Source organism: Microcella sp. (genome assembly GCF_046293215.1).
Taxonomy (GTDB): domain Bacteria; phylum Actinomycetota; class Actinomycetes; order Actinomycetales; family Microbacteriaceae; genus Microcella.
Genome location: NZ_JBKBPI010000001.1, coordinates 1 through 57,671, shown reverse-complemented (window position 1 = coordinate 57,671; position 57,671 = coordinate 1). Strand labels below are relative to the sequence as shown.

Here is a 57,671-nt window from a genome sequence, read left to right as displayed (position 1 = left end):
CGGCGTAGCTCCAGCGGGCGTCGCCGTGGCCGATGCGCGCGCGGTGTTCGGCCGGGCGGAAGCCGCGCGGCGGGAACGACAGCAGGTCGGGTGCCTGCGTGGCGCCGACGGCGGCGTAGGTGACCGCGGCGCGATCAACGGTCGCCGACATGGGGGCTACTTCTTGTCCTTCTTCGACTCGGTGTCGCCCGACAGCGCTGCGATAAACGCCTCCTGCGGAACCTCGACGCGACCCACCATCTTCATGCGCTTCTTGCCCTCTTTCTGCTTCTCGAGGAGCTTGCGCTTGCGGGTGATGTCACCGCCGTAGCACTTGGCGAGCACGTCTTTACGCATCGCGCGGATGTTCTCGCGAGCGATGATGCGGGCGCCGATCGCGGCCTGAATCGGCACCTCGAACTGCTGGCGCGGAATGAGCTCGCGCAGGCGCTGGGCCATCATCGTGCCGTAGGCGTATGCCTTGTCTTTGTGCACGATCGCGCTGAAGGCGTCGACCTGCTCACCCTGCAGGAGGATGTCGACCTTCACGAGGTCGGCCTCCTGCTCGCCCGCCGGTTCGTAGTCGAGGCTCGCATAGCCCTGCGTCTTGCTCTTCAGCTGGTCGAAGAAGTCGAAGACGATCTCGCCGAGCGGCAACGTGTACTTCAGCTCGACGCGGTCTTCGCCGAGGTAGTCCATCGAACGCATGGTGCCACGGCGCGACTGGCACAGCTCCATGATCGAGCCGACGTATTCTTTCGGCGCGAGGATCGACGCCGAGACGACCGGCTCCATGACCTTCTCGATGCGACCCGTCGGGTACTCGCTCGGGTTCGTCACCTCGACGGTCGAGCGGTCCTCGGTCGTGACGTTGTAGATCACGCTCGGGGCGGTCGTGATGATGTCGAGGTCGAACTCGCGGCGCAGCCGCTCCGTGACGATCTCGAGGTGCAACAGCCCCAAGAACCCGCAACGGAAACCGAAGCCGAGCGCGACGGAGGTCTCGGGCTCGTACTGCAGCGCCGCGTCCGACAGCTTGAGCTTGTCGAGGGCGTCGCGCAGGTCGGGGTAGTCGCTGCCGTCGATCGGGTACACACCCGAGAACACCATGGGCAGTGGGTCGGTGTACCCGGGCAGCGCTTCGGTCGCGCCCTTCGATTGGGTCGTCACCGTGTCGCCGACCTTCGACTGCCGCACGTCTTTCACGCCCGTGATGAGGTAGCCGACCTCGCCGACGGCGAGACCCTTGCTCGGGGTCGGCTCGGGGCTCGAGACGCCGATCTCGAGAATCTCGTGGGTTGCCTTCGTCGACATCATCTGGATGCGCTCGCGCGGGTCGAGGCGCCCGTCAACCATGCGCACGTAGGTGACGACGCCGCGGTACGAGTCGTACACCGAGTCGAAGATCATGGCGCGCGGGGGCGCATCGGCGTTGCCGACCGGCGCAGGAATCAGCTCGACGACGCGGTCGAGCAACTCTTCGACGCCCACGCCCGTCTTGCCGCTCACCCGCAGCACGTCGTCGGGGTCTCCGCCGATGAGCTGCGCGAGCTCGCGGGCGTACTTGTCGGGGTCGGCCGCCGGCAGGTCGATCTTGTTCAGTACCGGGATAATCGTGAGGTCGTTTTCGAGAGCCAGGTACAGGTTCGCGAGCGTCTGGGCCTCGATGCCCTGCGCCGCGTCAACGAGCAGGATGGCGCCCTCGCAGGCCGCGAGCGAACGGCTCACCTCATAGGTGAAGTCGACGTGACCGGGCGTGTCGATCATGTTGAGCGCGTAGGTGACGGGCGCGCCGTTCTCGCCCGCGACCGCCCAGGGCATGCGCACGGCCTGGCTCTTGATCGTGATGCCGCGCTCGCGCTCGATGTCCATCCGATCGAGGTACTGCGCGCGCATCTCGCGGTCGGAAACGATGCCCGTGATCTGCAGCATGCGGTCGGCAAGGGTCGACTTGCCGTGGTCGATGTGGGCGATGATGCAGAAGTTGCGAATCTGCGTCGGGTCGGTCGCGGCGGGCGCGAGCGGGGTGAGGGCGCGAGGAGACATGTCTCTGAATTCTCTCACGCCCGCACGGGCCGCTCGGCCCGCCGCGGGAACGGATCAGACCCGTTCGGGCTCCGAGCGCTCGACATCGGCCTCGGTCACATCGGCCACCTCCGACAGGTCGAGCATGGGTGCCCGCGTGCGGAAGCCGCGCGTGACGATGGCCAAGAGAACGAGGCCACCGAGCATCCAGATGCCGCCCACGATGAACGTCGTGCCTGACAGGCTCGTCCACAGCCAGACCGTCAGCGAGAAGCCGATGAAGGGCAGCACCAGGTTGCTTAGCAGGCGCGCAGACGAGCGCTCCTTTTGGTCGATGTAGTAGTGCTTAATCACCGAGAGGTTCACGACCGAGAACGCGATCAGGGCGCCGAAGCTGATCATCTCGACGAGCAGCCCCAGGTCGATGACGATCGCGAACAGCGACACCGCCGACACCACGAGCGTTGCGTACATCGGGGTGCGGAAACGGGCGGAGAGACGGCCGAAGATGCGTCGCGGCAGCACGCCATCGCGCCCCATCGAGTACAGGATGCGCGAGACCGACGCCTGCGACGTCAGCGCCGATCCGGTTGCCCCGGCAATGTAGGCCGCCGTGAAGAACGCGGCGAGGAACTCGCCACCGGCCGCGGTCATGACGTCGAGCGCGGCAGAGTCAACGTCGGCGAAGTCGTTCTGCGGGTAGACCACCTGCGACAGCCACGACAGCCCGATGAAGATGACACCGGCCGTGACGGTCGTGATCATGATGGCGCGCGGAACGCTGCGCTTCGCGTCCTTCGCCTCCTCCGACAGGGTCGAAATGGAGTCGAAGCCGAGGAAGGACAGACACAGGATCGCCGCGCCGGCAAACAGCACGTTGACACCGTCGACCGAGCCGTCACCGGTGAACGGAGCGGCCAGGTCGACCGAGCCACCCGACATGCTGCCAACGCCCAGGGCGACGAAGACGACGATGAACAGCGCCTGCACCCCGATGATCACGAAGTTGGCGCGGGCGACCGACACAATGCCGATCACGTTCAACACGGTGACGAGCGCGATGGTCGCAAGGATGAACACCCAGGCGGGCACCGCGGGGAACGCCGCGTGCAGGTAGATGCCGATCACCAGGTAGTTGATCATCGGCAAGAACAGGTAGTCGAGCATGAGCGACCAGCCGGCCATGAACCCGATGCCCGGCCCGAAACTGCGCTGGGCGTACACGTAGGCGGAGCCGGCAAACGGGAAGGCCATGGCCATCCGCGCGTAGGAGCGGGCGGTGAACGCCATCGCCACCAGGGTGATCGCGTACGCCATGGGCACGCGCCCGCCGGTCAACTCGGTGACGATGCCGTACGTGGTGAACACGGTGAGCGGCACCATGTACACCAGCCCGAACAGGACGAGTGCGGGAACCTTCAGAACGCGGCGCAGTCGCACCGGAGGGCCGGAGGTCGACGCGTGAGGGGTGGGGGTGGTCATGAAGCGGTGTCCTTTCAACTCGCGGCCGCGCCGTTGCGGCCTTCGGTGATGCGGGAGGTGCCGGCCAGGTAGGTCTGTCGAATCTCGACCGCCGGCAGGTCGAGCGGGCTGACCGCGCGCGGGTCACGCGCGAGCCAGACAAGGTCGGCGCTGGAGCCCACCTCGATCACGCCCCAGGGGGCGGCGGAGCGATCGGCGAACGCCTGGTGGGCGACGCCCTCGGTGTAGGCCGACAGGGCCGACTCGATCGGAAGGGTCTCTTCCGGAATCCATCCGCCCGCTGGCTCCCCGGCCGGGGTCTGCCGAGAGGTCGCCACGGCGATGCCATCACGCGGGTCGCCCGAGGAGACGGGCCAGTCCGACCCAAATGCGACGCGCGCGCCCGAGTCGCGCAGTGTGCGCGTCGGGTACTGCCGGGCTGAGCGCTCCGGCCCAAGCCTCGGCATGGTCAGGACGGTCATCAGCGCGTCGAGCTGTGCCCACAGCGGCTGCAGGGTGGGGATCACGCCGAGTCGCGCGAAGCGCGCAAGGTCATCGGGGTCCACCAGTTGGGCATGCGCGATCACGGCGCGCCGATCCCGGGGGCCGTTCACGCGCTGAGCGTGCTCAATGGCGTCCAGCGACTGGCGCACGGCCGCGTCACCGATGGCGTGGATGTGGATCTGGAAGCCGGCCGCGTCGACCGCGGCGACGGCGTCAGCCAAGCGCTCGGGCCCCCAGACCTCCATGCCGTGCGAGTGAATCGCCGAGCAGTACGGCTCGAGCAGGGCACCCGTCTCGTTCTCGATTACCCCGTCGGCGAAGAACTTGACGGTGTGGGCGGTCAGAAGCGGTGAGCCGGCGTCGTCGATCGCGGCACGAGCATCCTGCATCTCGGCCAATTGGGCGGGGAACCGGCGGGGGTCGGCGTAGTGGGCCAGGTTCATGCGCAGCGGAATGCGGCCGGCACGCGCGGCGGCGACGTACACGTCGACATCGGCCGGCTCGACCCAGGCGTCTTGCACCCAGGTGACCCCGCGGGCGAGGAAGTACGCGCCAGCGCGCTCGAGAGCGCGAATGCGGGTTTCGAGCGGCGGCTCCTCGACAGCCGCCGTCAGCAGTTCGACGGCGCCCCACTCGCGCAGGGTCCCCGCGGGCGTGCCATCCGGGCGACGCGGAATCTCGCCGAGCTCAGGCTCGGGGGTCTCGGCCGTGATGCCGGCCCGCTCGAGGGCCAGCGAGTTGCACCAGGCCGTGTGGTAGTCGCTCGCCCGCAACACGACGGGGCGATCGGCGACGGCGGCGTCGAGCCAGCGCGCATCGAAGACCCCGTCGGCGGTGAGCGTCGGATCGTACGAGGCTCCCCGGATCACGCTCAGCTCAGGATGCTCCCCCGCGTAGCGACGCACAGCTTCGACGATCTCGTCCACGCTCGTGCAGCTGCGGATTGCGGGGCCTTCGGCCTCCAGTCCGCCAAAGATGGGATGCGCGTGGCCGTCTCCGAAGGACGGCATGAGGAAGCCGCCCTCAAGGTCGACCCGCTCGTCGGCCTCGGCGCCTCGCCGCTCGGCGTCGTCATCCAGGGCAACGACCACCCCGTCTGCGATCAGGAGGGAGTGCGCGGTACCCCGCGACTCGCCACACCAGATAGTGCCGCCATGAAACAGCGTCGTCGCCACTGCGCAGTTCCCTTCTTCCGCGTCATTACGGAGTGAACAAACAGGTCCATACGAACAGTGTTCGTATCGGGTGCGATAACGTTACACCCGGATGGCTTCTGCGCCAGCACATTCACGCCACGTGGGCGACCGCGCGGCACTCCCGAACCCCCCGAGGTACCCGTGCCCGCACTCACCAAGCGCGACCTCATCGCCGCCGCGCTGCGACTCGTTGACGAGGCGGGCGCCGACGGGCTCACCATGCGGGCGCTCGCCGCCCGCGTGCACCGCCAGGTGTCGTCGCTGTACAACCACATTCGCAACCGGGCCGAGCTGATCGAAGAACTGCGCGCCGTCATCGTCGCCGAGATCGACACGGGAGCGTTCGCGACCGAGGAGTGGGACGCGGCGATCGTCGCGTGGAGCCGGTCGTACCTGCGGGCCTTCTCCGCGCATCCCAATCTGATTCCGTTGCTCGCGACGACGCCCATTCGCGACGAATCGACGCTGCGCATGTACGAAACCGTTGTCGCTGCGCTCATCGAACAGGGATGGCCGACCAGCGATGCGGTCGCCGTCATGCGCACCATCGAGGCGCACATTCTCGGCTCGGCGCTCGACATCGTCGCGCCCGACGACCTGCTGTCAGGCGAGTCCACTCCCCCCGACCTGCCGAGCCTGCGACGTGCCCTCGACGCCGAGAACGCCGAGTCGGCCGGCGCCCGTCGCGCCTTCGAGCTCGGACTGCGCGCTCTCATGACCGGGTTACGCGCCGAGCACGCCCGCGTGAACACAGCCTCAGCCTGAACGCCTGCTACCATCGATCCTTGGCTTGCGTGCCAGGAAGCCCTCTCTCTTCCGGCACGGAACGCGACCGGGCTCAGTTCGCCGTCAGGCACACCCCACGACCGGTTGCTCATCCCGTACACACACGAAGAAAGACAGTCATGGCGAACATCAAGTCGCAGATCAAGCGCATCAAGACCAACCTGAAGGCCCAGGAGCGCAACAAGGCCGTCAAGAGCGAGCTGAAGACCGCTGTGCGCAACACGCGCAAGGCGATCGCCGCTGGCGACAAGGAGGCGGCGACCGCCGCGCTGAAGACCGCGTCGAAGAAGCTCGACAAGGCCGTCAGCAAGGGCGTCATCCACCAGAACCAGGCCGCCAACCGCAAGTCGGCCATCGCGAAGCAGGTCGCGGCCCTCTAGGTCAGCGCCCCACACGCACGCACAAGCGCCCCGAGGCTCCGGCCCCGGGGCGCTTTGCTGTGTTCGTGTGTGCGTGCGCGCGCTTGTGCGTGTGCGTGTGTGTGTGTGTGTGTGTGCGCTTGTGCGTGTGTGTTTGCGCGCGCTTGTGCGCTCGTGCGTGCGCGCGCTTGTGCGTGGACGGGGCGCTATGCACGCCGCACTCGTTGACCCCCGTCTGCCGTCAACAATTCAGGACTAACGCTGCGGCAGGCCCACCTGTAACCGCAGGCGTGCTCAGCGCGGCGCTGTCAACAACTCAGGACTAACGGTCTCGGAGGGCCTGAATCCCACGGCCAGGGTGGGCTCGTCACCCGTTAGTCCTGAGTTGTTGACGCTGGGGTGCGGCGTGCGACGCCGGGGGCCTCGCGCGTTAGTCCTGAGTTGTTGACACGCGGAGTGCGGGGAGTGACGCGGGCGGCGTCCCGCGATAGTCCTGAGTTGTTGACACGGGAGGGTCGGGGAAGGGCGCGGCGTGCGGGTCAGGCGCGCGGGTGTCCGCGGTCGGCGACGAGGGTGACGAGGCGCTCAAGGGCAAACACGGGGTCGCGGCTGGCGCCCTTGACCGCTGCGTCGGTCTCGGCGACCGTCAGAATCGCTCGGCCAAGGCCGACCTCGTCCCACCCCTGCAGGTCGCGGCGCGCACGGTCGACCTGCCAGGGAGCGAGGCCGAGCTGCGAGGCGATCTGCCCGCCCGAACCGCGTGTGCCTCCGACTTTCGCCATGGTGCGCAGCTTCATGGCGAACGCGGCGACCATCGGCACCGGGTCGGCGCCGGTGTCCAGCGCGTGGCGCAAAAGCGACAGGGCTTGCCCGAGCTGCCCGGCGATCGCGGCATCGGCTACGGCGAACGCTGTCGCCTCGACGCGGCCTCCGTAGTAGCGCTGCACGATCTCGGCCGAGATGTCGCCCTCGGTGTCGGCGATGAGTTGCTGGCAGGCGGCCCCGAGCTCTCCGAGGTCGTCGGCGAACGCCGCGACGAGCGCCCGCAGGGCGACCGGCGCGATTGCCCGGCCCGCGTGTCGAAACTCGGCAGCGGCGAAGTCGGCCCGGTCGGACTCACGCTTCAGCTCAGCGCAGACGACCTCAACGCCGTTGCCCGCGCCCCCTCGTATGGCGTCGAGAAGCTTCTTGCCCCGGACTCCCCCGGCGTGGCGCAACGCGACCACGGCCCCGTCAGCCGGCTCGGCGAGAAACGCCAACGCCTCCTCGAGAAACGCGTCGGTCATCTTCTCGACGTTCGAGACGCGCAACAGCCGCGGCTCACCAAACAGCGACGGGCTGGCGAGGGTCAGCAGTTCGCCGGGCGCGTAGGCCGCGGCGTCGACATCGTGCACCTCCAGCGCTGGATCTTCAGCGCGCATCGCATCGCGCAGGATGCGCAGCGCCCGGTCGGCGAGGAAGCCTTCCGGCCCGCTGATGAGCACGATGGGCGCGGGCCGCACCTCATGCCACGACAGCTGCGGGATGCGCGCGGCGGCTGATCGACCCGACCCGCCGCGTGCGGGCGCCTTCGCTGGTGCCATCGATGTCCTCCCCCCGCCAGCCTACTCATCGGCTCGGACACCTCCCGCGCGCTCGTGCCACGCCCACAGGCCCCCGGCGTCGACGCCGACGAGCACGAGCCCGTGCCGGTCGGAGCGCGACACCGTGCCCCCGGCGACCTCCACCGCCTCGAGCACGGATGCGGCGGGGTGGCCGTAGCCGTTGTCGGCACCCACCCCGATCAGCGCGATCGTCGCGGCCGCGCGCGCGTAGACCTCGTCGTACTGGTCGGGCGAGCCATGGTGGCTGACCTTCACCACGTCGACGGCGCGCACATCGGCGGTGGCCATCATGGTGCGCTGCACCGATTCGCCGAGGTCACCCAGCGCGAGCAGGCTCGGGCACGACGCACAGTCGGGCCCAAACCGCACGTCGACGACCACGCTCGCGTCGTTCCCCGGCGACACTCCGCGGTGGTCGGGCGGCCACAGCACGCTCCAGGTCGCGCGAGCCGGCCGTAGAGTGTCGCCCTGGCGCACGTCGCGCACGGGCGCGCCCGTGGCGAGAAGAGCATCCAGAACGGCCTGATCGGCCGGGCGTCCGACCGGCCCCGTCCACACCTCCCCCACTCGGCCGAGGATCGCGTCGAGTCCACCCACGTGATCGAGGTCGAAGTGGGTGATGAGGAACACGTCGACGTGGTCGACGCGCAGCACGTCGAGGCAGTGCTCGAGCGCCTCGGTCGTCGGCCCCGTGTCGATCAGCACGGTGTGCGAGCCGTCGCGCACGAGCACGGCGTCACCCTGCCCGACGTCGCACTGCGCGATCAGCCAGTCGTCGGGCACGGCGGAGCGCATGAGCAGGTCTCGACCCGCGGTGACGCCGAAGGTCACGACCGCGCCGACGAGCCCCGCGGCCACGAGCCGTCGCCGCCAGCGCGCGGTGCCGATCGGTGCGGGCACCCGCCAGGCGACGAGCAGCAGCGCCGTGAGCACGGCGAGCAGGGTCGCGCCGAGCGGGCCCTCGAGCCACGGCACGAGAGCGCCCGGCATTCCCGAGCTGACGCGCGCAACACCGGCGATCCACGCGGAGGGAAGCCACGCGACCGCCGCGACAGCCGTCGCAAGCCACGGGATGACCGGGGCAAGAACGCAGGCAATCATTCCGACGACCGTCGACACGGGTGCCGCGGGCGCCGCGAGGATATTCGCGACAACGCCCCACACCGGCACTTCGGGCTGCAGCAGGATCAACACCGGCTGGCACGCCAACTGTGCGGCCAGCGGTACCGCCACCCACAGGGCCATGGCGGCCGGCATGACCGTCGACAGGCGCTCGGCGATGGGGCCCGCCAGCACGAGCAGCGCGGCGGTGGCCAGCACCGAGAGCACGAAGCCGTACTGCCGGGCGATCCACGGGTCGAGCACGATGATGCCCATGACGGCGAGCGCGAGCACCGGAAGCCCGTGCGCGGGCCGGCCCACCTGGGTGGCGAGCAGCACGGTCGTGGCCATGATGGCCGCGCGAATCACGCTGGGCTCAGGGGTGACGAGCACGACGAAGAACCCCAGGGCGGCGAGTGCGATCACGATGCGTACCCAGCGCGGCCAGCGCAGGAGCCCGCCGAGCCCGAGGATGAGCCCGACGACGATCGCGCAGTTGGCGCCGCTCACGGCCGTGAGGTGACTGAGCGCGCTCTGCTTCATAGCCAGGTCGAGGTCGTCGGGCACCTCCGATGTGTCGCCGATGGCAAGCCCCGGCAGCAGCACGGCGCCGTCTCCGCCGAACTGTTCCATGAGCGCGAGGAACCGCTCGCGCAGCGCGTCGCCGGCGGCGAGCAACGGCGGCGGGTCGCGCGTGGGCGTCCACTCGCCGATTACCCGCACGAGCGCGACCCGGCCATCGCCCGCACCGACGGGGATGAGGCGAGCCTGGCCGACCAGGGTCGTGCCGAGCGGAGTGCGCCGCTCGACGTCGATCGACAGCAGCCGCACGGGCACCGAGACGGCGGCGGCCGCGCCGTTGGCGTCGACGGCGCGAACGATGCGCGCGGGCACGGTCGTGGTGTCGGGCGTCGCGGTCAGCTCGAGCTGCACGACGACGTCCAGGGGTGCACCGCCGAGCGCATCGGCGATGACGGGTGGCGCCCGCAACGGCGCAGCGAACCCGACGGCGGCGGCCGCGAGCGCGAGGGCGAGCAGCGAGGGAATGACGGCGCGCGCTCGCCGCGCGACGACGGCGAGTCCTCCCGCGATCAGGAGCGCCAGCCCGGCACTTGCCCACGACGTCACGACGACCGCCTCGCGGTCAACGCCGATCAACACGACGGCGCCCACCCACGCCGCACCGGCGGGGATCGCGAGTCGCGCGTCGAGCACCCGCACTAGATGCCAATCTGGTCGCGAAACCCCGACAGCGTCTTCTCGCCGATGCCGGACACGGCGAGCAGCTCGTCGACGCTGCGGAAGGGGCCGTTCTGCTCGCGCCAGGCGATGATGCGCCCCGCCAGCGCTGGGCCGACGCCGGGCAGCGTCTCGAGTTCTGCCGAGCTCGCCGCGTTGATGTTGACGACCGCCCCCGCGATCGCGCCTCCCGCGCCGCCGGGTGAGGCGGCACCCGCTGCACCCGGCGCCGGGGCCGGCGGCTCTTCTCCGACGCGCGGCAGGTGAATCTGCTCACCGTCAACGACCTCCCGCGCAAGGTTCACGGCGGCCAGGTCGGCGTCGTTGGTCGCGCCACCGGCCCGCGCGACGACGTCGATGACGCGCGCGCCCTCCGACAGTTCGATCACGCCGGGGTTCTCGACCGCCCCGGTGACGTGCACGATCAGTGCGCGGCTGCCGGGCTGTGCGGCGGCAGACTCCGCACCGGCCGGCCCGCCATCGCCTCCGGGGTCACCCGCGGGAGCCCCGCCGCCCGCTTCGGCACCGAGCGCCGATTCTGCCGCAGCACTCTGCCCGACGGCCACGCGCTCGCCCCCGGGGGTGATGATCGCCGCAATGACGGCGGCGCCGAACCCGATGAGCACGAGCACGACCGTGCCGCTGACGGCCGCGCGAACGCGGGCCGAACGGCGCGGCGGCTCGGCCCGATCGCCGGGGACACTCGGCTCGCTCACCGCGCCGCGCGTGCCACCAATCGCGGTTGCGGCACTGTCGGGCGGATGCACGCGGCGAGGCTACGAGGCGACCATGCGGCCGCCCCGCCCCTCCTCACGAACCGGGGACGAGCATCCCGTGCTGCGGAGTGTGAGGGACGCGCCTTCTTACTTTCGCGTCGCGATGCTCACGATCTTCGGCGCACGCACGATGGTTTGGGCGATCTCGCGCCCACCGATGGCGCGCTGCACGGCCTCGGAGGCCAACGCCAGCGCCTCGAGCTCGTCGTTGCCGACCCGCGGGCTGACCTCGAGCCGCTCACGCACCTTGCCGTCGACCTGCACGACCGCCGTGACCTGCTCGTCGACGAGCAGCGTCGGGTCGGCCTTGCGCCAGCCGGCAAACGCGACGAGGCCGGCACGCCCCTGCGAGGCGTCTCCGCGGCCGAGTCGGTGCCACATGTCTTCGGCCGTGTACGGCGCGAACAGCGACAGGGCGATGGCGACGGTTTCGACGGCCTCGCGCACGGCGGGGTCGGCGGCTCCGGGCCCGGAGTCGACGGCCTTGCGGATGGCGTTGACGAGCTCCATCGTGCGCGCCACGGCGACATTGAACTTGAACGACTCGATGAGCCCCGGAACCTCGGCGAGGAACCGGTGGGTCACCCGGCGCAGCGCGACGTCGCCGTCGGCGAAGTCGACGTCGAGCGACGACGACACCTCGCCCGACAGCCGCCAGGCACGCGCGAGGAACTTCTGCGAGCCCGTGACCGAAACGTCGCGCCAGTCGATGTCGTCTTCCGGCGGGCCCGCAAAGGCCATCGTGAGCCGCACGGCGTCGACGCCGTACTGGTCGAGCTCTTCGGTGAAGTAGACGAGGTTGCCCTTCGACTTCGACATCTTCGCGCCGTCGAGAATGACCATGCCCTGGTTGAGCAGCGCGCTGAAGGGCTCGGTGAAGCTGACGTAGCCCAGGTCGAACAAGACCTTCGTGATGAAGCGGGCGTACAGCAGGTGCAAAATCGCGTGCTCGACGCCGCCGACGTACTGGTCGACGGGCGCCCACTTCTCGGCCTCGCGCGGGTCGAAGGCCTGGGTGTCGTCGCCCGGCGACAGGAAGCGCAGGAAGTACCACGACGAGTCGACGAAGGTGTCCATCGTGTCGGTGTCACGACGCGCCGGCTTTCCGTCGGGGGTGGTGGTCTCGACCCACGACTGCACGCCGCCGAGCGGCGAGGTGCCCTTCGGCTTCATGTCCATGCCCGCAGCGTCGGGAAGCCGCACCGGCAGCTGGTCCTCCGGCACGGGGATCTCGGCCCCGTTCTCGTCGTACATGATCGGGATGGGCGTGCCCCAGTAGCGCTGGCGGCTGATCAGCCAGTCACGCAACCGGTACGTCTTCGCCGCACGGCCGGTGCCGCGCTCTTCGAGCAGCTCAATGACGCGCTTGATGGCGTTGTTCTTGCTGAGCCCGTCGAGCGGACCCGAGTTGATCATGCGCCCGTCGCCCGTGAGCGCCTCGCCGGTGACGGCGGGGTCGATCGTGGGAGGTTCCTCGTCGAGCATTTCGGGCGTGATAACAGGGATCGCGCCCGTCACCGGGGCGAGCGTGTCGACGACCGTGCGAATGGGCAGGTCGAACGCGCGGGCGAAGTCGAGGTCGCGCTGGTCGTGCGCGGGAACCGCCATAACCGCGCCGTGACCATAGTCGGCGAGCACGTAGTCGGCGGCCCAGATCGGCAGACGCTCGCCGTTGACGGGGTTGATGGCGTAGCGGTCGAGGAAGACGCCCGTCTTTTCGCGGGTGGCGTCTTGACGGTCGATTTCGCTCTTCTTCTGTACCTCGTCGAGGTAGGCCTGGAAGCGCATCCGCACCTCCGGGGTCGACCCGGAGGCGAGCTCGGCGGCGAGGTCGCTGTCGGGCGCGACGACCATGAAGGTCGCGCCGAAGAGGGTGTCTGGCCGGGTGGTGAACACGGTCACCGGGGCCTCGCGGCCCTCGATGACGAAGTCGACGTCAGCACCGGTCGAGCGGCCGATCCAGTTGCGCTGCATGGTCAGCACCTTGGAGGGCCACGAACCCTCGAGCTGATTCAGGTCATCGAGCAGTCGGTCGGCGTAGTCGGTGATCTTCAGGTACCACTGCGTCAGCTTCTTCTTGACGACCACGGCGCCCGAGCGCTCCGACGTGCCGTCGGGCAGCACCTGCTCGTTCGCGAGCACGGTCTGGTCGACCGGGTCCCAGTTGACCCAGCTGTCTTTGCGGTACGCGAGCCCCTTCTCGTACATCTTCAGAAACAGCCACTGGTTCCAGCGGTAGTACTCGGGGTCGGAGGTGTGCAGCACGCGGTCCCAGTCGAAGCTCGCCGCGTAGCGCTTCATCGACGCCTTCTGCTGGGCGATGTTTTCGTACGTCCACTCGCGCGGGTCGGCGCCGCGCTTGATGGCGGCGTTCTCGGCGGGCAGGCCAAACGAGTCCCAACCGATCGGGTGCAGCACGGTGAAGCCGCGCTGGCGCCAGTAGCGGGCGACGACGTCGCCGAGCGCGTACACCTCGGCGTGACCCATGTGCAGGTCGCCCGACGGGTAGGGGAACATGTCGAGGATGTACTTGCGCGGCCTCGCGCGCTCGCTCTCGTCGAGCTCGCTGTCGAGCGTCGAGAACGGCTTCACCTCGTCCCACACGGGCGCCCAGGCGGCCTCGATGCGGTGCGGGTCGTACTCGTTCTCGCTGTCGGCGGTGCTCTCGCTCACGGGGCTCTCAATCGCAAAGATGGGTGGCTGTGGGGGTGCAGTGACCCGACGTCCCAGATTAGTCGGCTTCGCCTGCACCCAGCGCGACGAGCAGCGCTCGGGCCTTCAGGTGCATCTCCTCGGTCTCCGCGTCCGGTCGGCTGAGGGCCGTGATTCCGCCACCGGCGCCGACGGAGGCGACACCGTCGGCGATGACGATCGAGCGGATGACCATCGCGAGTTCCGCGGATCCGTCTGCCCCGAGCATCCCGAAAGCGCCCGAATAAATGCCGCGCGGCGCCGCCTCCCAGCCGGCGAGCAGGTCGACCGCGCGACGTTTCGGCGCGCCCGTCATCGACCCGGCGGGGAAGCTGGCGCTGACCGCGTCGAGCGCGTCGAGGCCGGAGCGCAAGCGCCCGGTCACGGTCGACACGAGCTGGTGAACGTGCGCGTACGTTTCGACCTCGTGCAGGCCCGTGACGGTGACACTGCCGACCTCGCACACGCGCTGCAGATCGTTGCGCATCAGGTCAACGATCATGAGGTTCTCGGCGCGCTCTTTCTCGTCGGACGCCAGTTCGCGGGCGAGCCGGGCGTCGCTGGCCTGATCGCCTCCGCGGCGCCGGGTGCCCTTGATGGGCCGCGTGGTGACGGTTCCGTCGGCGACGGTGAGGAAGGTCTCGGGGCTCGCCGACAGCAGACTGACCCCGCCGATCGTGATGAGGGCGCCGTGGTGCGCCGGGCTCGAGCGTCGCAGACGCCGGTAGACCGTCACCGGGTCGTCGGGCTCGGCCACGGTTGCGGCGCTCGTCAAGCACAGCTGGTAGGCCTCGCCGTCGCGAATGGCGGCCAGGCAGCGGCGCACCAGCTCGGCGTAGTGCTCGTCGGTGTCGCGCCAGAGTGCCGCCCGGGCACGCGGCGCGCCGGGGTCGGCGAGGGCGCCGGTCGCGCACGCGTCGATCACGGAGCGCACCCGCGCAGCCCACGCGTCGGCCTCGGCGTCGGTGGCGATGGCGACCAGTTCGCCGCGCCCGGTCGCGTGGTCGCGCACGAGGGCAGCATCGACGCGCATCCAGGATGCTCGGTGCGCGTCGGCGACGTCGGGCACCGCCGCCCCCATGGTCTCGTCGCGCAACTCGTACCCGAACCAGCCCGCAAGCCCGAGTGGTGCCGGGGCTGCGTCGCCCGCGGGGAGCCGCTCGCGCTGGGCGGCCAAGGCCGCCCGCAGGTCGTCGACGGTGTGCCCGCGGCGCATGGCGACGGGCTCGCCGACGGCGACGATGCTGCGCCCTCGGGTCGCGTCCGTTCCCGAGTCCAGCCAGGCGACCGCGAGATCGTCGCCCGCGGAGGTGTCGAGCGCGACGGAGGCGGGGTCAGAGTGCACCCGCGCCGCGAACGGTTCGAGGTCGGGCACGGGCCCGAGGTCGATGCGCTGCACGCGCACCGGTTGCGGTCCCCTCGCCATACGCTGAAGTGTATGGGCGAGGCGGGCACGATCATCGGCAGCACCCTCGTCTGGCGGCCCGACGCGGCGGGCACCTCGCGCGCGTTCACCGCCGTCGAGTGGTGTGATCCCGGTCAGGGCGGTGTTCAGGTCGCCGACTCCTTCCGCGTCGTGGCCAGCCGCGCGCGCGGCATCGCCCACCACCGGGCCCGCTTTGTGACGAGCGCCGCGAGCGGTGACGGCGGACGCAGCCAGGCCGAGGCGTTCTGGGCGGACGCGATCGCGGTGCTGCGCGGGCTCGTCGAGGCCGACCCACAGCATCCCCCGCTGTTTCCCCGCGTTGAGCGGCGTGAGCGCGGCGAGTACCGCCTGCTGGTGCGACCGAGTCCCGCCGTTCACGTCGGAGCCGGGCTGGCCACCGCCGTGGTCGCCACGGCCGGCAGCGACCCGCGCCACGTTCCCCAAACGAAGGGCCCTGACCTCGAGCGGCTCGCCGGGCTGCGCACGCAGGTGCAGTCGTGCGGTGCCGACGAGGCCGTCATCGTGGATGCTCGCGGCCACGTCATCGAGGGCGCCTACAGTTCGCTGCTTGTCGCGCGCGGCGGCCGCCTGGGCGTTGTCGCGCAGCCGGCCCCGCGCATCCCGAGCGTGACAGAGCGGCTCGTGCGGGACGCGGCCCGCACCGAGGGCCTCACGGTCGACGAGGTGACGCTCGCCGCCGCCGAGCTGTCGGGCGCGAGCCTGTGGCTCATGAGCGCCCTGCACGGCGCGCGCGCCGTGTCGGCGTGGGTCGATGGCCCCACCCTGCACCGCGACGTCGAGCGTGACTCGTGGTTGCGCGAGACGCTCGAGAGCGCCGCCGTGCCGCTGTAACCGCGGCACCCCCCGAAGGGGGCACACCCGCACTGGGGGGACCTCTCCGTCTAGTCGACAGAACCTTGCAACCATAGACTGAGCGCAGTCGGTCGGGGGACCGACACAATGACTTGGGGGCGGTACATCGTGGCAGACGACGAATACGGGCGCGTTCCGGCAGGGTGGTACCCCGACCCCTTGGGTCTCCCGCAGCTGCGGTGGTGGGACAACCACGCCTGGACGGAGCACGTCTCGGACGCCCGTCAGCCGATGGTGCCGACCGAGACCGTCTACGCCGACGATGACATGCCCCGTCGCCGCGACCGGCGCAGCGCCGAGTCGGCCGAGAGTGCGCCCGTCGACTCCGGAGCCACCACCTCCGGCCCGACCGAGCAGCCGACCGCACAGGTGCTGCGCCAGCTCGCGCCGCCCGTGGCCGACTCGAAGGTGACCGACGCCGACGCGGCCGCTGCCGCAGCGGCCGCCGCGCGAGAAGCCGCCGAAGCCGCCGTGCGTGAGGCCGCCCGCGAAGCCGCCGAAGCCACCGCACGCGAGCAGGCCGCTCGCGAGGCCGCTGAAGCCGCCGCGCGCGAGAAGGCCGCCCGAGAAGCCGCCGAGGCCGCCGCTCGCGAGGAGGCCGAGCGCGCTCGCCGCGAGGCTGAGGCACGCGCCGAGCAGGAGCGCCTCGAGGAAGCCCGCCGCGAGCAGGAGCGCTTCGAGGCCGCCCGCCGCGAAGCCGAGCGTCGCGAAGCCGAGTACCGGGAGGCCGCAGCGGGTGCCGCGAGCCGCCCCGCCGAGTCCATCGGCACGCCGGGAGCCGACAACGCTCCCCCGCAGGCCTCGCGCCCCGCGTCGAACGCCGCCGACGCGTTCGCGGCCGCCGCGTTCACGGATCCGAACGCGCAGTCGGCCACCGCCGCGGCTGCCGGAGGCACCGCCTCGCCGGCCGCCTCGCCGTGGGTTCCCGTCAACCGCGACGAAATGACCGCCGAACCGCGCTCGGCGCGCTCGAGCGTGAACTCCGCCAGCAGCCAGGCCAGCGTCGCGTCGGCCGCCTCGTTCAGCGGCATGCCCTCGGCGACCGCCCCGGGCGCCGGCACACCGCAGAACTACGCGGGTAGCACGCCCCGCCCCTCGGCCCCAGGATACGGCTCTGCCCCCGGCTTCGGATCAGCACCCGGCTTCGGATCGGCGCCCGGCTACGGCAGCGTTCCCGGCTACGGCTCGGCCTCGGCACCCGGTTTCGGCAGCGCGCCCGGCGCGCCGCGGTACGCCCCGGCGGCAGGCGACGCTCCCGTCTCAGCGGGTCGCCCCGGAGCACTCCTGACCGGCGCGCCCGCCGGAATCGCCGGCCTGCAGACCGTCGAAGCGTGGTCGATCGCGCTGCTGCCGATGCTGCAGCTGCTGCTCAGCCTGCTCGTCGTGTCGGCGTTCGCCACCGGTCCGAGCCTCGCCATCATGGCGGGCATCTGGCTCGGCCCGCTGCCCGTCGTCGTCGTCCTCGCCCTGCTCGACGCGCGGCGCCTCGGCCGGCTCGGCCTCGACCGGCCCGCCAGCGGCTGGTGGGCTCTCGGCGGCCCGATCGTCTACCTGCTGGTGCGTGCCGTGCGCATCAGCCGCGTCTCGGGTGTCGGATTCGGCCCCGTCGCCGTCTGGTTGTTGCTCACGGGGCTCATGGGAGCATCCATTCTCGCTGTGCCCGGCCTCGTCATCGCGTCGTTCCCTGGCGTCTTCGCCGAGCAGGCGAACCAGACGATCGCCTCGAACAGCCGCAGCATCGGCGCCAACCTCACGGCGAACTGCCCCGCCACGCCTCCGCTGTTCATCGGCCAGCAGCTGCGCTGCCCGGCCGCGAACGCGGCAGGAGACACCTTCGTCGTCACCGTCAGCCTCCAGCGCGCCAACGGCTGGATCGCGTGGCAGGTCGACGACTGGGGCGTCTTCGGGCTCTCGCGCTGACCCACAGCACGAGCCCTCACCACACAACTCCACACAACCGCACTCCCCACACCACGGGCGTTCGAAAAGCGAAGAGCCGCAGGGCCCTGATACTCGCCGAATCGACGTCTGACGGAGACACTGGAGTGAGGAACCACAACTCAATATCCACGGCCGTCACCGAGGCCGACCCCGCTCGCGGAGTCCCCGTCGGTGCCGACCGGTCACGCAGACCCGAACACGCGTGACACACGCCGCAGCCGGGGGGCTGGGGTGACACACGAACCCGGTCGGGGGACCGGGATCTGGGGGAAATCCAATGACAACAACGGCAGTTCGGGTGCCGGCAGGCTGGTACGCCGACCCGCTCAGCGCGGATGACAGCGGTCAGCCGACGCACCGCCGCTGGTGGGACGGCCACGGCTGGACGCACCACACCGCCCTCATCGGCGACACGCCGCGCTCGGTCGACACGGCCTGGAGCGCGCCCACGAGCCCCGACATCTCGCCGGCCACCGTCGAGGCGATGCGGCTGAGCGCCAGCTACACCCAGGAAGCGCGACGCGAAGCCGCGCGCATCGCCGAGACCATGTCGCTGCACGCGACCACGCCCGTCTCGCCCGCGACGCCCGCCGCCGAGGCGCCGGCCACCCGCACCGACCGCACGCCCGCGGCCTCGGCGGGCCTCACCCCCACCCGTCTTGACCTCGACGAGCTGTGGAAGGAGACGCCCACGCGACGGGCGCACAGCCACCGCGTCGAGCGTCCGCGCGTGCACACCGCCTCGCTGTGGCTCATCGCGGTGATGCCGATCACCCAGGTGCTGATCATGCACTGGGTTCTCGACCTCTCGGCGACCGGAGCGGCTCCCCAGCAGTCGATCTGGCTGGCGATGCTGCTGCCGTTCGTGCTGTACGGCGCTCTTGCGAGCCAGGATGCCCGCCAGCTCGCCGCAGCCGGGCACCTGACGTCGACCCCGTGGATCGTCGCGGTCATCATGCCCGCCGTCTACCTCGGCTCGCGCGGCGTGCAGCTGCACCGCACGACGGGCGCGAGCCCGTGGCCCGCCCTCCTGCTGTGGGGAACCCTGCAGGCAATCGTGGTGGCCGTGGCCACCGTGCTCGACCCGGCCTGGTTCGACCGCGTCCTCGCGGCGGCTGGCCTCTAGACCGGTCGCGCGGCTGTCCCCCCTTTAGCCGCGCGACCGCAGACCGTCGGTGGGCCGAGGGCCCTCGGTCCACCGACGGTATACCCCAGACAGCGCGCGTAGGCTCGATGGGTGACGACCGACGACCACCCCCGCCGCGCGAGCCTCGAGGTGCTGCGCGCCGAGGCAGCCGACGAGCTGGCGACGGTCGTGCACGAGCGGGCCCGCGGCGGCGAAGACCCGTGGGACTTCATGTCGGAGATTCCGACCGTCGACGAACTGGTGGTGTGGATGCTGCGCGCCGACCGCATCGCCGCTGACGGCGGCCGCCGCCCCTCCCCCGGCACCGACTACCGGATGCTGCGCCAGATCGCCCTCAGCTACCCCGACCTGACACCGACGGTGTGGAGCATGATCGGGCGCCTCGACCGCGACGCGAGCTGACGGCACACTAGAGCCGGGTCAGCCCCGTCACGCGCACGACGGCGACGCCCTCCTCGGCACTGGCGTCGAGGTCGACGACCGCGTCGATGCCCCAGTCGTGGTGGCCGGCCGGGTCGGCGAGCACCTGGCGAACCTGCCAGCTGCGGGAACCGGCGCGAGCATCCGCGGGGTCGTCGGTGATCTGCACGAGGGCCGTCGACCGGGCGGCGGCGTCGATGCCGATCGCGTCATGCTCGGCGTAGTACGCATCGAGCCCGGCGGGCCAGTCGGCCTCGGGGTCGAGCGCCACCAGCTCGTCGTCGGCCTCGCGGGCCGCGAGCTGCACGCGGCGGAACAGCTCGTTGCGCACGAGGACGGTGAACGCCCGGCGGTTGGTCGTCACATCCGGCGGAGGCGGCGGAGTGACGGGCGCCTCGGCGGCGGGTCGCGCCGCGGCGGGGTCGGCCGCCTGCGTGAGCGCCTCCCACTCGTCTTGCAGGCTCGAGTCGACCTGGCGGACCAGTTCGCGCAGCCACTCGACGATGTCGGTCAGCTCGTCGGTCATCGCCTCCGGGGGGACCGTTTGACGCAGGGCCCGGTCGGCGTCGCTGAGGTATCGCAGCAGTCCGCCCTCGCTGCGCTGCAGTTGGTAGAAGCTGACGTACTCGCCGAAGGTCATGGCGCGTTCGAACATGTCGCGCACGACGCTCTTGGGTTTCAGCTCGACGTCGCGAATCCACGGTTGCGCCGAGGCGTAGCCTTCGAACGCCTCCGCGAGCAGCTCGGCGAGCGGTTGCGGGTGCGTCACCTGCTCGAGGCGCTCCATGCGCTCGTCGTACTCGATCCCGTCGGCCTTCATCTGCGCGACCGCCTCCCCGCGGGCGCGGAACTGCTGCTGGGCGAGGACGGCGCGGGGATTGTCGAGCGTTGCCTCCATGACGCTCACCACGTCGAGCGCGTAGTGGCCGGTGCCGAGCAGGCCGTTGGCGGCACCGGTGTCGTCGCGACGGAAGCCGACGGTGTCTGCCGGGTCGAGCATCCCGATCACCGAGAGCGCGAACGGGCTGAGGGGTTGGTTGAGCGCGAAGTTCGGCTGCAGGTCGACGGTCAGCCGCACCTCGGGTGTCAACAATTCAGGACTACGGTCGCCCGCGCCCGCGCCGGAGTTCGCCGAGCCCGCGTTCGGCAGCGTTTGTCCTGAGTTGTTGACACGCACGACCTCGACGACGCCGGCGGCGACGAGGGTCTTGGCGATGCTGAGCGCACGGCGCACCAGCTCGCGCTGCCGGTGCGCAGGCTCGTGGTTCTCGGTCAGCAGCGCGCGGGCGTGGGCGACGACGTCTCCGCCGCGCGCGATGAGGTTGATGAGCATCGCCGCCGAGACCTGCATGCGGCTTTCCAGTGGCTCGGGCGGCGCGGCCACCAGCCGCTCGAAGGTCTTCTCGGTCCAGACCACACTGCCGGCGGGCGCCGACTTCTTGGCCGGCCGCTTGACCTTCTTCTTGCCCGACGCGTCCGCCCTGGCCGCCTTCGCCTCAGCGCGGGCGTTCTCGATGTCGTGCTCGGGCGCCTGCACGACGACGAAGCCCTCGTCGTCGAAGCCGGCACGCCCGGCACGACCGGCGATCTGGTGAAACTCCCGCGCCGACAGGTGCCGCGTCTTCTCACCGTCGAACTTGCTGAGCGCGGTCAACAGCACGGTACGAATCGGCACGTTGATGCCGACACCGAGCGTGTCGGTGCCGCAGATGACCTTCAGCAGTCCCTTCTGGGCGAGTACCTCCACAAGCCGGCGGTACTTGGGCAGCATTCCGGCGTGGTGCACGCCGATTCCGGAGCGCACGAGCCGGCTGAGGGTCGTTCCGAAGCCGGTCGTGAACCGAAAGTCGCCGAGCTCGCGGGCGATTTCGTCGCGTTGTTCGCGCGTGATGACGCTGAGGCTCGTCAGCGCTTGGGCGCGCTCCATCGCGGCGGCCTGGCTGAAGTGCACGACGTAGACGGGTGCGCGCCGCTCGTCGAGCAGCGTTTCGACGGTTTCGTGGACGGGCGTGCGCACGTAGCTGTACGACAGCGGAATGGGTCGCTCGGTGTGGGTGACCTCGCTGACGGGATGCCCGGTGCGCCTCTCGAGGTCGCTCGCGATCGCGCTCACATCGCCGAGCGTCGCGCTCATCAGCAGGAATCGGGTGCCGGTCAGCTCGAGCAGCGGCACCTGCCACGCCCAGCCGCGGTCGGGGTCCGCGTAGTAGTGGAACTCGTCCATGACGACGTGCCCGACGTCGAGGGCGTCGCCCGAGCGCAGCGCCTGGTTCGCCAGAATTTCGGCCGTGCAACAGATGATCGCGGCGTCGCCGTTGACCGCGCTGTCTCCGGTCACCATGCCGACGTTCTCGGCGCCGAAGATGTCGACGAGCTGGAAGAACTTCTCGCTCACGAGCGCCTTGATGGGTGCCGTGTAGTAGCTACGACGACCCTGGGCGAGGGCGATCGCGTGGGCGGCGACAGCAACGAGGCTCTTGCCGCTGCCGGTCGGGGTGGCAAGCACCACGTGAGCGCCGGCGACCAGCTCGAAGATCGCCTCCTCCTGCGCCTCATACAGCGGGCGGCCGGTGCTCTCAGCCCACGCGGCGATCGCGTCGAACGCGGCGCCGGCCTCGAAGGGGTCGGGCATCCGGCTCATGAGGGAGGTCACACGCTCCAGTCTGTCAGCGCTGCCCGGCTGGGAAGTCAACCCCTTTTCTTTCCGCCGAGGGCTGGGCTTGCCTGAAGCGCATGAACACGAACGCGAATTCCGGAGAAGAGTACGGCGACATCCACGACCCGGCCGAGCTTGCCGCGCGTCAGCAACAGGAGGCCGAGCGAGCGCAGGCCGAGAAGATCGCCGCCGACAACACCGCGGCGGGCGACACGGGCGACGCGGGGCGCGACCGCAGCGTCGACGGCGGCCGCGACGCGAACGCACCGCGAGAGAACGACGACCGCACCGAGCCGCTCGGCGAGCCCACCCCGCCCGACGGACTCGACGACCCGCTCGGCACCGACGGCGGCGCGACCGACCGCGACCTCGGCGAACTCGGCGGCGGCCATGAGTGACGACCGCCGCGACCACGGAGGCGATGACGAGGCCGAGTACGACGCGGGGCACGCGTCGGACGACCTCGAGCATCCCGACGACCTGGAAGACGGCGAGCAGAACGCCACCGGCGCCTACCGCGACGGGATGCTCGGAGGCGGCGCGATCGGCGGAGCAATCGGGGCTGCCGCGAACGACGCTGCCACCGGTGTTCCGGTGCGTGATGACGAGCGCCGCGAGGAACAGGAGGGACGACAGTGATGGCACGACACGAGGACCGCGACAAGACGTTCGACACGCTGCCCGACAACGACGCCCAGAGCGGCCAGCGCGAAACGACGATGGGGCACGACATCGACGACTGGCTCGACCCCGACTCGGCCGCTGAGCGCGCCGAGGAGTCGGACGAGCGCGCCCGCATGGACGACGCTCCCGGCATGCCCGACCGCGGCTCAGACGAGCGCGAGGAGTGGCAGGGCTAGAGCACGATGACGGGGCGGCCGCGCGGGTGACGCGGCCGCCCTTTTCTCACGCTCCGGGCGCGGCGATGAGGAAGAACGGGAACACACCGGGGTTGTGGGCGTGCACGATCGCGAGGAAGACGATCAGGTCGAACAGCAGGTGCACGATGATCACGTAGGTGAGCGACTTGGTGCGGTGGAAGATCCAGCCCTGCAGGAGTGCGAACGGGATCGTCATGAGCGGACCCCAGGCCTGGTAGCCGAGCTCCCAGAGGAAGCTGACGAAGATGATTGACTGCAGGATGTTCGCCACCAGCAGCGGAAAGTGCCGCAGCAGCAGCACGTAACAGGTGCAGATGAAGAACAGCTCGTCCCAGATGCCGACCGCGTTCACGCCAATGAACAGGCGCGCAACTTCGCTGAACTCACTCACGGCCGGCCAGTTCTGGTACGTACCGGAGGAGATGAAGTAGTACGGCAGGATCAGCCAGCCGAGGAACGGCACGGCGAACAGGTAGGACTTCTCCCACGGCTGCCACTTCTGACCGCTGCGCCATGGGAACCGGATCACGCGCCGCTTCAGCACGAATCGGTCGAGCACGAACGGCACCGCAACGGCGAGACTCAACACGAACCCGAGCAGGAAGAAGTTCGGCCACGAGATGTCGGCCTTCACGCTCACGGTGCTGACGACGATGAGCCCCGCGGCGATGATGCCGAGATCGCGCATCAGCTCGCGGTCAACGACGTAGGCGGCGATGAGGCCCACGAGCAGCCAGGGGTAGCCGACGAGGCGGTTCTCGAACGCGAACAGCGGTATCGCACTCGTCGCGACCAGCGCGGCGGGAATCAGCTTGGCGCTGAGGATGGGCAGAGCTTCCGTCGGGGCGTTCGGGGCTGCGGCGGGCATGGGCTAATGCTGACAGACGACCGCTGAGAACCGCGCGGCTCGCACGCCTTACCCCCGGAACGGGGGTAGGTCTGAGACGCGCTCACAGCCTAGGCTGGGGCCAACATCGCTCAGGGGGGCTGACTCGATGACCGTATCCACCCCGGTACCCGGCTGGTACCACGATCCTGCCGACGCGCGGCTCGTGCGGTGGTGGGACGGCAGCGCCTGGACGGAGCACGTCCAGGACGCCTCGGTCGTGTCGGCTCCGGCGACCGACGCCGTGGCGACGGTCGCCCCCGGTCCCGAGGTGGCGCCGGTCGCCCCCGGCACTGAGGTGGCGACGCCGGAAGGCTTCTTGCTGCCCGACCCGCAGGCGACGCCTGGGCGCCGCGTCGACCCGCCGGGCATGCAGCGCAGTGCGCTCGAGACCGCTCCCCCGCCGCAGCTTCCGAGCAGGCGCGAGCGTCGTCAGCTCGAGTCGGCGGCATCGGCGCAGTCGGGCGAGTCGGGCGCGGCGTCGTCGTCGGCCGAGTCGTCGCCTGAGTCGCTGGCTGCGTCGTCGCCGAGCCTGTCGTCCGCCGAGTCCGGAGCATCGGCCACGGTCGCGCCGTCGGCCGCCTCGACCCCGAGCGCCGAGTCGACGTCGACGCCCGCGATCGGCTCGACCGTCGTGCCGCAGCCGTCACAGCCGATGGTTGACCTGCGCATTCCGCCGCTGGAGGCCTTTTCTGACCCGGGCATCGGCGCGTTTGCCGAGATGGAGCCGCCGCTGCCCGAATCCAGCGCAGCGACGACCGCCGAGACGGCGCCCACCGCAGCGCGGGCAACGCTACCGAACGACCCGATCTCTCCGGACACCTCCGACGACGGGTTCGCCCGCCCCTGGGTGAGCGTCTCGGGTGGAGCCGTGCGCCTGTCGGCCGTCGAGCTCGCGTCGGTCGACTACGAACCGCTTCCGCAGGGCGTTCTCGCGCCTCCGCGCACGCTTCCGCCGCCGCCAAGCCGCGTCGCCACCGTTTCCGCATGGATGCTCGCCCTCAGCCCCCTCGTCGCTGTCGTCGTGCTCGTGGCTGCGCTGGTCGGCGCCGCAACGCTCGCTGGCGCGTCGCTCAGCCTGTCGGCTGTGCCGCTGTCGGCGATTCCGTCTGACACAGTGAGCCTCGCCATTGTCGGGGGCGCGCTCGTCGCGATCCCCGTGCTGCTCATCGTGTGGGTGGTGAGCGACCGGCGGGCGCTTGCCCGTTTCGGGTTCGCGAACCGAGCATCCGGCTGGTGGATTCTGCTCGGACCGTTCTTCTATCTGGTGGCCCGCGCCGTTTCGACGCGCCGCGAGGGGCGCCGCAACGCCTCCCCCGTGTGGGTCTACCTGCTCACCCTGCTCGCCGTGGGCGGGCTGCTCGCCGCAGCACCGTTCCTCGCGCCGCGTGAGGCGACGGCGAGCGAGATGCGCAGTGTCGAGCAGAGCATCAGCAGCGACCTGCAGGCGCAAGACTTGGACCTCGCGATCGCCTGCCCGTCGAGCTCTGACGCACGGCTCGGCGCGACGTTCGTCTGCGACGCCGTGACAGCCGACGACGCCGTGGTCGGCGCGGTGACGGTGCGCTGGACCGGCGTCGACGGGTCGATTCAGTATTCGGTCGAGCTCGGCGATTTGCCGAGCGACGCCATCGACTAGCGGGCCGGGCGAACCTCCGACAACCCTGAGACTGGCCGTCACGCCGGTGCACGGCTCACTAGCGTGGTCGGATGGCGTTTTTGCGTGACACGCACACGGCGACTGTGGTCGGCTCGGGCCCGAACGGGCTCGCCGCCGCCGTTCTGCTTGCGCGCGCCGGCGTTCGGGTCACCGTTTTCGAGCAGGCTCGCACGGTCGGCGGCGGGGCGCGCACCGACGAGCTGACGCTTCCCGGCTTTCGGCACGACCTCGGCAGCGCCGTGCACCCGCTCGCTGTCGCGTCGGGGTTCTTCCGCCGCTTCGAGCTGCACAAGCGCGTCGACCTGATCACCCCCGACATTTCGTACGCTCACCCGCTCGACGACCGGCCGGCCGGCATCGCCTACCGCAGCCTGGAGGACACGGCCGATCGGCTCGACGAGACCGGGGTTCCGCTTCCGGGCGGCGGCTTCGCGGCGGGCGACGGCAACGCCTGGCACGCCCTGTTCGAGCCGCTCGTTGAGCGGGCGCAGCAGGTGGCGCAGTTCACCGGGTCGTCGCTGCTGCGCATCCCCGCGCATCCGCTGACGACCGCCATGTTTGGGGTGCGCGCGCTCGAGCAGGGCTCGCCGGCGTGGAATCTGCGGTTTCGCGACGCGGTCGCGCCCGCGCTGTTCGCGGGGGTGGCGGCGCACTCGGTGCGGCCGATGCCGAGCCTCGCGACGGCGGGCACGGCGCTGGCGCTGGCAACGGCCGCGCACGCGGGCGGCTGGCCGATTCCGCGGGGCGGGTCGCAGTCGATCGTGGATGCCCTCATCGCCGATCTGCGCGCCCACGGCGGCGAGGTGGTCGCCGATCATCCGGTGCACTCGCTCGACGAGTTGCCCCCGACCGACGCCGTACTGCTGGATGTGACGCCGCGCGCGCTCGTGGAGCTCGCCGGCGGCGCGTTGCCGAGCTGGTTCGCTCGTCGGATGCTCGCCTACCGTCACGGGGACGCCGTCGCGAAAGTCGATTTCGCCCTGTCGGGCCCGGTGCCGTGGCGCGACCCCGAGCTGCGCTCGGCCCCCACGTTGCACCTGGGCGGCACGCGGGAGGAGATCGCGGCGGCGGAGCGCGACGTGGCGGCGGGGAGGCACGCGTCGAACCCGTACGTGCTCGTGTCGCAGCCGTCCATTGTGGACGACTCGCGGGCGCCCGACGGGCAACACGTGTTGTGGACGTACACGCACGTGCCGCACGGCTCGACCATCGATCAGACGGAGGCGATCACGCGACAGGTGGAGCGGTTCGCGCCGGGTTTCCGCGACGTGATTCGAGCATCCGCGAGTTTTTCGGCGGTCGAGATGGAGCGCCAGAACCCGAACTATGTGGGCGGCGACATCGCGACGGGGGCGGCGACGCTGTGGCAGTTGGCGGCGCGTCCGCGTCTGGCGGTGGACCCGTGGCGTACTCCACTGCCGGGGGTGTACCTGTGTTCGTCGGCGACGCCGCCGGGGCCGGGCGTGCATGGTTTGGCGGGCGCGTACGCGGCCCGCAGCGCTCTGAAGCACGAGTTCGGGGTGACCGCGCTGCCGTATCTCGGCCTGGCCGGCGCCGACAGCGACACGACGAGGGGGACGCACTGATGGCGACGACGACGAGAGTGTTCCGTTGCCCGCCCGAGGCGGTTTTCGCCGTGCTGGCCGACGGGTGGACTTACCCCTCGTGGGTGGTGGGCGCGTCGCGCATGCGTTACGTCGACGAGTCGTGGCCGGATGTGGGGTCGAGCATCAACCACTCGGTGGGCATCTGGCCGGCGGTGATCGACGACGAGACGGTGGTGGTGGAGTGGAATCCGCCGCACAAGGCGGTGTTCCAGGCGAAGGGCTGGCCGATCGGCGAGGCGCGCATTGTGGTCGAGACGCGGCCGCACGCCGAGGGATGCGTGGTGCGGATTCACGAGTGGGCGGTGCGCGGCCCGCTGCAGTATGTGCCGCGACTGCTGACCGACCCGCCGCTCGACCTGCGCAACCGCGAGGCGTTGCGGCGGCTCGCGTACTTGGCCGAGGGTCAGTGGGTGAATAAGGAGACCGAGGAGCGGTCTGACCCGGAAGAGCGCGGGGCGGAGTAAGCGGGGCGGATGCGCGGGGCGCGGGCGCGCTGTGGGTGTGGGCTCTGGTGTGCGCGTTCTGGTGAGCGCGTTCTGGTGACTGTGTTTTGGTGACTGTGTTTTGGTGAGCGCGCCGCCGCGGGCGGCCGCTCGTGGCTACAGATGGTGTATGGCGGTCATCCCCGCCGGGATGCGCGCCCCCGTCCCAGCGACTACTCCGCTGGAGGAGTTCCTACACCCCGGGAGGCACCGCGGGTGCCGCCGCGGCTACTCGGCCGGAGGAATTCCTACACCCCGGGAGGCGCCGCGGGTGCCGCCGCGGCTACTCGGCCGTAGGAATTCCTACACCCCGGGGGCACCGCGGGTGCCGCCGCGATTACTCGGCTGTAGGAATTCCTACACCGGGGTAGGTGACGCGGGTGCGGCGCGGCACTCCCCCGCCCGTGCGGCTGATCTCGCGCACGCGGTCGACGATGAGAGCGACCACGCTGGGGTGTGCCAGCACCCGGAAGTGCCCGACGAGGGGGACGGGGATTCGCGTGGCCGCGGAGGGCGCGCTGTCACGCGGCACGTACTGGTCGATGGCGGAGTCGATGGCGGTGATGCGCGCATCCACGTCGCTTTCGGCCGAAAGCAATGCCATGACGGGGCGGCGCGGCGCGAACTCGCGCCAGGCTCCGACGCCGTAGCGGGCGAGCTCGCTGCCGCGCCACGGCGTGTTCACGGCGATGAGGTGGGCGACACGGCGACGCCCGGGCAAATCGGCGCCCGGGTTCACCTGGGCGTCGTGCAGCATGACGTGCTTGCCGACGAGTCCGCCCTTCGAGTGGGCAACGAGGATCGCGTCGCGCAGGTCGTGGGCGACCAGGTAGCGGTAGACGCGGCGGGCAGTGGCGGGGATCGGACGGCCGTTGATGCCGATGTCGCCGACGACGTAGACCGGGTGGCCGGCGGCCGAGAGGCCCTCGACGATGCGCTGCAGGTAGTGCCAGCTTTCGAAAATGCCGGGCAGGATCACAACCGGGCGGCCTCGACTGCCGGGCGGGGTGCCGTCGCCGGGGAGGGGCGCGCGCGGCTTCAGCGTGGCGGTGATGCGGCGGCCGAGCACGTACGCGTAGTCGGCCGCGATCCCGGCGACGATGCGCGGGATGCTCGGGCGGGCGTTCGTGGGCATCCCTCCACGGTAGCGCGGGCGGCTGAGTGCGGGTGTCAGTCGATCAGGCGGAGGAAGGCGCTGAGCTCGGCGAGTCCGGCGGGAGTGTGCGGCAGGTGATCGGCGATGGTGGGCGCGTGCACGATGTGGGCGGCCCACTGGGCGCGCGAGATGGCCACGTTGAGCCGGTTGCGGTTGAGCAGGAAGTCGAGGCCGCGCGGCGCGTCGGCCGCGCTGGAGGCGGCGAGGGTGACGATCGCGATGACCGCTTCCTGGCCCTGGAACTTGTCGACCGTGCCGACGCGCGTGTCGGTGTGTCCGGCGGCGTCGAGGGCGGCGCGCACGGTCTGCACCTGGGCGTTGTAGGGGGTGACGACGATGACGTCGGCGGCGGTGAGCGGGCGCGGGGCATTGCCCCGCGCGACCCGACGATCGGTCGGGTCGGTCCACGCGAGCCCGACTGCCTGGTCGACGAGGGCGACGACGACCGCGGCCTCGTCGACCGACTCGGTGGCGTTGCCGTGGTGCTCGACGGCGTGGGCGTGAATGCCGGGTGCGACTCCGTCGAGTGCGCGGGTGGCGGCGCTCGGGTGGGCGTGCAGTTCGCCCTCGTAGGAGAGGGCGCTGACGTGGCGGGCGAGCGCGGGATGCACGCGGCGGGTTTCGGCGAGGAAGTACCCGAGCTCGGCGGGCAGCACGTCGTGGTCGCTCGTGAGGTAGCCGAGAGCGGAGCCGTCGATGGGTTCGGGGTGGGTTCCTTGACTGACCTGCGGCAGCTGTTGCGGGTCGCCGAGCAGGAGCAGGTTGCGGGCGCTGACCGAGGCGGCGATGGTGGCGGCCAGCGAGTACTGGCCGGCTTCGTCGATGACGAGCAGGTCGAGGCTGTCGCGCTCGACGCGGGCGGGGTTCGCGAAGTCCCAGGCGGTTCCGCCGATGACGTAGCCACCGGCCTGCCCGGCCGTCCAGCCGGCGAGCTGGTCGGCGCGGCCGAGCACCGTCCAGCGGGCCGTTGCGTACTGCGCGGGGTCGGCGCCGTTTTTGGGCGCTTTGGCGACCTGGGCGCCGTCGAGTCCGGCGGCGACGACGGCGTCGAGCACGTGTTCGACGGTGGCGTGGCCTTGGGCGACGACGCCGACGCGCCAGCCGTGCTCGGCGACGAGGCGGGCGATAACGCGCGATCCGAGGTAGGTCTTGCCGGTGCCGGGTGGCCCCTGCACGGCCAGGTAGCTGTGGTCGAGGGCGAGCAGGCTCTCGGTGACGGCGCTGATGCGGTCGGGTTCGCCGTTCTCGTCGACCGCCACCGCGGCGAGGCCCATGCCGCCGCGGGTGCGGGGCGGGCGGCGGAGCAGAAGGTCGACGACGGCGTCGCGCGGCAGCTCGGGGTGGGCGCTGACGAGGCGGCTTCCCCACTCGTGGATCGCGTCGACCTGCTTGCCGGGGTCGGGCGGCGGCGCAGGGGTGAGCGCAGTGGGCAGGTCGCGGTACGGCGCGACGAGTTCGCCCGTGGCGGGGTCGCTGGCGAGGGTTTCGCTGATGACGACGTGGTCGTCGGCCGCTGCCTCGAGCGTGATGGCGCGCGCGGGCCGGCTGAGCGGGTCACGCGGGTTGAGCGGCAGCGGCGCGGGATGCTCGTACACCGCAAACGGTCCGCTGCGGCCCCCGGGGGTGGGCCGGCTTCCGGGCGCCCACTGCCCGTGCAGCCGGAGCTGCCGGCGCGGCAGCTTCTGCCGCCCGGTCATGCCCCAGTCGGTCTGGGTGACGGGCTGGTCGGGGTCGACGAGGAAGACGTCGCGGGTGTCGGCCCACTCGTCGAGCGGACTGCCGAGCCGGTCGAAGTGGGCCCACCAGTTGGTCTTGTGTTCGCGGCGGTGGTAGTCGATCGCGGCGGCGGCGTAGGCGTAGAGGCGCTGTTCGGCGGTGCGGTCGGGTTCGAGCGTGGGGCTGCCGTCGGGGTTGGCGGCGAGGGCGGTGAGCTCGTCGTGCAGCGGTGACGTCTCGACGACGCGGTCGTCGGCCGCACCCGGCACGTCGGCGCTGGCCGCGTCGGGGTCGGCGTCGTCAGCGCCAGAGTCAGCGCCCGTGCCCGCACCGCCGGCGTCGTCGCCAACCGCCCCGCCAGAGCCGCCGCCACGCGGGTAGGCGCGCAGCCACTGTTCGAGCTTGCGGGTGCTGACGCAGTCGATGCGGTTGTACTCGGCGATGTCGTCGAGGATGCGCTGCGCCTCGGCCTGCTGGCCGTCGAGCCGCAGGTCGCGGGCCCGCACGTATTCGGCGACCGAGTCGTCGCCGGCGGTGACGGCCGCGCCGAGGCGCGACTCGGGCCAGTACAGCGGTTCGAGCTTCTTGATCGAGTAGCTGGTGCTGCCGACGCGCAGGGCACGCTTGACGACGGCGTACAGGTCGACGAGCACGCCGTCGCGCAACAGCCGATCGACGGTGGCCTCGCCGATGCCGTGCCGGGCGGCGAGCAGGCGCAGGTGGGTTTTCTCGTATGGCGCGTAGTGGTAGATGTGCAGCTCGGGATGCTCGGCGAGGCGCCGCTCGACATCGTCGAGGAAGGCGATGAGGGCGGCGCGTTCGTCGGCGTAGGAGTGCGCCCAGTACGGCCTGAAGCGGTCGTCACGGTCGGTAACGCCGAACAGGTAGTCGATGCCCCACCACCCGGTGCCCTCCTCGGTGTACAGCGGGTCACCCTCGAAGTCGAAGAACAGGTCGCCGGCGCTCGGGGCGGGCAGGGCGTCGAGCGCGGAGGCGTCGATGAGTTCGACCGGGGGCACGGGGTCGCCGGCGGCGGCGCGCAGCTGCAGTGCTGCCTGGGCGCGCAATGCGTCGAGCGTGCGCTGGGGAATGCCCGCAACCGCCGCGTCGTGGCTGACGAGCTCGGTCATGGTGGTGATGCCGGCGTCGGCGAGCTTCTGCCATTGGCCGCCGCGCAGCCCGTAGGTCTGCCACACGTCGTCGTGCGAGGCGATCGCGTCGGCGCACCACACGCATTTTCCGCAGTGACTCAGGCCGGGGGCGCGCCAGCCGACCACGTCGTCGGCGGTGGCGCGGTCGCGGAGGAGGGCGTGCATCCGTTCGCGCTGGCGGCGGTGCACGGGCGCGATGTCGTCGAGGCGGTGGATGCTCAGCTCGTTGTTGCCGAGAATCAGCCCCGTTTCGCTGTCGACGGGGATGCGGAGGCGCTCAAGCTGTTCGGCGTATGCCGCAAGTTGCATGAGGGCCGTCACCTTTGCGCGGCGGGCGAGCTTGCTGTCGAGCACGCGATATACCCCGTCGCCGCGGTGTTCGAGAAAGTCGGCGTAGCCGACGAAGCCCAGGCCGATGCCGGGCGCCACGTCGGGCCCGTGTTCGGGGTCGAAGAACGTTGCCTGCACGACCATGTCGGTGCGGGCATGCAACGCGTCGAGGGTCGCCTGTTGGGCCGCGCGCATGCCGTCGATGCCGCGGGCGGGCCGGTCGATGTCGACGAGGGAACCCTGTGCCCGGTACTGCTCGATCAGTCGCGCCTCGTGTGCGTGACCCAGGGCGATGGTGCGCTCGTTCATCGCGTCGAGCGGCTCGTCGAGAGGGTCGATGCGGCCGAGCAGCGCGTCAACGCGGCGCGCGAAGCCGAACTCGCACTCGGCGGCGGCGTTCAGGTCGCTCGCCGAGGTGACGAGCAGCTGCGTCGAGTCGCCTCGGTCGATCAGGTACATGCGGCAACGCTATCGGCGAGCACCGACAGGGGCCGGATCGCCCCGCAGTGTTACACCTCCAGGCAACGCGTCAGTGCGGCGCGTAGATGCGCAGGCCGCGCGGCAGGATGCGCACGGTGACCGCTCCGGTGAGCGGGTCGACGCTCGCCTCGCCGTCTTTCGCGAACCCGGGTCGACCGGCGGGGTCGCGCAGCTCGACTCGCACCTCGCGGGCGTGGAACGTCTCGAACGCGGGCGTGCGCGCCGCCGCGTCGGCGCGGCGGGGACGACCGCCGAGCAGCGTCATCGACAGGGCGGTGCGGCGCCGGCGCCGCCCGGCGTGCAGGATGCGCACGTCGAGGGCTCCGTCGTCGAGCCGCCCGCGCCACAGCGGCCCCTGCTCGAGGGTTCGGTAGTCGTTGACGCCGATGAACACCGACCACACCCGGGCCGCCCGGCCGTCAACCTCGACGTCGAAGGGTTCGCTGCGCTTCAGCACCCGAGGCACCGCGACGAGCGCGCCCCAGACCTTGCCGAGCCGCCTGCCCGCGCGAGCACGAGCATCCACGAGCTGTGGATAGACGCCGAGCGACACCGTGTTGATGGCGGTCGCGGCCGGCCCGTCGCCGACGCGCACCTCGGCCACGTCGACGTGCAGGCCGGAGCCGTCGACGATGGCGCGGGCCGTGTCCGCCACGGAGGCGAGCCCCGCGGTGCGGGCGAAGGCGTTGCGGGTTCCCGTGGGGAAGACGGCCAGCGGCAGCTCGGCTTCCCGCGCCACGTGCGCGATCGCCGACACCGTGCCGTCGCCGCCCGAGACTCCGAGGGCGCGCACGGCGGTCGACCAGCCACGCCGGCGCACTGCCTTTCGGGCGAGCGCCGCCGGGTCCGCGCCCGGTGACGTGCGGATGAGGCGCGCGTGCGGCAGTCGTCGGCGCAGCTCGGCGCTCGGGTCGCCGCCGAGCCCGGATCCGGGGTTGACGATGATGACGAGGCCCCGCCCGTCGGCGAGAGGCGGCAACGGGATGCTCGGAGCGGCCGGTCCCGCAACGCGCCGCCCCGAACGCGCCGTGCGCGCCACGAGCGCCGAGGCACCCGCGGCGGCGAGCCCGATCGCGGCTCCCCCCACCACGTCGGAGGGCCAGTGCGCGCCGGTGTGCACGCGCGAGTAGCAGACCGCGGCCGCCACGGGCACGACCACGGCCCCGGCCACGGGCCTCTCGAGGGCGACGCCGGCGGCGAAGGCCGCCGCGCTGGCCGAGTGACCCGACGGGAACGACGGCGAGGTGGGCATCGCGCGGATGCGGCGCACGACCGGCAGAAGTGTGTGGTCGGGTCGCTCGCCGCCGAACACGCGCTTGCCGATGAGGTTGGTGACGGCGCTGGCCGTGAGCAGTGACGCGATACCGCGAATTCCGGCTCGCCAGCGCCCCGCCGCCGCGAGCGATGAGGCGATGCCGAACCAGAGCATCCCGCGATCGGCGGCACGCGAGAGCATGCGCAACCCGCGGTCGACGCCCGGGTGGTACTCGCCTCGATGGAGGTGGCGCACCATCGCGCGGTCGGCTCGGTGCACCCAGCGGGGCAGCACCTGGCGTCTGCGCACCGGGGAGGCGACGAGGGAGGGTTCGTCGGCGGCCTCCGCGGCGCGGTCGAGGGATTCGGGAAGGTCGGTGGGCGCGCGAAATCGAGCCATGGCTCCACGGTGCCGAGCGGCGGGTGGGTGCGCGAGGGGGTTGCCGAACGCGGCTCGATGTGCGGTCGATGTGCACAGGCCGCTTCGTAGCGGTGCCGAACGAGCGTGTCGGTGGTCGGTGCAAGACTCTCCGGTGGTTCACGAGTGGCAGCTGTCGGTACCTGGCCGGCTGCCCGGCAACCCCGTCCATCGACCGGGGTGCCCCAGGGGAAGAACCGGCCGACCCGCGTGGGGCGGTCACGTCGATGGAGGCACGACCTCCATCCGCTTCATCAGGAGGTTCACCATGCCCAACGACGCCTACTTCGACTCTGCCACCACCCCGCCCGAGCCCGACGCTCCTTCCGCGGCGGACGCGCCGCCCGAGCTCGCCGAGCGACTCGCGCTGCACGAGCCCTTCCTCGACCTCATCGCGGTCGACCGTTCCGCTGAACTCACCTCCGAGCAACGCCTCGCCGCCGACCGGGTCGCGGTCTGGTGGGCGGGCCTTCCTCTCTGGCGCCAGCTCGCGTGGAGCGAGGCGCTGCTCGACGCTCCCCCACGCCCGGTCAGCGGTTTCGCGATGAGCTGGGTGCGCGGCGGCCCAGCCGCCGGGAAGCCGGTGTTCTTCCGCGACTGGCACGCTGTCGCGTTCTCGTTCGACCGGGTCGGCATCAACCACGAGGGGTACCGAGCGATCCGCGACGCGGTGGGCCGGGTGGTGGCGGCGCGCGAGGCGTCGGGGCTCGGCCCCGACCACCCGGCGGTGCGCCGCCACAGCAACGGAGCGATTTACCTGTGGGGCGACGACTGGCGCCGTTTCAGCCACGGTGGCTCGCGCGAGCGAAACCTGTTCGACGAGGTGCTGACGTACATGAGCCGCGTCGAGCGCCGCAGGCAGCGCTAACGGGATGCTCGCAGCACCGCCCCGGGGCCGGTCACGCCCCGGGGCGGTTGCTCACCGCGCGGCGAGCAAAGGTGCGCTTCACGATTCCAGCAGGACGGCTATCGTCGACCCGCACCGGCCTCCAACACCTACCCCATGGCACCCGGCGATTGTGGACAGACGTATCTGTCGTCCCCCTGATTCTGGGGATACTCCCCCGCCGACGCCCCGACCTACGCTGAGACAACGATCCGCGGGCAGCACTGCTCCGAACAGTGAGTACACCACGACACGACGGATCGATCACCTGGGGGGGTGACATGAGCGAGACGGCCACGCGCCCGCTGCGCGCACTCGTCATCGGAGAATCGCTGATCGACGTCATCATCGACGGCGACACGCGCACCGAGGTTCCGGGCGGCAGCCCCATGAACGTCGCCATCGGCCTCGCCCGCCAGGGCGTCGACGTCGCCTTCGTCACCGACCTCGGCCGCGACAAGCGCGCCGACCAGATCGAGCTGCGCCTCGTCTCGGAGGGCGTCGACGTGTACTCGCCGCTGCGCGCCGGGCGTCGAACGAGCGTCGCCCTCGCCACGCTCGACGCGGCCGGCAACGCCAGCTACGAGTTCGACCTCACCTTCAACCTCGAGTACACCGACATGCCCGAGAACGGCCTCGCCGACTTCGTGCACTTCGGCTCACTGGCCACCGTCATCGAACCGGGCGCGACCCACGTCGACGCCCTCGTGGCGAAGTTTCGCCCGAACGCCCTGGTCAGCTATGACCCCAACATTCGGCCCCTGCTCGACCCCGACCGCGACGCCGCCCGCGAGCGCGTCGACCGCCACGCCGCGGTCGCCGACATCGTGCGCGCCAGCGTCGACGACCTCGCCCACATTCACCCCGAGCTGCTCGCCAACCCGCGCGAGCGCTCCGAATCCACCACCGAACGGATGATCGCGGCCGCCACCGAACGCTGGCTCGCCTCGGGTGCCGCCCTCGTCGCCATCACCGACGCCGAGCGCGGCGTTCACCTCGCCACCGAGCGCCACCGCATCCACCAGCCGTCGAACCGGCCCGCCGTCGTCGACACGGTCGGCGCGGGCGACGCGTTCATGGCGGGCCTCATCAGCGGCATCGACATTCTGGGGCTGCGCCGGCAGGCGCACCGCGACGAGTTGGCCGCGCTCGACCTCACGGCCCTGCGCCGCGTCGCCTGCTGGGCGCAGCGCACCGCCGAGTACACGGTCGGGCGGATCGGCGCCGAGCCCCCCACCTCGGTGGAACTGCTCAACGCCGAGCGCGGCGTGCGCGTCGCCTAAGCGACCCCGCGGCTACGCAACCACGCAGCCTCGCGCCTCCGCGGCTACGACAGCTCGACCGGAACGAACCACGGCGGGTAGACGACCACCTTCGCCGGCAGGCCCGCCTCGGCGAGCAGCCCGCGCACCTCGGCGCGACGCTTCTCGTTCGCAACCGCGACGAGGGCGACCGTGTCGAGCGTGACCTCGCCCGGAATGAGCGCCTCGGCCGCCTGCAGAACGGCCGGGTCGCCGGCGGCGCGGGCGAGCATCCGCCGAACCGTGTCGGGGGTCGAAATTGTCGTGACCATCGCCGCCGCGTCACCGTCGGTGACGACCAGGCGCTGCTCGACCGCCGCGATCGGCACGCCGAGCACGACGAAGTCGGTGATCGTTGCGTGGCGCGCCTGCTCGCTCCACGTGGGGCCGGCAGCGCCCTGCTGCACCTCGGTCCACCAGGTGGCCTGCGGGCTCAGTGAGAACGCGACGCAGTCGGCGACCGAGGCCTCGCCCGTGGCCGACGCGGTGCGGCGCAGCTCGTCGGTGATCTCGCTGCCGAGCTTCACGGCGGGCTCGGCCGCGCTCGAGGGCTTGATCGCGCCGTCGCCGAGGATTCCCGCCAGGTTGTCGACGTGCGTGACGTGGAAGATGCGCTGCGGCAGGTTCGGCGCCTTCACCGGAGCCACCCGGCCCGACGCGTCGGCGCGCGGCGTGCGCAGCGATGCCGGCTTCGAGGTGGCGCGGCGGGTTGCCGGCGCCGGGCGCTCGGGCTCGGCCGCGGGGAAGCAGGTGGCGCACATCCCCGGTTCGAAGCCGTGAATGCACTCGTCCATACCTGTTGCTCCTCAATGTCGGCGGGCTTGTGGCCCGACCGTCAAGGCTACGGCACTGCCGCAGAGCTTAGGCTCGCCCCGTGACGCTGTATCTCGGCATCGACCTCGCCTGGGGGCTCGGCACCGTGCGGCGACCGAACGAGACCGGGCTGTGCGCGCTCAACGCGACCGGGCGCATCCTCGATGCCGGCTGGGCTCGCGGGCCGGAGGCGGTCGACGAGTGGGTGGGGGCGATGTTCGCCGCGCACCGGGCACCGAGCGACACGGTCGTGATCGCGATCGATGCGCCCCTGATCGTGCCGAACGCGACGGGCATGCGGCAGTGCGAGCGCGACGTTGGCCGCTGCTACGGCCGCTGGAAGGTCGGCGCGAACGCCAGCAACCGCGCCCTGGCCAGCCGCGCCGGCGAGGTGCTGCTCGACCTGCTCGAGCAGCGCGGCGTCGCGTACACCGACGGCACGGAGCCGGCACCGGCCGGCAGCGCCCTCGCCTTCGAGTGCTACCCGTACACGACCCTCGTCGGCATCGACGTATTCGACTACGACGACGAGCGCCCCCGCTACAAGCGCCTGAACCGCGCGCTGCCCCCCGCCGAAGCGCGGGCCCGCCGCGCCGCCGCCACCGACGACCTCCTGCGCCGGCTCGACCGGCTCCGCACGAGCGACCCGCCGCTCGACATGCGCAGCCACCACGACACGGCCGCGCTTGCCGCAAGCCCCACCCCGACGCGCGGCGAGCGTGACCGCAAGCACCGCGAAGACCTCATCGACGCGGCCCTGTGCGCCTACACCGCCGCGTACTGGCACCGCCACGGCCCCGAGCGCACGCAGGCACTCGGCACCGACGACACCGCACACCGCGACCGGGATGCTCGGGGCCGCGTCGCCAGCATCGTCGCCCCCGCGCGGCGCGCCGGCGAGCACTCGCAGTGGCTGCACGATCGACGCGCCCGGTAGACAGCCCGTACTGTGCTGACCGTTGCTCACCCAGTAACGTCGAGGCATGAGCAACGACACGCCTCCCCCGCCGCCGCCTCCGCCGCCGTCGAACCCGCCGACCCCGCCCGAGCAGCCGCCGCCCCCGCCGCCGGCGGCAAGCCCCTACGCTCCCGCCTACGGCGCCGCGGCCCCCGGCGGCACGCCCGGCGCGGGCACCCCGGGTGGCGCACCCGGTCGCGGCATGGCGATCACCTCGCTCGTGCTCGGTATCCTCGCGCTGCTCGGTGTGGCGATTCCCCTGCTGAACATCGGCTCGCTGCTCATGGCGATCGTCGGTCTCGTGCTCGGCATCATGGCGCTGCGCAAGTACGCCGCGGGTAAGGGGCTGCCCCTCTCGGGCGTCATCATCAACGCCATCGCGGCCGTGCTCGCCCTCATCTTCGTGATCGTGTACGCGGTCGGCCTTGCCGCCTGGCTGGGCGCCCGCGACGACGGCTTCACCCCGATGCCGCCGATCGAGACGATTGAGCCGGGCGACCCGGCCGACCCGGGCGACGACGCAGCGGGCCCCCTGCCGAACGATCCCGACGACAGCCTGTTCGCGGTCGACACCCCGGCGACCGGCCCTGGCTCATTCGACGAGCCGCTCGCCATCGGCGAGACGGTGATTCTGACTGACTTCGGGGTCGACACGTGGGAGGTCACCGTTGACGCGGTCGAACTGCTCGCCGACGACGCGGTGCTGTCGGCGAACGAGTTCAACGAGCCGCCGCAACCCGGCACCCAGTACGCCGTCATGACGCTCACCGTGACGAAGATCGCGGGTGAGCCCACCGATCCGTGGTTCGCCATTGAGGTCGAGTTCCTCTCGAGCGCGGGGACGACGCACACCCAGTTCGACGCGCTCGTCGTCGATCCCGAGCCATCGTTCTTCGACCTCGGCGAGCTCAGCGAGGGCGACTCGGCAACCGGCAACGTGACGGTGCTCGTGCCGAGCGACGACGTCGACAACGGCCGGTGGCTCGTCTACAGCTACTTCGACTCGGCCGGGTTCTACTACCAGGCCCAGTAGACGCTCAGACGGAGGGCCCGCCGCTCTCGGCGGCGACGCGGCGGGCCTCCTCCTCACGGCGCGTGAGCTCGTGGTCGACGCCCCGCAGTGAGATCGCCAGGGCGACGACGCGCTCGTCATCGACCTCCAGGCGTGTCTGCTTAAAGCGCTCGCGCAACAGCTCCTCGGCCGTGTGATGGTGGCCCCGCGACAGGTCGAGGCGCACCTGGTCGACGATGCCGGCGATCTTCTGCCGCGCGGTGGCGTCAGACCAGCCCTGCATGACCGGAGAGTCTTGCGAGGCGATCACGGGCATCCGTTCTCGATGGGGGTTGGCGTACATGTCACTGCGCAAGCCCTCGCGCGATAGGTCGAGCGTCATGAGCCCGTCTCCTCCCCGGCGGCGGCCGCCGCCTCGTCAGCTTCGCGGCGTTCGCGCTCGTGACGCGCGTAGTCGACCGGGGCGAGCTCGTCGACGAGGGCGGCAATCTGCTCGTCGTCGAGCGTGATCTTCGACGCCGCCAGCCGCTCGCGCAGCAGCGCGTCGGCCTCGAGATGGTGCCCGATCGAGAGGTCGTACTGCACCTGCTGCATGAGGCCATCAACCTTCTCGATGACCGTTGCGCTCACCGCTCCGTCGAGCACGGGGCCGGCCAAGATGGGCCCCGTGGGCGGCGATGAGGTGGCGATGCGCTCGTGCACCACCATGATCGACCCCGTCGGGTCGTCACTTGCCCAGTCGGTCGTTGCGGCGTCGTCACCGTTCAGGTCGGGTGCGGGCGCCGCGTCCGGCCGCTTCTTCGTCAGCCATGCCATGCCCGTCAGGGTGCGCCCGTAAGCGGCACGTGGCCTGGGCGCAGCCCCGCGGGTTGCTGGCAGGCTCGTGGCAAAAACCTGAGTGTGCGGGCGTCGTGTCCCTAGCTCGCCGAGGCGATGTCGAGGTCGACGTCGGGAGACAGCGGCGCAGCGCTCGAACCCCAGTCGATCGACCCGACGGTGCCGGGCACCGCGGCGAGGCCGGCCGTGCGCCGACTCGACGCGCGCGCCGAGGCGAGCAGGCCGAGCAGGTGGTCGGTCATGTCGTGGGCGGCGACGTCGCTGTGGTCGCTCTTCTTCAGGCTCACCTTCGCGGCGACCGCCTCGAGCACCTCGTCGAAGTAGTGCTGGCGAATGTCGTACGAGTCGACCTGATCTTGCACGACGCGCGAGCCCAGCGAGCCGAGCGCCGCGAGGCCGTGCGGGTGCCACAGCAGGTGGTCGTGGTGGTCGTTCCACGCCTCGTCGAAGGCGTGCGCGACGGCGCGCCAGTAGTGCAGGAACAGCCGCGCCAGCAGCTGCCCGCCCTGTTCGACCTTGTGGTGGGTGAGCGAGTTGGGGCCGTCAAGCACGGCCTCGGCGATCAACTCGTCGGGCAGGCACACGGCCTCAACCCGGGGCGCCTCGCGCAGCATGTGGTCAACAACACCGCGGAACGTCGCGTAGGTGATCGCCTTCGCCCCGCCGACCGTTTTGCCGCCCTTCTTGGCGGGCACGTGCACCTTGCCGGTGAACAGGTCGTCGTCGGCCAGCAGCCGCCCGGCGATCCACTCGGCGCGGGTTTCTGCCTCGTAGAGGGGGTGGTCGATGCGGAACACCGGCTCGGCGTCGTAGCGGGCGCCCGTCGGTTCGGGAATTTCGAGCAGGATCGGGCGCGGAGCATCATCGACCGCGCGGATGCTCGTCACGGCGGGCGCGGCGTCGGCGGCAGCCTTCGTGGCGGCGGGTTTCGCGGCGCTGGGCGTCGTGGCCGGAGTCTTTCCGGCACTGCTGGCGGGTGCGCCAGCCTTCTTACGGTTCGAGAACATCGAGGGCACGGGGGGCTCCCATCGGGTTCCACCCACCGGCGGCGACGACAACGACGACGAACGTCGACGGCGGCGACAGAGGCCAGCGGGTCGGGTGTGGAATCTCGGGTATTCGGGTGTGGGGGTGATGCGCGGCGCGGGTACGCCGGAAGCCGATGGGTGGTCGGTTCCGTCCACCACACTGGCACACCCGAGGGCCATTCAATACCCCGTAAACGGGGGTGTCGCCAACTGCGCGGCAGCGTGCCCGCGTCAGTAGACGTAGCGAACGCTCTGCTGGATGCGCGTGCGCACCTCGAACAGGTCGGTTCCGCCGACCCCCACTCCGGGCAGCCCGGTACGGATCAGGTTCACCAGCCGCGAGCGCTCGACGAGCAGCCCCTGCGCCCCGCGGATCGACTTCAACTCGGTCACCGACTGCGGCGCGTGCTCGTCATCGACGACCACCACGAGGGCCGAGAAGCGCACCTTCGCCTCCCGGGCGACTACCTTGGCCCGCACCGCGAGGTCGTGCAGCGGGCGCTCCCCCGGGCCGAGCCCTTCGCCGATTACCTCGCCACGCTTGACCTTCACGGGCGCGCCCCAGTCTTCGCTGAGCACCGCCCAGAGGCCGGTCGGGCCGAGCACGATGTGGTCGAGCTTGTCGAGCGGGCCAGAACCGGCGAGCACGTCGTGCCACAGGGTGAACCCCATGCCGAGCGTGAACAGCGCCGTCGCGGTCTTCTCCTCTGCGACCGCGGCCGCCAGAAGGTGACGAATCTCGCGCGGCGCCCGGCGCACGAGCTGCGGATCGTACGGGTCGTCGAGGTCGACGCCGCGGCCCACCCACTCGCGCATCAGGTCGAGGTACTGCTCGCGGAAGTACCCACCGGGATGCCCGTGGCTGGTCGCGTTCGGACGGCTGTCGCCCCGGCGGCGCGCCCCGCCTGTCGCCGACTGCGCCCAGGCTCCCCCGCCACCGCTGCCGGCATCAGAGCCGGTGTCGTGGGCCGCACGCGCCGACGGCGTTCCCACCCGCTGCCACGCCTGCTGCACGCGGTCGAACTCGGCGCTCGAGCCACCCGTGTCGGGGTGCGCCTCGCGCAGGCGGCGGCGGTACGCGCGCTTCAACTCGTCGTCGCTCGCGTTCGGCGCGACACCGAGCACCTCGTAGGGGTTCGACGCCAGGGGTGAGTCAGCCATAGTCGCGAAAAGCCTACGCTGGTAGCGTGAGCATTCCCCCACCGACGCCTGCGCGCATCCCCGTCTCTCGTACCCACCACGGCGACACCGTCACCGACCACTACGAGTGGATGCGCGACAAGACATCCGAGGACGTCCTCGCGCACCTGCGCGCCGAGAACGCGTACGCGGATGCACGCATGCAGCACCTGGAGCCGGTGCGGGAGCAGATCGTGGCCGAGATCCGCTCGCGCACCCAGGAAACCGACATGGGGATTCCCGTGCGGGAGGGCGACTGGTGGTACTACGGCCGCACCATCGAGGGGAAGCAGTACTCCATCCAGTGTCGGGTGGCGGCGCGCCCCATCGACCCGGCCGACCCCACCGACCCGGTCGCGTGGACTCCCCCGCCGCCGCTGAAGGATCCGTCGGAGCCGCGCGAGGGCGAGCAGGTCATCCTCGACGCGAACGTCGAGGCCGAGGGGCACGACTTCTTCTCACTCGGCACGTTCGACATCAGCGACGACGGTCGATTCCTCTTGTTTGGCGTCGACACCGAGGGCGACGAGCGCTACACGCTGCGCATCCGCGACCTCGAGACGGGCGAACAGCTCGCCGACGAGATTCGCGAGACGTCGTCTGGCGCGTTCTTCGACCCCTCGGGCCGCTATGTCTTCTACTCGACCGTCGACGAGTCGTGGCGCCCCGACACCGTTTGGAGGCACGAGGTCGGCACCGACACGGCGACCGACGTGCGGGTCTTCCACGAACCCGACGACTCCTACTGGGTGGGGGCGGGGCGCACCCGAAGCGGGCGGTATCTCGTGATCGGCGCATCCTCGTCGGTGACGAGCGAAACGCGCGTGCTCGACGCATCCGACCCGACCGGCGAGTTCGCACTCATTTGGGCGCGCGAGCAGGGCGTCGAGTACGACGCCGAGCACGCCGTGATCGCCGGTCGCGACTGGTGGCTCATCACCCACAACAAGAACGCGCCCGACTTCACGGTCGTGGCCGTGCCGGTCGAGAACCCGCAGGCCGAGCCCGTCACCGTGATCGCGCACGAGGCCGGGCGGCGCGTTGAGGGCGTCGACGCGTTCGCGCGGTTCCTGGTGTTCGACTACCGCACGGGGGGCCTGCCGAAGACCGCGGTAGCCCGCCTCGACAGCGGTGAAACGCTGGCCGAGCTGAGGTGGGACGAGCTGGTGCCGCCCACCGCCTCCGGCCGGGGCGGGCTGCTGTCGATCGGCGCGCGGGGTAACCCCGAGTGGCAGCAGCCGACGCTGCGCATCGGGTACACGAGCTTCATCGAACCGGCCACCGTCGCCTCCTATGACGTGGCGGCCGGCTTCTACACGGTGCTGAAGCGCCAGCCCGTGCTCGGCGGCTACGCCTCGGGCGACTACGCCGAAAAGCGCGATTGGGCCGTCGCCGACGATGGTACGCGCATCCCGATCTCGCTGGTCTGGAAGCGCGGACTCGTGCCGGCGCTCGACGGTGTCGACGACGCGGCGCCGAGCCCGCTCGAGCTGTACGGCTATGGCTCGTACGAGGCGAGCATGGACCCGGGCTTCTCGATTCCCCGGCTGTCGCTGCTCGACCGCGGCGTCGTGTTCGCCATCGCGCACGTGCGTGGCGGGGGTGAGCTCGGCCGCGCCTGGTACGAGAACGGAAAGACGACCACGAAGACGAACACCTTCACCGACTTCATTGCCGTCGCCCGGCACCTGATTGGCCAGGGCGTGACCGCACCCGACCGGCTCGTCGCCGAGGGGGGCAGCGCGGGCGGCCTGCTCATGGGCGCGGTGGCGAACATGGCACCGGAGCTGTTCGCGGGGATTCTCGCAGACGTGCCGTTCGTGGATCCGCTGACGAGCATCCTCGACCCGTCGCTGCCGTTGACGGTGATCGAGTGGGACGAGTGGGGAAACCCGCTGCACGACGCCGACGCGTACCACTACATCAAGAGCTACGCGCCGTACGAGAACGTGCGCGAGCAGGCCTACCCGCGCATCCTCGCCGTCACCTCACTCAACGACACACGCGTGCTCTACGTCGAGCCGGCGAAGTGGGTGGCGCGCCTGCGCGAGGTCGGAGCCGACGCGATGCTGCGCTGCGAGATGGAGGCCGGGCACGGCGGCGTGTCGGGCCGCTACTCGGCGTGGAACCAGCGCGCCATCGAGCTGGCGTGGCTGCTCGACGTGTTGGGGCTGGCGGACGCTACGGCCGGGGCTGACGCACCGGCTGCGGCTGACGCGACGCCCTGACGGCGGCCGCGCCCGCGGCAAGCAGGGCCACGGCCAGCAGACCCAGGATGCTCGCGGCGACCGGATCGGCGCCCGTCGCGGCAAGCTCGGGTTCGGCCGGCGGCGCGTCGGCGACGAGGATCGTGCGCTTCTCGCTCTCGGCGACCACCTCGGCCGCGAGCACCGTGATCGGGATGCTCGCGTCGCCGACCGTCAGCACGTGCTCGCCCGCCGGCACCGACACCGGGATCGTCAGTGTTGCGGCGAACGCACCCTCGGCATCGGTCGACACGGTGCCCAGCAGCACCGGGTCGGAGTTGAGGATCGCCGGATAGTCGCGGTCGGGGTCGAAGCCCGCACCGCGGAGGGTGAACGGGGTACCCGCGTGCACGGAGGCCTCGTCGAGGCTGAGCGCCGGCTCGGTGCTCTCGACCACATCGGGCTCGGGCACCGTGTAGATGATGGTGGCGAAGCCGTCGCCGACGTTGTCGCGCAGTTCGAGTAGCTCGACGCCGGGCGCGAGGTAGCCGGAGCCGCCTCCGCCGCCTGCGTCGTACAAACGGACGTCAAGCTCTACGTCTTGATCTTCCGTCTCGGGGTCTTGATCGCCCGTATCAAAGAACTCAACGAGGGATGTCGCTCCCGTGCCGCCGGTGAACGCTCCAGTTCCACCGGTTGCCGATCGATTGCTGCTTGCAGTACCGGGGGCGGAAAGCCGAAGGAGACCCGACTCCAACGAGACACCACCAGCGGGAGTCGCGGGCGCACTGCCGGTGGCAGTGCGCCCGGACACAGCGCCGTTGACCACCGTGACGACTTCGATCACTCCGGGCTCACCGGCGGTGCCGGATGCACCCCCACCGACAGAGAACAGCGGGACCGGGGGCAACACATCGACTGCCCAGGTTGAGTCCGTTCCATGGACTGAGCCGCTCGTCAGCGACAAGCCACCCGCGCCGCCATAGCCGCAGGGTCTTTCACTCAGGCAAGCGTATGCTCCCCCGCCACCGCCGACGACCGCCAGCACTTCTGACGCCCGCGCGATCGCCGTCCCTTCTCCGCCGTCTGACCACAGCGAGGCTATCGTCGCACCGGACGCCCCTACCCGCAGGAAGAGCGTTTCCCCTGGTACGACCGGTACCTCGAAGACTGCGTGACCGCCGACGCCACCCTCCGCCAAGACACCCCTGTCACCGACGGGGGCCTCGCCCGACCCCGCGGCAAGCTCCACCGTGATCTCGGTGACACCGTCGGGCACCACCCACTCGTACTGCTCGGCGCGGTACGGGAACTCGACGGTGACCGTCTCGCCGGGGTTCGCGAACGCGCCGAACCCGCCGTCACCGGCAGCCGCGGCCGGCGTCGCGAGCAGCGCAATCGGCGCGAGAAGGGACGCTATCCCCGCCGCTGCGACCATTCGGGAACGGCGGGGCATCCGTGACATGCGTTCGACCTTAGGCAACCCCTCCCACGGATTTCCACTATTGTGCATCGCTCGACTACCGAGAACGGCTGTTCTACCCCGTGGAAACTGTCGAAAAGCGCCGTGATCGCAACGGATCGCGACTCAGGCGAGCGCGGCGATCTCCTCGGCGGTGAGCGTGAGACCGAATGACTCCACGAGTGCGGCTAGCTGCTCGGTGGAGCGGGCGCTCGCGATCGGGGCGCCCACCGTGGGCTGCTGGCGCAACCACGCGAGGGCGACGGCGGTCATGGATGCTCCGCGAGCATCCGCGACGCCGCGCAGCGCCTCGAGGGTCGCCAGCGCGCGGTCGTCGTCGAGCAGCTTCGTCGCGTTGACCGCGCGCGGCGAATCGACCGGGTCACCGCCGGCGCGGTACTTGCCCGTGAGGAATCCGCCCTGCAGCGCACCGAACGGCAGCTCGACGAGTCCGAGCGCCGCGATGGACGGCTTGAGGTCGGTTTCGTAGTCGCGACGCACCAGGTTGTAGAGGTCTTGGGAGACCGTGAAGCCCGCAACGCCGCGCGCGGTCGCCACGTCGACGGCGCTGCGCAACCGCTCGGCGGTGAAGTTCGAGGCTCCCAGCTGGCGCACCCGACCCTCGGCGACGAACTCGGCCATGGCCGTGACCACCTCGTCTTGGGGAACCTCGGGGTCGTCGCGGTGCGCGTAGTAGAGGTCGACGTAGTCGGTCTGCAGCCGCTCGAGTGACTCGGTGAGCGCGGCGCGGAGGTTCTCGGGCGCGAGACCCTTCCGGTTGCTCTTCTGGCACACCTTCGTGGCAATGCTGACCGTCGATCGCATGCCGGGCCGCGCCGCGAGCCACTCGCCGATGACCGACTCCGACTCGCCACCCGTGTGCCCGTCGGCCCACTCGGAGTAGACGTCGGCCGTGTCGATCGCGCGCCCGCCCGCCTCGACGAAGGCATCGAGCACGGCAAAGCTCGCATCGCGATCGGCCGTCCAGCCGAACACGTTGCCGCCGAGAACGAGCGGTCCGAAGTCGGCAGGGGGCTGGGGGTTCGCAGAGTCCGTCACGCGACGACACCGTACGAGGCCGGACTGAGAGCGGGATGCACGCCGCCCGTCACGAACGCCGCGCCACGCCCCATTCCTGCCGCACCACCCGATCGCCCGCGCCGAAGTGCAGCGTTGCCCGCACGAACTCGCCACCGAGGGCGCGCGGAAGCCAGAGGGCGGCGTCGGCCCACATGCGGTCGACCGGCAGCGCGTCGAGCGGATGCCACACCGGCTCGAGCTCGTCGCTCCCCCGCACCTCGCCGCGAAACGCCTCCGTCGTGAAGGCGTACGAAAACTGCGACCACCGGGGCTCGTCGACGAACGGGTACGCGATCTCGCCGATCGCGACGAGGTCGGCGGGTTCGACGATCAGCCCCACCTCTTCGGCAACCTCGCGCACGGCCGCCTCGCGCGGGCTCTCGCCGGGCTCGAGCTTTCCGCCCGGACCCACCAGGCGGTCGACCCCGAGCCCCGTGAGCTTGCGGCCGAGCAACACCTCGCGGCGCGGTTCACCGTCGACGACGACCGTGCGGGTCACGTAGACCACGGCCACTTCGAACATCGCCATGCCGGAAGCCTAGGTCGCGGCGCCCCACACCGCGGGCGTCACGGCACGCCGAACGACGATCTGTGCGCGTGCACACACGAAGCTTGCTAGCCTCCCCTCGTGACAGCGACGTCCGCGCCTGAGAGCGCCACAGCATCCCGCCGCCTGCTTGTTCTTCGCCGCAGTGCCGGCATCCTGTCGCTCGCCGCGAGCGTCACCGTGTTCCTCGCGCTCGTGACTCAAATCAGCGACCAGATTTCGGTCGGGCGATTCGAGCCCACCGAATACTTCGCCTTCTTCACCATCCAGACGGCGATGATCAATATCGTGGTGCTGGCCGCCGGCGGCATCCTGGCGTTGCGCGCCGATCGCGATACGCCGCTGTATACGGCGATCCGTGCATCCGTGTTTTCGTACGCGATCGTGACCGGTGTCGTCTACAACCTGCTGCTGCGCGACGTGCCGAACGACGACGGCTACGTGGGCCCGTGGTGGCCGAATGAGGCGCTGCACGTGTGGATTCCGGTCTACATCGCCGTCGACTGGATGCTCGCCACCGGCCGCGCCCGCATCGCCTGGACGACCATGTGGCTGGCCGTGTCGTATCCGCTCATCTGGGTGGGCGTGACAATGCTGCGCGGCGCGGCCGACGGGTGGTACCCGTATCCGTTCCTCGAACCGTTCGGGCCGAACGGCGTGCCCGGAGTGGTCGCTCACGTCGTCGCCATCGCGGCCTTCATCATCGGGCTCGCGGCGATCGCCGTGACGATCAACCACCTGCAGACGCGCGGGGTGCACGGCCAGAAGCCGAGCGCCCTGACATGATCGGAGCATGAGCGCCCCCGAGCATCTCGCCCTGATCACGCACCGCCCGGACGGGGTCGCGGTCGGGTTTCTCGAGGCCGACGTGTCGCGCCCCCAGCTGAGCGTGCTCGACTCTGCCCCCGTGCGCGGCGACGGCATCTTCGAAACCTTCAGCCTCGCGCACGGGCGCCCGCAGTCGCTCGAGCTGCACCTCGACCGCTTCGCGGCGTCGGCGCGCGCCCTCGACCTGCCCGAGCCGACGCTCGCCGTGTGGCGCGACGCGATCTTCGCGATCGCCGCGTACTTCTCCGACGTCGAGGAAGCCTGGCTGAAGATCGTGCTGACGCGCGGCGTGGAGGCGGGCCCCGCCGCAACCGGCTCGGCTCCGGAGGGGACGGCACCCACCGGGTGGGTGTACGCGGCTCCCGCTCCCGACTTCACGCGCGCCCGCACGGAGGGCATCAGCGTCGCCGTGCTCGATCGAGGGCTGCGCAGCGACGTGGCGGCGACCAGCCCGTGGCTGCTCGCGGGTGCGAAAACCCTCTCCTACGCGGTCAACCGGGCCGCCCAGCGCGAGGCGGTGCGGCGCGGGGCCGACGACGTGGTCTTCGTCTCCAGCGACGGGCTGCTGCTCGAGGGCCCCACGTCGACGCTCATCGTCCGGCGCGGGGCACAGCTCGTCACTCCCCCGGCCTCGCTCGGCATTCTCGCCGGCACGACACAGGCCGACCTGTTTGAGGCGGCGCCCCTGTGGGGGCTCGCGACCGCGATCGAGCCGTTGCGCGCATCCGATCTCGTGGCGGCCGATGCCGCCTGGCTCGTGTCGAGCGTGCGGCACGCGGCCCCGATTCGGGCGGTCGACGGCTCGCCGATGCCGGTCGATGCTGAGTTGAGCCACCGAATGAACGAATTCCTGAGGGCTCGTCGCGCATAGTTTCCGACCCGGGGATAGGGTCGAATGCATGAACAGCACGATGGAGTGTCTCACCGACTGGATGACACGCCAGCGCTGGTACGCCGGCAAGGGCCGGTTGCCGAACCTGGTCGAGGTGACGCGCGAGGAGTGGCCGTCTGACGACCCTGACGCGCGTGTCCTCGTGCTCATCGTGCGCGACCTGGCGAACAACCCGCCGTCGCTCTACCACGTGCCGATCGTGCTGCGGCAGACGGTTCCGAAGGGTGCGGGCCCGGTCATGATCGGCCGCAACAGCGACGGCGACTACCTGTTCGACGGAGCGCACGACAGCGCCTACACGAGCGCACTGCTGCGGCGGATGCACGTGCACCGTCAGGACCGCACCGCGCGCGTTCATGGCGGCGAGCAGTCGAACACGTCGATCATCTACGACCGCGGCGGGGAGGCTCCCGTGGTGGCGAAGGTGTTCCGCCTGGTGCACGCGGGCGAGAACCCTGACGTGACGTTGCCCTCGGCGCTAACGGCGCGGGGCTACCGTCAGGTGCCGCGCATGCTCGGCTCGGTCACCGGGTACTGGGATGATCCGCACGAGCCGAGTCGCTCGTTTTCGGGGCACCTCGCCTTCGCGCAAGAGTTTGTGCGCGACGTGGTCGACGGGTGGGAGTTGGCGCTTGAGCGCGCCGCCGCCGGGGATGCGTTCACCGACGAGGCGCGGCAACTCGGCACGGTGACGGCGCGCATTCACGCCGGGCTCGCCGAGGCACTGCCGGTGCGCCCCGCAACGCTGGGCGACATTGTCGGCTTTGTCGCCGGGTGGCACCAGCGGCTCGCGGTGGCGAGCTCGGATGTCCCGGCGCTGCGCGAACTGCGGCCGGCGATCGAGGCGGTCTACGACGCGGCGCAGGATGCTCCGTGGCCCGACCTGCAGCGCATCCACGGCGACTACCACCTGGGCCAGGTGCTGCGGCGCTCGAGTGGTGAGTGGGTGGTCGTGGATTTCGAGGGCGAGCCGCTGCGGCCGCTTGATGAGCGCACGCGCGTCGACTCACCGCTGCGCGACGTGGCGGGGATGCTGCGCTCGTTCGACTACGTGACGGGCGCGCGGTTGAACACAGCTCCCGACGCGGATGCTCGCGCTCGCGTCGACCCGTCGTGGTCGCGCGGTACTCGCCACGCCTTCCTCGACGGGTACATCGAGGAGTCCGGCGTCGACCTGCGCGCCCACCGCGCGCTCCTCGACGCTTTCGAGCTCGATAAGGCCGTCTACGAGGCGATGTACGAGGCCCGAAACCGCCCCACCTGGTTGCCGATTCCGATGGATGCGGTGCGCTACCTGGTCTCGGACGCGCGCGCCAGCGCCCGCTAAAGGACGCCGCTGCGCGGGGCGCGGGCACCCCACCCGCGAGCCGCGCCCTCCCCACGAGACGCGCGCGGGGCGCATGCACCCCGCCCGCGAGCCGCGCCCTCCCCACGAGACGCGCGCGGAACCATCCTTCCCCCGCCCGCGACTACTCCGCTGGAGGACTTCCTACACTTCAGTAGCCGCGCAGCACGACGCGTCGAGGCCCAAACTGTAGGAAATCCTTCACGAGAGCAACGCGAGTGGGCTGCCACGGCCCCGCCTGGGCTGTAGGAATTCCTCCAGCGGAGTAGTCGCTGGGGGTGCGGCAGGAGATCTGGAGAAGTTCGGCTCAGCAGCCCGGCGAGTGTGGGCTTGCGCGCGGTGCAGAGCTCAGACTGGCGCCCGCGATGTCGCGCGCGACGCGGGCGGCGCGGATCGTTGGCAGCTCGGATGGCGCGAGACTCCGATGGCGCGAGTGGTTCGTGCCGCGGGCGGCGCGGAACTCCCGCCGCGCGGCTGGCGCGGACGATAGCGCTGGTGTGGGGGCGCAGCTCCTTCACAGGGTGGCCGAAAGAGGGTGTCGTCCGCGGTGTGGGCAGCGTTGGGGCACCAAGCGCCCGGGGTCGCGCAGCATGGGCGCATGTGGAGCCCCCGCAGCATCGCGCAACTGCTCGCCGACCTTGGCGGCATCGCCTCAGCAGGCGAACTGAACGCGTACGGTCTCGACGCCCAATCCCTGCGCATCTCGCACAATTTCGGCGCCCTACGCCGCATCCGTCGCGGCTGGTACGCCCACCCCGAGCTCGCCTCCCCCGTTGTGCACGCGTGGGCGTGGGGCGGCATTCTCACCTGCCGCTCAGCGCGCGAATTCGGCGACGACCCCTACCGGCACGGCGCTCCCGTCACGTTGCCGCTCCACGTGTGTGTGCGAGCGAACTCGCCCATCGCAAGCCGTCCGCTCACCGCACCCAGCACCGTGCCCGTGATCATCCACTGGGAGACGCTGCCGGAACACGACGACGAACCCAGCCGTCGCAGCCCCCGACGGCTGATCCCCGCACCGGCGACCGTTTCGAGACACGAATCCACCTGTGGCCGCGAACGGGTCCCCACCTACTGCCGGCCACACTCGCGCGTGCGGCGCGCGCCCTCTGCAGGATGGCTCGACGGATGGGAGCAGTCGGCCTAAAGCCACGCCCCGAGACAACCGCAGCGCGCACTCAGCGCACCAGCCGCCGAGCGCCGCAGCCGCCCAACGCAGCAGCCGTTCCGCGCCCTACTTGCCGGCGAGCGCGTCCGTGAGCAGCGAGATGAGCGCCTGCAGCTGCACGGTGCCCTCGGCCATGACCTCATCGTCCGACCCATCGAGCGCGCGCGCCGCGAGGCCCGCCTTCGCGTCGATCAGGTCGGCGATCCGCGCGTCGATCGTCTGCGCGGCGAGGATGCGCCACGCCGTCACCGGCATGTCCTGGCCGATGCGGTGCACGCGGTCGATCGCCTGCGTCTGCTCCGCCGACGTCCACGACAGCTCGGCCAACACCACGTTCGAGGCGGCCTGCAGGTTCAGCCCCACACCGGCGGCCGTCAGCGAGCAGACAATCACCGACACGTCGTCGTCGTTCGTGAACGCGTCGATCGCCTCCTGGCGGGCCTTCGACGACTGGTCTCCCCGCACACTCACCGACGTGAGGCCGGCCTGGGCGAAGTGCGCCTCGGCGGCGTCCATCACGTCGATGTGCTTGGCAAAGAACACGACCTTGCCGACGTTGCGCGCCAGCTGCGTCGTGTAGTCGGCGGCGAGCACCGCCTTCGCCGTACCGATCTGGCGCACCATGGTGAACACGTTGTCGCCCGTCGACGACTGGCGCGACTCCTCCAACTCGGCGGCCGCCACCAGACGAACCAGCTCGTGGTCGGTCTCCACCGGCGGAACCTCCCGCGCCTCCGCGGCACGACGGTAGCGCGTGAGCAGGCGCGCGACCAGCGCACGCTCGCTGGCGCGAATCGACCGCCCGATCTCGTCGTCGAGCTCCACCGGAATGTCAGCGATGCGACGCGCCGGGATGTCAGCCGCGACATCCACCTTCTTGCGCCGCACGATGCCCATGTCGATGACCGACTTCCGCGCCTCCGCGAAGAAGCCCTGGTCGGCGGGGGTCAGCCCGGTCGCCTCGAGCTTCAGCATGAGGTCGCCCAGCGGCTTCTTGTCGTCGATCCAGCCGAGGAACTTCCAAATCATCCGGAAGTCTTCGATCTGGTTGATCAGCGGCGTACCGGTAAGCGCCATCATGAGCGCCTTCGGGTGCAGCATGCGGATGCTCGCAGCCAGCGACTGCACATGGCGCGACCGCTGACTGGTCGCGTTCTTGATGAAGTGCGCCTCATCGACGACCATGCCCTTGAAGCCGAAGCGGCCCAGCCACCCGACGTGCCGGTCAAGGATCTCGTAGTTGACGATGATGACGTCGGCAAACGCATCCAGGTCATCGCCGTCACCGTGCACCACCGTGGCCGTGCGCTGCGGAATCCAGCGCTCGACCTCGCGCGCCCAGTTCGTCTTCACCACGTTCGGCACGACCACCAGCAGCGGGAACGCCTTCGCGACGTTCGCCGCCATGAGCGCCTGGGCCGTCTTACCCAGACCCGGTTCGTCGGCGAGCAAGAACGTGCGGTGGCCGGCCTTCACCGACTCCACGAGCCGGGCCTGGTGGCGCATGAGCGGCAAGCCGCCGGGCGTCGCCAGCGAGTCGGCCTCGGGCAGCTCCATGGTCGCGGCCTGGCCGCCCGCCCCATACTCGAACGAGCGGAACAGCGGCTCAATCAGCTCCCAGTTGGCCAGCCGCGTCGAGGCGGGCTTCGGCGGCGGCGTCAGCGCCGACAGGTCGGGAGCGAGGAAGGGGTTCGCCAGCTGCGCCTGCTTCACGCTCGGCGGGGTCACCTGCTTGGCGGTCTCGGGAGCAACCTCCACCGCCTCGGTCACGATGATCAGCTCGTCGGGCTCGAGTTCAGCACCCGAGGCGAGCAACATGTCGCGACGCAGCGCCTTCGCGGCGTCCGACACCTTCGCTTCGGGAGCGAGCAACGCGATGAGCGACGTGTCACGGGCGGCGGTTTTCGCCATGATCGACGCGAGGCCGTCGAGGCGCTTCAGTACCTCGGCGCGCTCAGACTCGGCGACCTCGGCGTCGTCTTTGACCCGAGCACGCTCTTCGCGCACGAGCAGGGCGGCGACCTGAAACTTGGTGCGATTCGACGGGCTCACCTTGCCGCGTCCGGCGGCGTTCTCAACCTCGCGCACGGCGCGAGCGAGGATCGGGATGATGCCCTCCTCGTCGAGGGGTCGACGGCGTCGCCGCGCCTGGGTGCCGCGGGTGTCTTTGTGCCTGGTGCGCTGGCCGGTCTGGGCCATGACCCTCCTCGGGTGCATACGTGTGTCGACTCGCGGCGCGGCGCATCGGTCGCGAGGGTGGAGCGTCGGGCTCGCGAGGCAGCTGCGAGTCCGGCAGCGCCGGGTGCCCTGACCCGGTCGAGAACGACCGGTGGGCCCTGACGCGCGCTCCAGTCTAGTGCACCGCCACCCGCGCGTGACGAATCATGCCGCCGCCGCGAGCGAACACCGCCTGCGGTGAGGCACCATGATTCTGTGCAGCATCCGCTTCTTCCCCCCATCGCCGTGCTCGACGGCGGACTTGGCAGCCACCTCGAAGCCTCCGGGCACGACCTCAGCGGCGAGCTCTGGAGCGCGCGCCTGCTGCACGACGAGCCCGACGCGATTCGGGATGCCCACCGCGACTACTTCACGTCCGGTGCCGACATCGCGATCTCCGCCTCGTATCAGCTGTCGTTCGACGGGGCGCGTCGTCGCGGGCTCAGCGACGACGACGCGATCGAGCTCATGCGGGCGAGTGTGGCCCTTGCCGCTGAGGCGCGGGCGACGCACCGGCCGGATGGCCTCGTCGCCGCCTCGGTCGGCCCGTACGGTGCGTCGCGCGCCGACGGATCCGAGTACCGGGGCGACTACGGCCTCGATCGCGCCGGGCTGCGTCGGTGGCACGAGCGCCGTGTCGAGGTGCTCGCGCAGACGGGCGCCGACCTGCTCGCGATCGAGACGATTCCGAGCCGCGACGAGTCGCGCGCGCTTCTCGATCTGTTGCGCGGTTCGGGCGTCGCCGCATGGCTGTCGTTTACCGTTGCGGACGGCGCCCTGCGCACTGGTGAGAGCCTCACCGACGCGTTCGCCGATGCGGACGCGGTCGACGAAATCGTGGCCGTCGGCATCAACTGCTCGCACCCGAGCGAGGTGACGGGGGCAATTCGCGCGGCGCGAGCCGTGACCGACAAGCCCGTCGTGGTCTACCCGAACAGCGGCGAGAACTGGAATCGGGCTGAGCGCCGCTGGGAGGGTGCGCCAGGCTTCGCTGCCGCGCAGGTCGCCCAGTGGCTCGACGAGGGCGCCAGCATCGTGGGCGGCTGTTGCCGGGTGGGGCCGGCAGAGATTGCGGGGATCTCCGCCGTCGTCAGTCGTCGAGCGCGCCCGAGTTAAGGAAGCGCGAGAGGAACGCGCGCGTGCGCTCCTCACGCGGCTGCCGCAGCACCTGAGCGGCCGGACCCTCCTCGATGATGACGCCGCCGTCGAGGAAGACGACGCGGTCGGCGACGTCGCGGGCGAACGCCATCTCGTGCGTGGCCATGACGATTGTCGTGCCCTCGCCCTTCAGGTCGCGCACCAGATCGAGCACCTCCACGACCAGTTCCGGGTCGAGCGCGGAGGTGATCTCGTCGAGCAGCAGGAGCTCGGGGTTGGTCGCAATCGCGCGCACGATGGCAACGCGCTGCTGTTGCCCGCCGGAGAGCCGGTCGGGGTATTCACGCGCCTTGGCCGCGAGGCCCACCCGGTCGAGCAGCTCGAGCGCGGTGGCCTCGGCCTGGGCCCGCGGAGCCTTGAGTACCCGGCGGCTCGCCAGCGTCACGTTGTCGATGACGCGGATGTGCGGAAACAGGTTGAACTGCTGGAACACCGTTCCGATGCGGGCTCGCACACGGTCGGCCTGCACGCGCGGGTCGGAGATGTCGGTGTCGCGCAACCAGATCTGGCCGTCGTCGATGCGCTCGAGCAGGTTGACGCAGCGCAAAAGGGTCGACTTTCCTGAGCCGCTCGCGCCGATCAGGGCGACCACCTCGTGCTCGCGCACGGTCAGGTCGACGCCACCGAGCACCTCGGTGTCGCCGAAGCGCTTGCGCACGCCGTCGAGTCGCAGCACGGACGCGCTCATACGACGCTGCCCATCTGTTCGCGGGCGCGCAGACGCGCCGTGTACCAGTCGGTGAGGCGAATCATCGGCAGCGCGAGCAGCACAAACAGCAGCCCGGCGACGACGTAGGGCGTGAAGTTGAAGTTCGCCGCGGTCTCAATCTGCGCGGCGCGCACCGCGTCCACGACCCCGAGCACCGAGATCAGGCCGACGTCTTTTTGCATGGCAACGAAGTCGTTCATGAGCGCGGGCGTGACCTTGCGCACGGCCTGCGGCAAGACGACGATGCGCATCGTCTGGCCGTGGTTCAGTCCGAGCGAGCGGGCGGCAAGCCGCTGCGAGGGATGCACGGCCTCGATTCCGGCGCGGAACACCTCGCTGACGTAGGCCGAGTAGGTCAGGATCAGCGCGATCGTGCCCCAGAACTGCGCGCTGTTGCGCGGAAACAGCTCGAGCCCGGGCAGGCCGAAGCCCACGAGGAACAGCACGATGATCAGCGGCAGCCCGCGGAACAGGTCGGTGTATGCGGCGGCCAGCGCCCGAAGCGGAAACCAGATCGGCCCGCGCAGGGTGCGGATCGTCGCGATGAGCACACTCAGCACGAGCACGCCGATCACCGCGAAGAACAGCACCTGCACGTTGATCCACAGCCCTGCGACCACGCGCGGCCACGCCGCGATGGCGGTCTCGAGGTCGAAGAAGCTGCGCTGCACCCGGTTCCACCCGGGGGTGTTGATGATCGTGATCCACACGATCACCGCGAAGACGATCGTTGACACGAACGAGATCAGCACCGAGCGCGCGTTCTGCTTCCGCCGGTACGCACGCCGACCGAGTTCGACGTCGCTGACGGTTTCGCGGGGCGCTGGCACTACTGCAGGATAGGCGCGCCCGCGTCGGCGCCGAGCCACTCGTCGGCGATCTCGGCGAGGCGACCGCTGTCGCGCAGGCGGTCGACGGCGGCCGAGACGGCGTCCGTCAGCGGGCTGTCCTTGGCGAGCACGAGGCCCCACTCGTCGCTGATGCCCGCGTCCGGCGGAAGCTGGCCGAGCAGCACGCCGCCGTCGAGCACGACGGCGCTCAGGAAGAACGCCGTCGGAAGGTCGACGACGATCGCGTCAACTGTGCCGTTCTGCAGCGCGAGCACCGCATCGTCGTTCGTGTTGAACGCCTGAGCACCCGCCGTCGGGGCGATCTGCTGCTCAATCGCGGTGAAGCTCGTCGTGCCGGTCGCGGCGCCGATGAGGAAGCCCTCGAGGTCGGCGAGGCTCGTGGCGCCGGCGGCGGGCGACGACTCCACGGTGATCACGGCCTGCGGGGTCGCGTAGTACGGGGTCGAGAAGTCGACGTTCTGGCGACGCTCCTCCGTGATCGTGTACTGCTGCAGGTTGAAGTCGAACGTCTTCGGGCCCGGCTGAATGGCCGACTCGAAGCTCGTGCGCACCCACACGACGTCCTCGGGGGCGAAGCCGAGCTCCTCGGCGACGGCGTAGGCAATCGCCGCTTCGAAGCCCTCGCCCGTGGTCGGGTCGTCGTCGATGACGTAGGGGTAGTACGCCGGCTCGCCGGTGGCGATCGTCAGCTTGCCCTCCGTCACGTAGCCGGAGGCCGCGTCGTCGGCGGGCGCGTCAGCGGCGCAGCCGGCCAGCACGAGGGCTGAGGCGGCGAGAGCAGCGAGAGGAGAAAGACGGCGGATGCGCGTGGTCACGGGAGCCTCCAGGTGCGGTCAGGGTGTGGGTGACTGTAATTGTGAACCGTGGCCGCGTTTCTGCGCGCGATCCGGGTCGAATTGTTACGTGCATCCGCGGGGTGCGGCACGCCTAGATGTACTCGGTCAGCAGGTTGGTGACACGTAGTTGAGGAGAAGGCCTTCATTCTGAGTGGTGTCTAACGCCATCGAAG

The 57,671-nt window shown here is 70.8% G+C and carries 48 protein-coding genes and 1 riboswitch (1 of these 49 running past the window's edge); of the genes, 22 read left to right on the top strand and 26 right to left on the bottom strand.

Annotated elements, in window-relative coordinates:
- The 4 genes in view from ACK4SC_RS00240 to ACK4SC_RS00225 are tightly spaced (at most 54 nt apart) and all read right to left on the bottom strand, a layout consistent with a single transcriptional unit that may run on beyond the window.
- Positions 1-151 carry the 5' portion of a DUF1990 family protein gene (locus tag ACK4SC_RS00240; RefSeq protein ID WP_409613612.1) on the bottom strand. 521 nt of this gene lie to the left of the window's left edge, so only the first 151 of its 672 coding nucleotides appear in the window; its start codon is at positions 149-151; its stop codon lies beyond the left edge, outside the window.
- A gap of 5 nt (positions 152-156) precedes the next feature.
- Entirely contained in the window at positions 157-2,025 is a 1,869-nt protein-coding gene (lepA, locus tag ACK4SC_RS00235; protein ID WP_409613609.1) for a translation elongation factor 4, read from the bottom strand.
- Positions 2,026-2,079: 54 nt separating this feature from the next.
- On the bottom strand, positions 2,080-3,486 hold the full coding sequence (locus tag ACK4SC_RS00230; protein ID WP_409613606.1) for an APC family permease: 1,407 nt from the start codon (positions 3,484-3,486) through the stop codon (positions 2,080-2,082).
- Between the two features lie 14 nt (positions 3,487-3,500).
- The gene (locus ACK4SC_RS00225) at positions 3,501-5,144 is read right to left on the bottom strand and encodes an amidohydrolase (protein ID WP_409613603.1); all 1,644 of its coding nucleotides are present in this window, start codon (positions 5,142-5,144) and stop codon (positions 3,501-3,503) included.
- 162 nt (positions 5,145-5,306) lie between these two features.
- On the opposite strand from ACK4SC_RS00225, the gene ACK4SC_RS00220 reads away from it, so the two are divergent.
- The gene (locus ACK4SC_RS00220; protein WP_409613600.1) at positions 5,307-5,930 is read left to right on the top strand and encodes a TetR/AcrR family transcriptional regulator C-terminal domain-containing protein; all 624 of its coding nucleotides are present in this window, start codon (positions 5,307-5,309) and stop codon (positions 5,928-5,930) included.
- Positions 5,931-6,070: 140 nt separating this feature from the next.
- Positions 6,071-6,331: a 30S ribosomal protein S20 gene (gene rpsT / locus ACK4SC_RS00215; protein WP_409613597.1), complete on the top strand. Its 261-nt coding sequence runs from the start codon at positions 6,071-6,073 to the stop codon at positions 6,329-6,331.
- A gap of 518 nt (positions 6,332-6,849) precedes the next feature.
- Here the strand turns inward: rpsT and holA are convergent.
- From holA to ACK4SC_RS00190, 5 genes are all read right to left on the bottom strand, one after another.
- Positions 6,850-7,893, bottom strand: coding sequence for a DNA polymerase III subunit delta (gene holA, locus ACK4SC_RS00210; RefSeq protein WP_409613594.1), 1,044 nt, complete (start codon positions 7,891-7,893; stop codon positions 6,850-6,852).
- A gap of 21 nt (positions 7,894-7,914) precedes the next feature.
- A complete protein-coding gene (locus tag ACK4SC_RS00205; protein ID WP_409613591.1) occupies positions 7,915-10,230 on the bottom strand; it encodes a ComEC/Rec2 family competence protein in 2,316 nt (771 codons plus the stop codon).
- Between the two features lie 5 nt (positions 10,231-10,235).
- Complete coding sequence (locus ACK4SC_RS00200) at positions 10,236-11,021, bottom strand: helix-hairpin-helix domain-containing protein (protein ID WP_409613588.1); 786 nt, start codon at positions 11,019-11,021, stop codon at positions 10,236-10,238.
- A 96-nt stretch (positions 11,022-11,117) separates the two neighbouring features.
- Positions 11,118-13,703, bottom strand: coding sequence for a leucine--tRNA ligase (gene leuS, locus ACK4SC_RS00195; protein WP_409613585.1), 2,586 nt, complete (start codon positions 13,701-13,703; stop codon positions 11,118-11,120).
- Between the two features lie 58 nt (positions 13,704-13,761).
- A complete protein-coding gene (locus ACK4SC_RS00190) occupies positions 13,762-15,147 on the bottom strand; it encodes an anthranilate synthase component I family protein (protein ID WP_409613582.1) in 1,386 nt (461 codons plus the stop codon).
- 12 nt (positions 15,148-15,159) lie between these two features.
- Here ACK4SC_RS00190 and ACK4SC_RS00185 point away from each other — a divergent pair, with 12 nt between their 5' ends.
- From ACK4SC_RS00185 to ACK4SC_RS00170, 4 genes are all read left to right on the top strand, one after another.
- The gene (locus ACK4SC_RS00185) at positions 15,160-15,999 is read left to right on the top strand and encodes an aminotransferase class IV (RefSeq protein WP_409613579.1); all 840 of its coding nucleotides are present in this window, start codon (positions 15,160-15,162) and stop codon (positions 15,997-15,999) included.
- A 129-nt stretch (positions 16,000-16,128) separates the two neighbouring features.
- Positions 16,129-17,940, top strand: coding sequence for a DUF2510 domain-containing protein (locus ACK4SC_RS00180; protein ID WP_409613577.1), 1,812 nt, complete (start codon positions 16,129-16,131; stop codon positions 17,938-17,940).
- Positions 17,941-18,238: 298 nt separating this feature from the next.
- Positions 18,239-19,087, top strand: a complete 849-nt coding sequence (locus ACK4SC_RS00175) for a DUF2510 domain-containing protein (RefSeq protein ID WP_409613575.1) — start codon at positions 18,239-18,241, stop codon at positions 19,085-19,087.
- A gap of 111 nt (positions 19,088-19,198) precedes the next feature.
- Positions 19,199-19,510: a tryptophan synthase subunit alpha gene (locus ACK4SC_RS00170; RefSeq protein WP_409613573.1), complete on the top strand. Its 312-nt coding sequence runs from the start codon at positions 19,199-19,201 to the stop codon at positions 19,508-19,510.
- A 7-nt stretch (positions 19,511-19,517) separates the two neighbouring features.
- On the opposite strand, the gene ACK4SC_RS00165 is transcribed toward ACK4SC_RS00170, so the two are convergent.
- Positions 19,518-22,169, bottom strand: coding sequence for a DEAD/DEAH box helicase (locus ACK4SC_RS00165; protein WP_409614304.1), 2,652 nt, complete (start codon positions 22,167-22,169; stop codon positions 19,518-19,520).
- A gap of 92 nt (positions 22,170-22,261) precedes the next feature.
- Here ACK4SC_RS00165 and ACK4SC_RS00160 point away from each other — a divergent pair, with 92 nt between their 5' ends.
- From ACK4SC_RS00160 to ACK4SC_RS00150, 3 genes are read left to right on the top strand one after another with little or no spacing between them, the layout of a single operon-like run.
- On the top strand, positions 22,262-22,582 hold the full coding sequence (locus ACK4SC_RS00160) for a hypothetical protein (protein ID WP_409613570.1): 321 nt from the start codon (positions 22,262-22,264) through the stop codon (positions 22,580-22,582).
- A complete protein-coding gene (locus tag ACK4SC_RS00155) occupies positions 22,575-22,823 on the top strand; it encodes a hypothetical protein (protein WP_409613567.1) in 249 nt (82 codons plus the stop codon). The genes ACK4SC_RS00160 and ACK4SC_RS00155 overlap by 8 nt, the downstream gene beginning before the upstream one ends.
- A complete protein-coding gene (locus ACK4SC_RS00150; protein WP_409613564.1) occupies positions 22,823-23,044 on the top strand; it encodes a hypothetical protein in 222 nt (73 codons plus the stop codon). The genes ACK4SC_RS00155 and ACK4SC_RS00150 overlap by 1 nt, the downstream gene beginning before the upstream one ends.
- A 46-nt stretch (positions 23,045-23,090) precedes the next feature.
- Here ACK4SC_RS00150 and ACK4SC_RS00145 read toward each other — a convergent pair whose 3' ends face one another.
- A complete protein-coding gene (locus ACK4SC_RS00145) occupies positions 23,091-23,933 on the bottom strand; it encodes a CPBP family intramembrane glutamic endopeptidase (RefSeq protein ID WP_409613561.1) in 843 nt (280 codons plus the stop codon).
- A gap of 127 nt (positions 23,934-24,060) precedes the next feature.
- On the opposite strand from ACK4SC_RS00145, the gene ACK4SC_RS00140 reads away from it, so the two are divergent.
- The 3 genes from ACK4SC_RS00140 (at position 24,061) to ACK4SC_RS00130 (ending at position 27,682) form a co-directional block, all read left to right on the top strand.
- Positions 24,061-25,590 (top strand): DUF2510 domain-containing protein, encoded by a 1,530-nt coding sequence (locus tag ACK4SC_RS00140; protein ID WP_409613558.1) that lies wholly within the window; start codon positions 24,061-24,063, stop codon positions 25,588-25,590.
- A gap of 71 nt (positions 25,591-25,661) precedes the next feature.
- The gene (locus ACK4SC_RS00135) at positions 25,662-27,197 is read left to right on the top strand and encodes a phytoene desaturase family protein (protein WP_409613555.1); all 1,536 of its coding nucleotides are present in this window, start codon (positions 25,662-25,664) and stop codon (positions 27,195-27,197) included.
- A complete protein-coding gene (locus ACK4SC_RS00130; RefSeq protein ID WP_409613553.1) occupies positions 27,197-27,682 on the top strand; it encodes an SRPBCC family protein in 486 nt (161 codons plus the stop codon). Before ACK4SC_RS00135 ends, ACK4SC_RS00130 begins: the two co-directional genes overlap by 1 nt.
- Before the next feature lie 355 nt (positions 27,683-28,037).
- Here ACK4SC_RS00130 and ACK4SC_RS00125 read toward each other — a convergent pair whose 3' ends face one another.
- From ACK4SC_RS00125 to ACK4SC_RS00115, 3 genes are all read right to left on the bottom strand, one after another.
- Positions 28,038-28,835 carry an esterase/lipase family protein gene (locus tag ACK4SC_RS00125; protein ID WP_409613550.1) on the bottom strand — a complete coding sequence of 266 codons (798 nt, stop codon included), beginning with the start codon at positions 28,833-28,835 and terminating at the stop codon, positions 28,038-28,040.
- Between the two features lie 35 nt (positions 28,836-28,870).
- The gene (locus ACK4SC_RS00120; protein ID WP_409613548.1) at positions 28,871-32,512 is read right to left on the bottom strand and encodes a TM0106 family RecB-like putative nuclease; all 3,642 of its coding nucleotides are present in this window, start codon (positions 32,510-32,512) and stop codon (positions 28,871-28,873) included.
- Between the two features lie 70 nt (positions 32,513-32,582).
- A complete protein-coding gene (locus ACK4SC_RS00115) occupies positions 32,583-34,187 on the bottom strand; it encodes a bifunctional phosphatase PAP2/diacylglycerol kinase family protein (RefSeq protein ID WP_409613545.1) in 1,605 nt (534 codons plus the stop codon).
- 136 nt (positions 34,188-34,323) lie between these two features.
- Positions 34,324-34,435, top strand: a riboswitch (SAM riboswitch).
- 38 nt (positions 34,436-34,473) lie between these two features.
- On the opposite strand from ACK4SC_RS00115, the gene ACK4SC_RS00110 reads away from it, so the two are divergent.
- Together ACK4SC_RS00110 and ACK4SC_RS00105 are read left to right on the top strand one after the other, a co-directional pair.
- The gene (locus ACK4SC_RS00110; RefSeq protein WP_409613542.1) at positions 34,474-35,073 is read left to right on the top strand and encodes a hypothetical protein; all 600 of its coding nucleotides are present in this window, start codon (positions 34,474-34,476) and stop codon (positions 35,071-35,073) included.
- A gap of 299 nt (positions 35,074-35,372) precedes the next feature.
- Complete coding sequence (locus tag ACK4SC_RS00105; RefSeq protein ID WP_409613539.1) at positions 35,373-36,374, top strand: carbohydrate kinase family protein; 1,002 nt, start codon at positions 35,373-35,375, stop codon at positions 36,372-36,374.
- A gap of 44 nt (positions 36,375-36,418) precedes the next feature.
- Here the strand turns inward: ACK4SC_RS00105 and ACK4SC_RS00100 are convergent, their stop codons facing one another.
- Positions 36,419-37,186 (bottom strand): DarT ssDNA thymidine ADP-ribosyltransferase family protein, encoded by a 768-nt coding sequence (locus ACK4SC_RS00100; protein ID WP_409613536.1) that lies wholly within the window; start codon positions 37,184-37,186, stop codon positions 36,419-36,421.
- Between the two features lie 80 nt (positions 37,187-37,266).
- Here ACK4SC_RS00100 and ACK4SC_RS00095 point away from each other — a divergent pair, with 80 nt between their 5' ends.
- Both ACK4SC_RS00095 and ACK4SC_RS00090 read left to right on the top strand, forming a co-directional pair.
- Entirely contained in the window at positions 37,267-38,142 is an 876-nt protein-coding gene (locus ACK4SC_RS00095; RefSeq protein WP_409613533.1) for a DUF429 domain-containing protein, read from the top strand.
- Positions 38,143-38,188: 46 nt separating this feature from the next.
- A complete protein-coding gene (locus ACK4SC_RS00090) occupies positions 38,189-39,196 on the top strand; it encodes a DUF4190 domain-containing protein (protein WP_409613530.1) in 1,008 nt (335 codons plus the stop codon).
- A 4-nt stretch (positions 39,197-39,200) separates the two neighbouring features.
- On the opposite strand, the gene ACK4SC_RS00085 is transcribed toward ACK4SC_RS00090, so the two are convergent.
- The 4 genes from ACK4SC_RS00085 to ACK4SC_RS00070 form a co-directional block, all read right to left on the bottom strand.
- On the bottom strand, positions 39,201-39,557 hold the full coding sequence (locus tag ACK4SC_RS00085) for a hypothetical protein (RefSeq protein ID WP_409613527.1): 357 nt from the start codon (positions 39,555-39,557) through the stop codon (positions 39,201-39,203).
- Positions 39,554-39,991, bottom strand: a complete 438-nt coding sequence (locus ACK4SC_RS00080) for a hypothetical protein (RefSeq protein WP_409613524.1) — start codon at positions 39,989-39,991, stop codon at positions 39,554-39,556. The genes ACK4SC_RS00085 and ACK4SC_RS00080 overlap by 4 nt, the downstream gene beginning before the upstream one ends.
- 101 nt (positions 39,992-40,092) lie before the next feature.
- Complete coding sequence (locus ACK4SC_RS00075; protein WP_409613522.1) at positions 40,093-41,028, bottom strand: hypothetical protein; 936 nt, start codon at positions 41,026-41,028, stop codon at positions 40,093-40,095.
- A gap of 243 nt (positions 41,029-41,271) precedes the next feature.
- Positions 41,272-42,201 carry a J domain-containing protein gene (locus tag ACK4SC_RS00070; protein ID WP_409613519.1) on the bottom strand — a complete coding sequence of 310 codons (930 nt, stop codon included), beginning with the start codon at positions 42,199-42,201 and terminating at the stop codon, positions 41,272-41,274.
- A 32-nt stretch (positions 42,202-42,233) separates the two neighbouring features.
- Here ACK4SC_RS00070 and ACK4SC_RS00065 point away from each other — a divergent pair, with 32 nt between their 5' ends.
- Positions 42,234-44,447 carry a S9 family peptidase gene (locus tag ACK4SC_RS00065; protein WP_409614302.1) on the top strand — a complete coding sequence of 738 codons (2,214 nt, stop codon included), beginning with the start codon at positions 42,234-42,236 and terminating at the stop codon, positions 44,445-44,447.
- On the opposite strand, the gene ACK4SC_RS00060 is transcribed toward ACK4SC_RS00065, so the two are convergent.
- The 3 genes from ACK4SC_RS00060 to ACK4SC_RS00050 all read right to left on the bottom strand — a co-directional run bounded on the left by ACK4SC_RS00060 (position 44,401) and on the right by ACK4SC_RS00050 (position 47,476).
- Positions 44,401-45,870: a hypothetical protein gene (locus tag ACK4SC_RS00060; RefSeq protein ID WP_409613516.1), complete on the bottom strand. Its 1,470-nt coding sequence runs from the start codon at positions 45,868-45,870 to the stop codon at positions 44,401-44,403. The genes ACK4SC_RS00065 and ACK4SC_RS00060 overlap by 47 nt on opposite strands.
- A 123-nt stretch (positions 45,871-45,993) precedes the next feature.
- Positions 45,994-46,926 carry an aldo/keto reductase gene (locus ACK4SC_RS00055; RefSeq protein ID WP_409613513.1) on the bottom strand — a complete coding sequence of 311 codons (933 nt, stop codon included), beginning with the start codon at positions 46,924-46,926 and terminating at the stop codon, positions 45,994-45,996.
- 49 nt (positions 46,927-46,975) lie between these two features.
- Entirely contained in the window at positions 46,976-47,476 is a 501-nt protein-coding gene (locus ACK4SC_RS00050) for an 8-oxo-dGTP diphosphatase (RefSeq protein ID WP_409613510.1), read from the bottom strand.
- Positions 47,477-47,575: 99 nt separating this feature from the next.
- Here ACK4SC_RS00050 and ACK4SC_RS00045 point away from each other — a divergent pair, with 99 nt between their 5' ends.
- From ACK4SC_RS00045 to ACK4SC_RS00030, 4 genes are all read left to right on the top strand, one after another.
- Entirely contained in the window at positions 47,576-48,280 is a 705-nt protein-coding gene (locus tag ACK4SC_RS00045) for a Pr6Pr family membrane protein (protein WP_409613508.1), read from the top strand.
- 7 nt (positions 48,281-48,287) lie between these two features.
- A complete protein-coding gene (locus ACK4SC_RS00040; RefSeq protein ID WP_409613505.1) occupies positions 48,288-49,193 on the top strand; it encodes an aminotransferase class IV in 906 nt (301 codons plus the stop codon).
- 28 nt (positions 49,194-49,221) lie between these two features.
- A complete protein-coding gene (locus ACK4SC_RS00035) occupies positions 49,222-50,541 on the top strand; it encodes a maltokinase N-terminal cap-like domain-containing protein (RefSeq protein ID WP_409613502.1) in 1,320 nt (439 codons plus the stop codon).
- 616 nt (positions 50,542-51,157) lie between these two features.
- The gene (locus ACK4SC_RS00030) at positions 51,158-51,706 is read left to right on the top strand and encodes a type IV toxin-antitoxin system AbiEi family antitoxin domain-containing protein (protein ID WP_409613499.1); all 549 of its coding nucleotides are present in this window, start codon (positions 51,158-51,160) and stop codon (positions 51,704-51,706) included.
- Positions 51,707-51,793: 87 nt separating this feature from the next.
- On the opposite strand, the gene ACK4SC_RS00025 is transcribed toward ACK4SC_RS00030, so the two are convergent.
- Entirely contained in the window at positions 51,794-53,926 is a 2,133-nt protein-coding gene (locus ACK4SC_RS00025; RefSeq protein ID WP_409613496.1) for a DEAD/DEAH box helicase, read from the bottom strand.
- Positions 53,927-54,160: 234 nt separating this feature from the next.
- Between ACK4SC_RS00025 and mmuM the strand changes: the two genes are divergently transcribed.
- Positions 54,161-55,060 carry a homocysteine S-methyltransferase gene (mmuM, locus tag ACK4SC_RS00020; RefSeq protein ID WP_409613493.1) on the top strand — a complete coding sequence of 300 codons (900 nt, stop codon included), beginning with the start codon at positions 54,161-54,163 and terminating at the stop codon, positions 55,058-55,060.
- Here the strand turns inward: mmuM and ACK4SC_RS00015 are convergent.
- From ACK4SC_RS00015 to ACK4SC_RS00005, 3 genes are read right to left on the bottom strand one after another with little or no spacing between them, the layout of a single operon-like run.
- Positions 55,035-55,790 (bottom strand): amino acid ABC transporter ATP-binding protein, encoded by a 756-nt coding sequence (locus tag ACK4SC_RS00015; protein WP_409613490.1) that lies wholly within the window; start codon positions 55,788-55,790, stop codon positions 55,035-55,037. The two genes, mmuM and ACK4SC_RS00015, sit on opposite strands and share 26 nt — an antisense overlap.
- A complete protein-coding gene (locus ACK4SC_RS00010; RefSeq protein ID WP_409613487.1) occupies positions 55,787-56,641 on the bottom strand; it encodes an amino acid ABC transporter permease in 855 nt (284 codons plus the stop codon). The genes ACK4SC_RS00015 and ACK4SC_RS00010 overlap by 4 nt, the downstream gene beginning before the upstream one ends.
- Positions 56,641-57,477, bottom strand: coding sequence for a transporter substrate-binding domain-containing protein (locus tag ACK4SC_RS00005; protein ID WP_409613484.1), 837 nt, complete (start codon positions 57,475-57,477; stop codon positions 56,641-56,643). Before ACK4SC_RS00005 ends, ACK4SC_RS00010 begins: the two co-directional genes overlap by 1 nt.
- Between the last annotated feature and the right edge of the window lie 194 nt (positions 57,478-57,671).

Coding starts and splice junctions, on each gene's coding strand:
- ACK4SC_RS00110 (WP_409613542.1), top strand. CDS start 34,474: ATGCCCAACGACGCCTACTTCGACTCTGCCACCACCCCGCCCGAGCCC.
- ACK4SC_RS00185 (WP_409613579.1), top strand. CDS start 15,160: ATGGGCGAGGCGGGCACGATCATCGGCAGCACCCTCGTCTGGCGGCCC.
- ACK4SC_RS00080 (WP_409613524.1), bottom strand. CDS start 39,991: ATGGCATGGCTGACGAAGAAGCGGCCGGACGCGGCGCCCGCACCCGAC.
- ACK4SC_RS00115 (WP_409613545.1), bottom strand. CDS start 34,187: ATGGCTCGATTTCGCGCGCCCACCGACCTTCCCGAATCCCTCGACCGC.
- ACK4SC_RS00120 (WP_409613548.1), bottom strand. CDS start 32,512: ATGTACCTGATCGACCGAGGCGACTCGACGCAGCTGCTCGTCACCTCG.
- lepA (WP_409613609.1), bottom strand. CDS start 2,025: ATGTCTCCTCGCGCCCTCACCCCGCTCGCGCCCGCCGCGACCGACCCG.
- ACK4SC_RS00030 (WP_409613499.1), top strand. CDS start 51,158: ATGTGGAGCCCCCGCAGCATCGCGCAACTGCTCGCCGACCTTGGCGGC.
- ACK4SC_RS00135 (WP_409613555.1), top strand. CDS start 25,662: ATGGCGTTTTTGCGTGACACGCACACGGCGACTGTGGTCGGCTCGGGC.
- ACK4SC_RS00160 (WP_409613570.1), top strand. CDS start 22,262: ATGAACACGAACGCGAATTCCGGAGAAGAGTACGGCGACATCCACGAC.
- ACK4SC_RS00190 (WP_409613582.1), bottom strand. CDS start 15,147: ATGGCGAGGGGACCGCAACCGGTGCGCGTGCAGCGCATCGACCTCGGG.
- ACK4SC_RS00070 (WP_409613519.1), bottom strand. CDS start 42,201: ATGGCTGACTCACCCCTGGCGTCGAACCCCTACGAGGTGCTCGGTGTC.
- ACK4SC_RS00060 (WP_409613516.1), bottom strand. CDS start 45,870: ATGTCACGGATGCCCCGCCGTTCCCGAATGGTCGCAGCGGCGGGGATA.
- ACK4SC_RS00040 (WP_409613505.1), top strand. CDS start 48,288: ATGAGCGCCCCCGAGCATCTCGCCCTGATCACGCACCGCCCGGACGGG.
- rpsT (WP_409613597.1), top strand. CDS start 6,071: ATGGCGAACATCAAGTCGCAGATCAAGCGCATCAAGACCAACCTGAAG.
- ACK4SC_RS00050 (WP_409613510.1), bottom strand. CDS start 47,476: ATGGCGATGTTCGAAGTGGCCGTGGTCTACGTGACCCGCACGGTCGTC.
- ACK4SC_RS00025 (WP_409613496.1), bottom strand. CDS start 53,926: ATGGCCCAGACCGGCCAGCGCACCAGGCACAAAGACACCCGCGGCACC.
- ACK4SC_RS00155 (WP_409613567.1), top strand. CDS start 22,575: ATGAGTGACGACCGCCGCGACCACGGAGGCGATGACGAGGCCGAGTAC.
- ACK4SC_RS00165 (WP_409614304.1), bottom strand. CDS start 22,169: ATGAGCCGGATGCCCGACCCCTTCGAGGCCGGCGCCGCGTTCGACGCG.
- ACK4SC_RS00145 (WP_409613561.1), bottom strand. CDS start 23,933: ATGCCCGCCGCAGCCCCGAACGCCCCGACGGAAGCTCTGCCCATCCTC.
- ACK4SC_RS00125 (WP_409613550.1), bottom strand. CDS start 28,835: ATGCCCACGAACGCCCGCCCGAGCATCCCGCGCATCGTCGCCGGGATC.
- ACK4SC_RS00130 (WP_409613553.1), top strand. CDS start 27,197: ATGGCGACGACGACGAGAGTGTTCCGTTGCCCGCCCGAGGCGGTTTTC.
- ACK4SC_RS00090 (WP_409613530.1), top strand. CDS start 38,189: ATGAGCAACGACACGCCTCCCCCGCCGCCGCCTCCGCCGCCGTCGAAC.
- ACK4SC_RS00035 (WP_409613502.1), top strand. CDS start 49,222: ATGAACAGCACGATGGAGTGTCTCACCGACTGGATGACACGCCAGCGC.
- holA (WP_409613594.1), bottom strand. CDS start 7,893: ATGGCACCAGCGAAGGCGCCCGCACGCGGCGGGTCGGGTCGATCAGCC.
- ACK4SC_RS00140 (WP_409613558.1), top strand. CDS start 24,061: ATGACCGTATCCACCCCGGTACCCGGCTGGTACCACGATCCTGCCGAC.
- ACK4SC_RS00230 (WP_409613606.1), bottom strand. CDS start 3,486: ATGACCACCCCCACCCCTCACGCGTCGACCTCCGGCCCTCCGGTGCGA.
- ACK4SC_RS00015 (WP_409613490.1), bottom strand. CDS start 55,790: ATGAGCGCGTCCGTGCTGCGACTCGACGGCGTGCGCAAGCGCTTCGGC.
- ACK4SC_RS00105 (WP_409613539.1), top strand. CDS start 35,373: ATGAGCGAGACGGCCACGCGCCCGCTGCGCGCACTCGTCATCGGAGAA.
- ACK4SC_RS00150 (WP_409613564.1), top strand. CDS start 22,823: ATGGCACGACACGAGGACCGCGACAAGACGTTCGACACGCTGCCCGAC.
- ACK4SC_RS00175 (WP_409613575.1), top strand. CDS start 18,239: ATGACAACAACGGCAGTTCGGGTGCCGGCAGGCTGGTACGCCGACCCG.
- ACK4SC_RS00085 (WP_409613527.1), bottom strand. CDS start 39,557: ATGACGCTCGACCTATCGCGCGAGGGCTTGCGCAGTGACATGTACGCC.
- ACK4SC_RS00100 (WP_409613536.1), bottom strand. CDS start 37,186: ATGGACGAGTGCATTCACGGCTTCGAACCGGGGATGTGCGCCACCTGC.